This is a genomic window from Streptomyces sp. V3I7 (genome assembly GCF_030817495.1).
Lineage (GTDB): Bacteria > Actinomycetota > Actinomycetes > Streptomycetales > Streptomycetaceae > Streptomyces.
On record NZ_JAUSZK010000001.1, the window covers coordinates 1,129,225 to 1,183,378 of the forward strand.

Genomic DNA, 54,154 nt, shown 5'->3' on the forward strand with positions numbered 1-54,154 from the left:
ATCAGACACCCGATCACCGCAAGGAAGATCATCAGCGGTGGCTGGGAAAGGGCGAAGAGGCATCCGCGCGGCTCGTTCTGCGGCGGCGCGGCCTCGCTCTGTGTCGTGTCCAGCATCTCGCGGGCGATGATGGACCACGGGGCAGGCGGCGCGCGATCAACACGCACGAAAGATCCGGCAGTTCGCCGAATCCCGTGATCTTCGTGTCGGATCCGTCCCGACCGTGATCGTTTCGCGCGCGGCACCGACGCTTCGTGTCGTTTCGGACCCGCACGAAGTCAGCGCACGACGCGGACACGCGGGGCGCCGCCGGGCCTCATATGCCGTGCTTCTTGAGGATGGCCTCGATGTCGCTGAAGTCGTCCGAGGAGTCGCCGGCTCGGGAGGTGCTCGCCGGCCGGGGCGCCGAACCGGACGCCGTCCCCAGGGACGGTGCCGACGAGGCCGGGGCCACGGCGTCCTGCCGTTCGCTCCGGGCCGCGGCCTTGCGCTCCGCGCGCGTACCGCCGTGGCGGCGGCGCTCCACGGCGCGTGTGGTCAGGAACAGCAGCCAGGCGAGGGCCAGCACGGCGAAGCCCGCCCATGCCGTGGGGCTGAAGGCGGTCGTGCCCAGCCAGCTGATGATGCCCGTCAGCACCAGGCCGATGGGGACGAGCGAGTAGGCCGCGATGCGGACCGCGGTCAGGAAGCGCTTGCGGTAGGCCGTGACCACCGCGATGCCCAGGCCGGCCGCGGACACGGCGGCACAGACGGTTTCGGCAATCATCCGGTCCTCCTGGCGGGCTGGGTCGGGCGGACGGGCCGCGCGAGTGCGGTTCGTCCCTTCCATCCTGCACCGTCCGATCCCTCCGAAGCCATGGCCGGGCCCGACTTCAGGGAGATCTCCGGGTCGCCCCGCCCGGGGCCCCGCACGTCTCGGTCCCCGGTCGGGCCCCCGCGGCAGGCCTGGAAGACTGGTGCCCATGAGCGACACCTCCTCCCCCGCACGCACCGTTCCCGTTCTCGACGTCTGGTGCGAGCTCCAGTGCCCGGACTGCCGCAGCGCCCTGGACGATCTCCGCGCCCTGCGCGAGCGCTACGGCGACCGGCTGGAGCTGCGGCTGCGGCACTTCCCGCTGGAGAAGCACCAGCACTCCTTCGCCGCCGCGCAGGCCGCCGAGGAGGCGTTCGAGCAGGGCCGGGGCTGGGAGTACGTCGAGGCGGTCCTGGCCGGGGTCGAGGAGCTGACCCGTAAGGGAGAACCCTTCCTGGTCGAGGTCGCCCATGAACTTGGCCTGGACGCCGAGGAGTTCGACACGGCACTGATCGACGGGCGGCACATCCTGATCGTCGACGCCGACCAGGCCGAGGGCAAGGCCATCGGCGTGACCGGCACCCCGACGTACGTCATCGGCGGCGAACGCCTCGACGGCGGCAAGAGCCAGGCAGGCCTGCGCGAGCGCATCGAGGAGATCGCCGACCGGCTGCTCGCCGAGCAGAGCTGAGCAGAGCAGAGCGGCTGCTGAGCGGCTGCTGAGCGGCTGAGCGCGGGCCTCAGATCAGGTTCTTGTACATCCCGTACGACACAGGCTCGTAGCCCAGCGACTCGTACAGCCGCTCGGCCGGTGTGTTGCCCGCGAAGACATTGAGGCCGATGCGGTGCTTGCCCGCGGCCGCCGCCTGGGCCTCGGCCAGCAGCATCAGAGAGCGGCCGTGGCCCCGGCCGCGATAGGCCTCGTCGGTCTCGACCTTGTAGACGAACGCCCTGTCCTCTGCGAGGAACAGCCACAGGATGCCGACGCTGGTGTCCTCGTGTTCCAGCACGCTGAGCCGCATGTTCGCGGTCGCGAGGCCCCGCGGCAGCAGCCCGGTGTAGTCCCGCTCCGCCTTCGCCTGCGCCTCGTCCTCCGGCACCCCACGGTCGATCCAGGACTGCGCGTAGTCGGTCACCGCCTGCTCGCGCCAAGTCCCGTACTCGGCCTCGGTCATGGGCCTGTCCCGGCTTCCCGCGGGCAGTCCGGGCGGGACCTCGCCGAGGGCCTTCTCCATGCCCCGGTTGCGGCGGACGTATCCGAGTGCGGTGGCGAGCCGCAACGCGGGGCCGGACTCGGCGGGCACCGTGATCTCGACGCGCTCGCAGCCCCACCCCCGCGCCACCTCCTCGGCGGCGAGCGCGGCCACCGTGCCCCGGCCGCGGCCGCGGTCCGGCTCCTCGATGGACAGGTCCTCGATCCGGGCGACGGGGGGCCCGAAGAGAGGGTGCGTCGAGACGCGCACCTCGCCGACGGGACGGCTGTTCACGCACACCTGGAAGTGGCGGGACAGGGCTCCGTCGGCGGCATGTTGGAGCGGCTCGGTCGGCCGCAGGGTCGTGGTCATCAACGGCTGTTCTACCCGTCGCCGCGACCCGCGTCAGCCGGTTTTACCAGGCGCTGCCGGTGCTCAGGGGTCGAGGTCGTGCCCGGACCGCTCCTCGAAGACCCGCATCGCCTTGGCGGTCACCGGGCCCGGGGCGCCGGGCAGTTGACGGTCGTCGACGCGGTGCACGGCCTGGACGTCGCGCAGGGTGGAGGTGAGGAAGACCTCGTCGGCGCGCTCCAGGACGTCCAGCGGCAGGTCGGTCTCCTTGGCTCCGGTCCACTGGACCGTCAGGGCGCGGGTGATGCCGGCGAGGCAGCCAGAGGGGACCGGCGGGGTGTGGATCTCGCCGTCGAGGACGACGAAGACGTTCGAGCCGGTGCCCTCGCAGAGCTGTCCGACGGTGTTGGCGAACAGCGCCTCGGAGGCGCCCTGTTCGTGGGCGCGGGCGAGGGCGACGACGTTCTCGGCGTACGAGGTGGTCTTCAGGCCGGTCAGCGCGCCACGCTCGTTGCGGGTCCAGGGGACGGTGATCACGGCGGTGGAGTCGGGGCGGCGGGTGCTCTCGCCGAGGGCGACCGCCAGCGTCGGGCCGTGCTCCCCGCGGTCGGAGCCGAGGGGGCCGTGGCCGCCGGTGTAGGTGATGCGCAGCCGGCCGAGCGGCATCGGGTTGGCCGTCAGCACCGCCGAGCAGGCCGCGCGGACCTCGTCGGGATCGGGGTCGGGCAGGCCGAGGCCCCGGGCCGAGCGGGTCAGCCGGTCGAGGTGGCGGGTGAGCGCGAAGGGCTTGCCGTCCACCGCCTTCACCGTCTCGAAGACGCCGTCACCCACGGTCAGCCCGTGGTCGAAGACAGAGACGCGAGCGGTCTCGGCGTCCTGAAGCCCGCCGTCCAGCCAGATCTTCACGAAAGGCCTCCTTCATTGATCTCGGACGCTCCCGACGCTACCGCGAGCAGCCGGGACGCCTTCAGTTCCGTCTCCCGCCACTCCCCCTCCGGGTCGGAGCCCCAGGTGATGCCGGCGCCGGTCCCGAAGCGCAGGGCGCTCTCGGCCCGGTCGATCCAGAAGGTGCGGATGCCGACGGCCAGCTCGCCGGTGCCGCGGTCGGCGTCGACCCAGCCGATGCCGCCGCAGTAGGGGCCGCGGGGGGCCGTCTCCAGGGCGTCGATGATCCTCAGGGCGCTGGACTTGGGCGCGCCGGTGACCGAGCCGGGCGGGAAGGCGGCGGTGAGCAGCTCGGGCCAGCCGGCATCGGCGCGCAGCTCACCGCGGACCGTCGAGACGAGGTGGACCAGGCCGGGGTGCTTCTCTACGGCGCACAGGTCGGGGACGGTGACACTGCCGGTGGCGCAGACGCGGCCGATGTCGTTGCGGACCAGGTCCACGATCATGACGTTCTCCGCGTAGTCCTTCTCCAGGAGGTCCGCCTCGGTGCGTCCGGTGCCCTTGATCGGCCCGGACTCGACGGTCCGGCCGTCGCGGCGCAGGAAGAGCTCCGGGGAGGCGGTGGCTATCTCCACGCCGTGTGCGGGCAGCCGGATCGTTCCCGCGTACGGCGCGGGGTTGCCGCGCGCCAGCAGGGCGGTCAGGGCGTCCACGTCGGCGTCGGGGGCGACGGGCGCGGACAGCACCCGGCAGAGGTTGGCCTGGTAGACCTCGCCGGCCGCGATGTGCTCGCGGATACGGCGGACGGCTCGGGTGTAGGCGGCGTGGTCGAGGGACGAGGTCCAGTCGTCCACGGCCGGGCCGTGCCAGGCCCCCGGCACCGGGGCGGGCACCGGCTCCTCGCGTACGTCCGCGAAGCGGGCGCAGGTCACACGGCCCTCGAAGTCGGCACAGACGGCCCAGAAGCCGGTGGACTCCAGGGCCGCGGTGTCGCCGGTCACGTCCAGGAGACCGGTGGCGACACGGTCACCGAAGCGCGCAAGGGGAGGGAGCTGAGGAGCGAGGGGGTGCACGCGATCGAGTCTATGGCGGGCGCTGCTGGGGTGGCCCGAGCGTGTCCCGCGGGGCCCCGGCCAGGGCGTCCGCGGGGTGCGGCGCAGCACGCTGCGCAAACACGTTTTTGTACTGGCCGGGGAATCCGCTAAAGTTCAACACGTCGCCGGGACGCGGAAGCGGTCCGAAACGACAAGCGGACGTAGCTCAGTTGGTAGAGCGCAACCTTGCCAAGGTTGAGGTCGCGAGTTCGAGCCTCGTCGTCCGCTCGATGGAACTGGGGGTCTTCCCGATCCCCCACACTCCTGGTGGAGTGGCCGAGAGGCGAGGCAACGGCCTGCAAAGCCGTCTACACGGGTTCAAATCCCGTCTCCACCTCCAAGGACGATTAGCTCAGCGGGAGAGCGCTTCCCTGACACGGAAGAGGTCACTGGTTCAATCCCAGTATCGTCCACTGGATCTTCTCGTAGATCTTCAACCCCGAGGACGATTAGCTCAGCGGGAGAGCGCTTCCCTGACACGGAAGAGGTCACTGGTTCAATCCCAGTATCGTCCACTGGATCTTCCAGCACGTACGGCAAGGTCCGCACCCGCGCGATTAGCTCAGCGGGAGAGCGCTTCCCTGACACGGAAGAGGTCACTGGTTCAATCCCAGTATCGCGCACGCACTGTCTGTGATCCGTGGGTCACGGTCCCGAGGACGATTAGCTCAGCGGGAGAGCGCTTCCCTGACACGGAAGAGGTCACTGGTTCAATCCCAGTATCGTCCACACCGGTAGAAGCCCCCGGCCGTCTCGTACGGCCGGGGGCTTCTTCGTGTGCTCGGGGCTCAGCTGGAGAACAGCATGTGGCCGAAGCTCTTGTGGCGCTGGTGGTGGCCGTAGTGACCGTGGCCGCCATGGCCGCCGTGCTGCGGGGCGCCCCAGGCGGGCGCGGCCGGGGGCGGCGGGGCGGGCTGGGCCCACTGGGACTCCAGGCTGGTGAGCGCCTCCAGTTCGCCGTAGTCGAGGAAGATGCCGCGGCAGCCGCTGCACTGCTCGATCTGGACGCCGTTGCGGTTGTAGGTGTGCATCGGCGCATGGCACTTCGGACACTGCATGCTCGACTCAACTCCTCGCCGGTCGGTGGTGCTTCGGGTTTCCCCAGGACAGACTCTGTCCGGGTCCGCCTGGTTGCAATCTACTTGGAGAATCCGTCCGCCAACTCCGGGGCCGCACGGGCCATTCGGTCGCAGGCGTCGACCAGGCACTGCTCCACCTCGTCGAGCGGGCGGTCCGCCGCGAGCGCCTTGGTGAGGGTCCGGGCGGCGGCCTGGGCGGTGAGGGCGCGGGCGGGGACGTCGAGGGCGGGCCAGGGGTCGCCCGCGGCGGGTACGGCCGGGCCGCCGGCGGCGCGGTAGGCGTCGAGGAAGCGGGCCCACTCGTCGGGCGGGAGGAGCCCGCAGGCGTACCAGGCGGCGGGGCGCGCGAGGTCCCAGGCGGGGACGCCGGTACCGAGGTCGTCGACGTCGATGAGGTGCCAGGGGCCGTCCGGTGCCGGGTGCCGGACGAACTGGCCGAGGTGCAGATCGCCGTGGCAGAGGGTGGCGGCGTCCGGCATGGGGGCATCGGCGCGCGCCCAGGCCGGGAGGTCCTGCCAGGCGCGCAGGACGGGGGCCGCGGCGCGGGCGGCGCCGGGCGCGGCGGAGCGGAGGGCCGCTCGGAGGCGGGCGAGCGCGAGCGCGGCCTTCACGGGGCCGCGCATGGCGGGGAGGGCGGGGCATTCAGTCTGCGGCTCCTCGCCCAACAGCCTTGTGACGGGCGTTCGGTGGAGGCGGGCGAGGAGGTCTCCCGATGCCTCCCACGGGGCTGCGTCGGGGGTGTCCGGGTTCACCGGGGTGCCGTACGGCCAGAAGGTCGCCAGGCGGCCATGGAGGCGGGCGGGGGCCGTGTCGAGGGGCGGGAGGAGTACGTCGGGGAGGCGGGCCGCGACGGTCAGGCGCGCGGTGAGTTCGGCGGGGTCGGTGCCCGGGGCGTGGGCCTTCGCGACGGTGTCCGCGTGGCGTACGACGGTCGCGTCCGGGCGGTCGGCGAGGGTGACTGCCGTGCCGCAGGCGCAGGGGGTACCGCCGGGGTGGGCGGCGGCAGCGGCCCTGCCGGCCAGGTGCGCCCGTATGTGTGCGGTCGTCATGAGGCCCCCGGATGCGTACGCGCGGATGTGCTGGGCGAGCGTACGCGAGGACGGCCGGCGTACAGCAATGCCGGCGCAGCTCTCCAGCTGCGCCGGCATCTGTGCCGTCCGCCGGACCCCCGTCCCCACGGGGTTTCATGGGTGGATGTCCCCGCCCGGACCGCTCTTCCGGGCCTGGGGTCGCCGCTCAGCGCCCCAGCATCTCGCCCACGGACGACGCCTGTGTGGCCACCGTCTCCCAGCCGTCGAAGACGAGCAGGAGTAGGGCCGCCAGAGGAAGGGCCATGACCGTCGCCACCAGGGGGTGGCGAGGGGTCGTACGGCGTGACCGGAACGCGGTGCGCTCCGGCACGCGGAGCAGTGTCCGCGGTGCCGTCTGGGCCATGGTCCCTCTCCTGACCGTTCTCGGTTGTCGGCAGCGACGGGTGCCTGACCTCGGGGGACGAGTACCGCACCCGCCGCTGGAGCTCAAATCTAGGCGCGCGCCCCGCGGCGGACGTCATGCCTTCGTACCGAATCGCCGGCCTCCCGGAGGATGAGCCGCCTCGCGCGGAGTACTCCCCTGGGTGGAGGCGCGGGCCTAGGTCTCGGGGTCTTCCCGGAGAGCGTGTCCGGACCCTCCGCGTTTTTCCGAACTGTCCTGGCGTGGGACGGGATGCTCGACGAGAGCCAGCACCCGGTTCGCCATGAAGCGGGCTGTCCGGACAACCACGCCAGTGCGGGTGACTTCGCTCACTTCCACCACACCCCGGCGTACCGCCGTCTCCACCCGGCGGCCCGCTCTGCCCGCCACCACCTCGTACGTACGCGTCGTGTCACCGGCGTCCACGACTATCTCCACCCGGTCACCCTTCACCTACCCAATCCCCCTCGCCCGACTGTCCGTTGGAGTCGCAACACGGTCAAAACGGTCCTTGTGCACGGATTCCTGACCACTCTTCAATTCTCGCACCGGGCACTGACAATCGATCGGGACGAGAGGGCGCGGCCTCTGCGCGCGGGCGGCCGTGGAAACGTAAGCTGTGGCTCGTCAGACGGACCGGGCAGCGGGGATGAACATGGCGATGATGCGCCTGAGGCGCGAGGACCCGCGCGTCGTCGGCTCGTTCAGGCTTCACAGACGGCTCGGCGCGGGCGGAATGGGTGTGGTCTACCTCGGTTCCGACCGCAAGGGCCAGCGGGTCGCGCTCAAGGTGATCCGTCCCGATCTGGCGGAGGACCAGGAGTTCCGTTCGCGGTTCGCGCGTGAGGTCTCGGCGGCGCGGCGGATCAGGGGCGGGTGCACGGCGCGGCTCGTGGCGGCCGATCTTGACGCCGACCGGCCGTGGTTCGCGACGCAGTACGTCCCGGGTCCCTCGCTGCACGACAAGGTCGCCGACGAGGGTCCGCTCGTCGCGGCGGAGGCGGCCGCGATCGGCGCGGCGCTGTCCGAGGGGCTGGTGGCGGTGCACGAGGCCGGTGTCGTACACCGGGACCTGAAGCCGTCCAACATCCTGCTGTCCCCGAAGGGGCCGCGGATCATCGACTTCGGCATCGCCTGGGCGACCGGGGCGTCCACGCTCACCCACGTCGGCACGGCCGTCGGCTCCCCCGGCTTCCTCGCGCCCGAGCAGGTGCGCGGCGCCGCGGTGACGCCCGCCACCGACGTGTTCTCGCTCGGCGCGACCCTCGCGTACGCGTCGACCGGTGACTCGCCCTTCGGGCACGGCAGTTCCGAGGTGATGCTCTACCGCGTGGTCCACGAGGAGCCGCAGCTGCACGGCGTACCGGACGCGCTGGCCCCGCTCGTGCGGGCCTGTCTGGCGAAGGTCCCGGAGGAGCGGCCCAGCACGCTCCAACTGTCGCTCAGGCTCAAGGAGATCGCGGCGCGCGAGGCGCAGGGACTCACCGACGTACGTCCGCCCGCGCCGCGCACGGCCGACGCGGACCAGCCCACCGGGCGGCTCACCCGGACCTACCCGGAGCAGCAGCGCGCCCAGCGGGGCCCGCGGTCCTCCCCGGGGACGCCGGTGCCTCGGAGCAGCACGCCCGCGCGCGGGAACACGCCCGCGCCCCGCGGCAGCAGTGCCTCGCGCGGCGGCAGCGCGTCTCGTGGGGGCGGTGCGTCGCGGGGCGGCGTCTCCTCGCGCGCGGGCGGGGCGCGGTCGACGCCCGCGTCGCACAGCACCGCACGGTCCGGCAGCGGGAGCCGTCCCGCTCCGCGCAGCGGTGCCGGGCGGCCGCCGGCGCCGCGGACCACGGGGACCCGGCTGCGGCCGGCCAACCCGCGGCTGCTGCGCCAGCGGCTGTTCGTGTTCGTCGTGGTGACCCTGCTGGTCGCCCTGGGCATCGCCGTCGCCCAGGGCTGCGAGGGTCCGGCGCGCGGCCTGGACGGCTCCGGACGGGTCACCGTCGCGGAGCACGCGCGCGTGGGCGCGGTCCCGGAGACCGGGCCGTAGCATCGCGGGGCACGCGCGCGGGGGTGCGGTCGCGGAGGCCGGACCGTGGCGTCGCGCAGCACGCGCGCGAGTGCGGTCCCGGAGGCCGGACCGGAGCGTCGCGGCGCGATCCCCAACGCCAGGCCCACAGCGGCGCGAAGCACGCGCGCGTGGACACGGTCCCGGAGAACGGACCGCCGCATCGCGGCATCCCCGCACGCGGGTGCGAATCCCGAAGCCAGCCCCATCGCGGCGCGAAGCACACGCGCGGGGCGCGGTCCCGGAGACCGTAGCGTCGAGGCGTCTTCGCACGTGGGCGCGAACCCTAAGCCAGACCCACAGCGGCGCGAAGCACGCGCGCGTGGACACGGTCCCGGAGAACGGACCGTGGCGTCGCGGCATCCCCGCACGCGGGCGCGAATCCCGAAGCCAGACCGTAGCGTCGCGGGGCACGCGCGCGTGGACGCGGTTCGGAGACCGGACCGTCGCCTTGCGGCGCCCCCCGCACACGAGCACGATCCCCAACGCCGGACCCACAGCGGCGCGAAGCACGCGCGCAGGGCTGACCCGGCACCTACCCGAAGTAGTAGGTGGCCTTACGCGGCGGCGTCCCCGCCGGGGGGCTATTCCTGTGGGCGTCCCGAGGCGACCGCGTAGAAGGCGACCGCGGCGGCCGCGCCCACGTTGAGCGAGTCGACGCCGTGGGACATGGGGATGCGCACCCAGGTGTCGGCCGCGTCCAGGGCGCGGCGGGACAGCCCGCTGCCCTCGGCGCCGAGCATCAGCGCGACGCGGTCCATGCGGTGCGGGGCGACCTCGTCGAGGGTCTTGGACCGCTCGTCCGGTGTCAGGGCGAGCAGGGAGAAGCCCGCCTCGCGGACCGCCTCCAGGCCGTGCGGCCAGGTCTCCAGACGGGCGTACGGCACGGAGAAGACCGCGCCCATGGAGACCTTGACGCTGCGGCGGTAGAGCGGGTCGGCGCAGTCCGGGGAGAGCAGCACCGCGTCCATGCCGAGGGCCGCCGCCGAGCGGAAGATGGCACCGATGTTGGTGTGGTCGTTCACGGACTCCATGACGGCCACCCGCCGTGCGGAGCGCAGCAGTTCGGGCGCCGTGGGCAGCGGCTTGCGCTGCATGGAGGCGAGGGCGCCGCGGTGCACGTGGTAGCCGGTGACCTGTTCGGCGAGGTCCGGGCTGACCGCGTACACGGGAGCGGGGCTCGCGTCGATGACGTCGCGCATGGCGTCGATCCACTTGGCCGACAGCAGCATCGAGCGCATCGCGTAGCCGGCGTCCGTGGCCCGCCGGATGACCTTCTCGCCCTCGGCGATGAACAGGCCCTCGGCCGGTTCGCGCCTGCGGCGCAGTTCGACGTCGGTCAGGCCCGTGTAGTCGCCGAGGCGCGGGTCGTCGGGGTCCTCGATGGTGATGAGTTCGGCCACGGGGTGATTACTGCCTTGTCCAGGATGGGGTGCCAGGGGCGGGTTGCGTCATCCCAGGTTAAGGCCCACGCCGACGACGTCGCCGACGACGATCACCGCGGGGGGCCGTACGTCCTCGGCGCGGACGGTCTCGGCGACGGTGGCGAGGGTGGCGTCGACGCGCCGCTGGGCGGCCGTGGTGCCCTCCTGGACCAGGGCGACCGGGGTGTCCGGGGACTTGCCGTGGGCGATGAGCGTCTCGGCGATCCTGCCGATCTTGTCGACGCCCATCAGGATCACGAGTGAGCCGGTCAGCCGGGCCAGCGCGGCCCAGTCGACCAGGGAGCGCTCGTCGTCGGGGGCGACATGGCCGCTGACGACCGTGAACTCGTGGGCGACGCCGCGGTGGGTGACCGGGATGCCGGCCGCGCCGGGCACCGAGATCGAGCTGGAGATGCCGGGCACGACGGTGCACGGGATGCCGGCCTCGGCGAGCGCCTGGGCCTCCTCCATGCCGCGGCCGAAGACGAACGGGTCGCCGCCCTTGAGCCGGACGACCGACTTGCCCTGCTTGGCGTGCTCGATCAGGGCGTTGTTGATGGCCTCCTGGGCCATGAAGCGGCCGTAGGGGATCTTCGCGGCGTCGATCACCTCGACGTGCGGCGGGAGTTCGGCGAGCAGGTCGCGCGGGCCGAGCCGGTCGGCGATGACCACGTCGGCCTCGGCGAGCAGGCGGCGGCCGCGCACGGTGATGAGGTCCGGGTCCCCGGGTCCGCCGCCGACCAGGGCCACGCCGGGCGTACGGGTGCGGTGGTGCGGGGCGACGAGGGTGCCGTCGCGCAGGCCCTCGACGACGGCGTCGCGGATCGCGGCGGTGTGCCGGGGGTCGCGGCCGCGGGCCTCGGTGGTGAGGACGGCGACCGTGACGCCCTCGCTGTGGCCGGTGGCCGGGGTCCAGGCGGAGGCGGCGTCGGCGTCGTCGGAGCGCACGCACCAGACGCGGCGGCGTTCCGCCTCGGCGGAGGCGGCCGCGTTGGCATCGGGGTCACTGGTGGCGACGAGGGCGTACCAGGCGTCGGCGAGGTCACCGTCGGCGTACGGGCGCCGCTCCCAGGTGATCTCGCCCGCGTCGGCCATGGCCTCGACGGAGGCGGTCGCCTCGGGGGAGACGAGGAGCACGTCGGCGCCCGCCGCGATGAGCGCCGGCAGGCGGCGCTGGGCGACCTGACCGCCGCCCAGGACGACCACGCGGCGGCCGGAGAGGCGGAGGCCTACGGGGTAGGCGGGGTGTTCGGCCATGAGGTACGGCTCCTCGTGCAGCTCTGCTCTGCGATGGGCGCGCTGCAGCTCCGAAGCGGCCCTGACGTGCGGATCTTAAGCGTTCGACCGGGTGTGCGACAGGGTGGTCCGGTTGCTGAACACCGGACCACCCCTCCCGCGGCGTCTGCCGCTACTTCTCGGTCACTCCGGCCGAGTCGAACGTCGCCACCTCGTGCATCGCCCGGGCCGTGCTCTGCACCAGCGGCAGGGCGAGCAGGGCGCCGGTGCCCTCGCCGAGGCGCAGGTCGAGGTCGACCAGGGGGCGCAGGCCGAGCTTGTTGAGAGCGGCGACGTGGCCGGGCTCGGCGCTGCGGTGGCCCGCGATGCAGGCCGCGAGGACCTCGGGGGCGATGGCCCGGGCGACCAGGGCGGCGGCGCCGGCGCTGACGCCGTCCAGGATCACCGGCGTGCGCAGGGAGGCGCCGCCGAGGAGCAGCCCGACCAGGGCCGCGTGCTCGAAGCCGCCGACCGCCGCGAGGACGCCGACGGGGTCGGCCGGGTCGGGCTGGTGGACTTCCAGGGCCCGGCGGACGACCTCGGTCTTGCGGGCCAGGGTCTCGTCGTTGATGCCGGTGCCGCGACCGGTCACCTCGGCCGGGTCGGCGCCGGTGAAGACGGAGATCAGGGCCGCGGACGCGGTGGTGTTGGCGATGCCCATCTCACCGGTGAGCAGCGCCTTGTTGCCGGCGGCGACCAGGTCGCGGGCGGTCTCGATGCCGACCTCGATGGCCTGCTTGGCCTCCTCGCGGGTCATCGCGGGGCCGGTCGTCATGTCGGACGTGCCGCCGCGGACCTTGCGGGGCAGCAGGCCCGGGGTCGCGGGGAGTTCGGCGGCGACGCCGACGTCGACGATGCACACCTCGGCGCCCACCTGCGCCGCGAACGCGTTGCAGACCGCTCCCCCGCCGAGGAAGTTGGCCACCATCTGGGCGGTGACCTCCTGCGGCCAGGGGGTGACGCCCTGGGCGTGCACGCCGTGGTCGCCGGCGAAGATCGCTACCGCCGCGGGCTCCGGGATCGGCGGCGGGCACTGCCGGGACAGCCCGGACAGCTGCGCGGAGATGATCTCCAGCATGCCGAGCGCGCCCGCCGGCTTGGTCATGCGCTTCTGGCGCTCCCACGCCTCGCCGAGCGCCTTGGCGTCCAGCGGGCGGATCTGCGCGACGGTCTCGGCAAGCAGGTCGTGGGGCTCCTCTCCGGGCAGGGCGCGACGCCCGTACGTCTCCTCGTGCACGACCCACGACAGCGGGCGGCGCTTGGACCAGCCGGCCTGCATCAGCTCGGGCTCGTCCGGGAACTCGTCGACGTAGCCGACGCACAGGTAGGCGATGACCTCGAGGTGCTCGGGCAGGCCGAGGGCGCGGACCATCTCGCGCTCGTCGAAGAAGCTGACCCAGCCGACGCCGAGGCCCTCCGCGCGCGCGGCGAGCCAGAGGTTCTCCACGGCCAGGGCGGCGGAGTACGGCGCCATCTGCGGCTGCGTGTGCCGGCCGAGGGTGTGGCGGCCGCCGCGGGTCGGATCGGCGGTGACGACGATGTTCACCGGGGTGTCGAGGATGGCCTCGATCTTCAGTTCCTTGAACTGCTTCGCCCGGCCCTTGGGCAGCGACTTGGCGTACGCCTCGCGCTGGCGCATGGCCAGTTCGTGCATGCTGTGCCGGGTGTCGGCGGAGCGGATGACGACGAAGTCCCAGGGTTGGGAGTGCCCGACGGAGGGCGCGGTGTGCGCGGCCTCCAAGACGCGGAGCAGCACCTCGTGCGGGATCGGGTCGCTGCGGAAGCCGTTGCGGATGTCGCGGCGCTCGCGGATGACCTTGAGGACGGCCTCGCGCTCGGCGTCGCTGTAACCGGGCGCGGCCGGGCCGACGGGCTGCTCTGCCTCTGCCACGGGGGCCGCGCTCTCTTCCTGCTCGGCGGCCCGGGTGTCCAGGTCCTCCGCGTGCTGTACGACTTCGGGGTCCGCCTCGGTGACAGCGGCGGCCGGGGCCGCCGCGGGCGCGGGCTCGGCCTCGCGGGGTGCGGGAACCGTGCCGACGGCGACGGGCTCGTCAGGGGCGGCGACCTCAGGGGCCGTCTCCTCCGGAGCCACTTCCTCCAGGACCAGTTCCTCCGGAGCCGCCGCCTCAGGGGCGGTTGCCGCCGGAGCGGCCTCGTTCTGAGCGGGTTGCTCCGGCAGCGCGGCGGGCGGCTGCTGCACCTCCGCCTGCTGCACCTCCGTCTGCTGCTCCTCGGTCAGGAGGACGAGGGGATGCGGCGGGGTCGGTGCCAGATGCGGGGCCGTCGGCACCTGGCCGTCGACGGGCACGAACTCGCCCAGCGGCTGGCCGGGGTGCGGTTCGAGCGGGACGGCGCTCGGGAGGGGGGTGACCTCGTCGGGCGCGGGCGCGGGCGCGGCGGTCGCCGGGTCCGGCTCGGGCTGCTCCGTCTGCGGGGCGGCGATGTCGTCGGCCGGGTGGTTCACTGCGGTGTCCGGAGCTGTCTGGAGCTGCCCGGCCGCGAAGGGCTCGGGCTGCTCGGGGGTCTGGGCTGTGGGGGCGATGCCCGGGTGCCGCGGCAGGGCCTCTTCCGGTGCCGGCTGCGGGAGTTCGGCGGCGGGATGGCCGGCGGGGGCCGCGTCCGGCTGGGGCACGGCTGCCAACGGCGCTTCCTGCGGCTGCGGTTCGACGACGTCAGCCGGGGGCGGGGGCTGGACGGCCTCTGGTTCGGCTGCCACCGGTGCCGGCTGCGGGATTTCGGCGGGCTCGACCTCCGGGGCGGCCGCCTCCTGGAGCTGCGCGGCCTCGGCCGGCTGGGTCTCGATCACCGCTGCCTGCGGCACGAACGCCTCGGCGGGCGGCTCGACTTCGGCGGTCTGCTGCGGCTGCGGTACGTCCTCGGCGGCCCGCTGGTCCGGGACCAGGCCGACGGCCGGTCCCTGCTCCGGCAGCAGGCCGGGCGCGGACTGCGGTCCCTGGACCTGCGCGGCGCTGGGCGCCTCGGCCTCGGGCGCCGCAACGGCGGCCTGAGGCATCGCCGGTACGGCCTCCGGGGCCGGAGCGACGGCATCCGGCTCGGCGACCATCTGGGCGGGCTGCGGGAACTGCGGGCCTTCCTGAGGCTGGGGTTGAAGTACCGGCGCCACGTGGGCCTCCGGCGCCACGGCAGCCACCCCCGGCTCACTCACCAAGTCCTGTGCCCCGTCAGCCACTTCACTCACCACGGCAGCCTGCCCGACCTCGGGCGTCTCGACGCCCCCCGGCACCGGCACGCCCTGCACGCCGTCGAGCCCGTAGACCTGCTGGACCGACTGGACCTGCTGGACCGCTTCCTGCGGCTGCGGCGGGACCGGGACGAACCCGGTCCCCGTCACCGGGGCGGTCGGCATGGGCGCCATGTCCGCCGTACCCGTGCCGTCCACCACGGCCGCCTGCGGCACGGCCGGAGCGGGCGCCGCGGGAGGGGTGGTGGGGTCGGCCTGGGGGCCAACCGTTTCCGCGGCCGGGGCCTGAACGCCCACCTGCGGCACGGGTGTAGCGGCCCAGGCCGCCGCGCCCTGCACGCTCTGCGTGCTCTGCGCGTCGAGGTACTCGGGGCCGGCCGTCGGCGGGCCCGGCTGCCGTACCGGGGCGCCCGCGGGGCCGCGGTCGGCGAGCGAGCGAACCGGGCTGGCGGCGGCGTTGGGGATCGGCGGGCCGAGGTGCAGCGGGCGGCGCGGGGGCGCGGGCGCGCTCGGGCCGGGCGGGGCCGTGAGGATGGGCGACGGCATGGCGGACGGGGGCGTCGCGTCGGACGTACGGACGCCGCCGAGGTCGACGGAGCCGCTGTCCCGGCCCGCCGACTCGTGCGTCGTCGTCACCGGGACGAACTCTGGAGCGGGTTCGGGCGTGGGCGGCGGGACTTCGTTGCCCCAGGCGCCCTGGGCGCCCGGCAGCAGCAGGTCCTCGTCCTCCACGGCGGCCTCGGAGAGGTAGGCGTACGCACCGTGCGCGGCAGCGCCCGGCTGTTCCACCATGCCTGCGCTCTCCGGCAGCCCCTCGCCCGGGATCTGGCCGGTGTCGGTCATGCGTACCCCTCGCCCATCGGTTTAGTGCTTCTACGACCAGCTCACCCGGGACGGCGCACCGACCGTCCCGCAGTGATGAACGAGCGTGCGTGCTCTGCGGCACGAACGACCCGTCCGGAAAAGGCGACAAAGCCATTCAGTGGCATTGTCCCGGCTGCGCTGCCATCACGGCGGCATGATGGGTGACTGTCCGTTGTGGACTGCGCCACGTTGCGCATTCGCCGGTTCTGCCGTACCACACCTGCCCCAAAGCGGGCGCGCTTACCGGACATTGACGAACAAAGTTCCGGGCCGCCGATGACGTACGACGAACGGCCAGCCTACCGCGAGCGGTACGACAACCTGATCACGGGGCGCGGTCGGGGAGGACGCCGCTGAGCAGGAAGACGACGTTGCGCTCGGTCTCCGTCCAGGCCCGGGTGTCGAGTTCGACGGACTGGAGCAGGGCGCACTCGACCCGGTATCCGTGCTCGGTCAGGTCGCGGCCGACGAGTTCGGCCTCGTCGCGGGTCGCCGCGTGCGTGACGATGCGCTGGGGGCGGCGGTCGGCGACCGCGGAGACCACGGCCGCTCCCCCGCCGCCGACGCGGACGACGTCCGGTTCGGGCAGGTCCTCCAGGACGTGCGGGGCGATGCCGGGCACGATCTGGAGCTGGACGCCGAAGTGCCGGGCGGCCGCCTCGGTGCGGGCGCACGCCTCGGGCCTGCGGTCGACGGCGATGACGGCGGCTCCGGCGCGCGCGGCCTCGGTGGCGAACGCGCCGCTGCCGCAGCCGATGTCCCAGACGAGGTCGCCGACGCGGGGCCCCAGCCGGGCGAGTTGGGCCGCGCGCAGCAGTTCCGACTCGCCCTCGCCGAGCCCGCCGCCGTACACCTCGTCGGGCTGCACCCAGCCGCGCGGGCCGGCCGCCGGGTCGCGTCCGGCGATCCAGCCGCCGTTCTCGCCGGGGCCGGCCGGAGCGGACGGACCGCCGATGACGATGACGACGTTCGGATCGCGCCAGGTGTGGTCGGCGGCCTTGTCGGAGGTGACGACGGAGACCTGTTCGCGGTCGGTGCCCAGTTCCTCGCAGATGACGAAGGTGCGGTGGACGCCCTCCAGGAGCAGCCCGAGTTCGGCGGGGCCGGCGCCGGGCGAGGTGAGGACGGCGACCTTGGCGTGGGCGCGGCACACGTTCACCGCGCGTCGCAGGGTCCGCGGGTGGGCGACGACCACCTCTGCGTCGTCCCAGGGCATGCCGGCGCGCGCGAAGGCGGCGGCCACGGAGGAGACGGCGGGGACGACCTCCACCTCGAGTCCGAACTCGGGGGCGCGCAGGGTGCGGACGACGCCGAAGAAGCCGGGGTCGCCGTCGGCGAGCACGACCGCGGTGCCGCGGTGGGCGGCGATGCGGCGGGCGGCGAGGGCGACACTGCCGAGGCGAATACGCTCGGCGCCGGGCGGTACCTCGGGGAGCGCCAGGTGGTGGCCGGCGCCCGCGACGAGCGTGGCGGCGGAGAGGGCGGCGCGTGCCGCGGCGGTCAGCGGTGAGCCGTCCCAGCCGATCACCGTGACCCGGTCGGCCATCGTCGTCAGTCTCCAGGGTTCGCGCAGGTCGTCAGGGGTCGGGCCCGAGGGCGGCCCTGGTGAGGGTACCTGGTGGAGCGGTCGGGTGCGCAGCGGGGCGGCGGCGAATCAGGGCGGGTTTCCCTCAAGTTCGGTCGGAGGACGCCTCGAGTTAGGTCGGGAACGGCTCGTTTTCCGTCCGCTTCCGGCCGCTTTCCGTCCGTTTTCTCCTCGGTTCGGCCCGGGTTCGTCTCAGTTCCAGTCGGAGAAGGTCGCGAAGCCGCCGGTCTCGGCGAGCTGCTCGCCCGCGCCCTCCAGGTCCTCCGGGAGGAGGCTCCACACGATGTAGTCGGTGCGGACGTCGCTCCAGGTGCCGTCCTCCGCGCGGACGTGCACGAGGCAGGCGTTGCGGAGCACACCCTCGCTGATGCAGCCGATCTTCTGGGCGACCTGCTGGGAGGCGGTGTTGTCGGCGGCGGTGCGCAGCTCGATGCGCTCGAACCGCTGGTCGCGCAGCAGCCATTGGGCGGCGGCCAGCGCGGCCTCGGCGGCGTAGCCCTCGCCGCGGGCCCAGGGGGCGATGATGTACGACATCTCGGTGGAGCGGATGTGCCAGTTCGTCTTGGCGAGCTGGACGATGCCGACCAGGCGCTGGGTGAGGAACTCGGTGACCGCGAAGTCGATTCCCCGGCCGGCGGCACGCTCCGTGGGCGCGTACTCCGTGATCCAGGCGCGGGCGCGATCCTCGGGGTAGGGCTGGGGGACCCCGGTCCAGGTCCCGACCTGCTCGTCGTTCATCATCTCGGTCAGGGCGGCCGCGTCGTCCTCGTCGAGGGGCCGCAGCACCAACCGCTCCGTGCTGATGGAGATGTTGGGGAAGGTGCCAGTCATGCGCCGCTCCGTACACATCGGGAACTTCGGACACCGCGAGGCCCTGCTGAGCGGCCTGCGAACTGCCCAGCATGCAGCATGAAAGCACTGAATCGCACCACGGGGCCCACACCAGGTGAAGGTGTGGACCCCGTGCGTGGCGGACGCGGCGTACGCGCCGTCAGCCGGTGCCGACGGGCAGGACCGAGCCCTGGTACTTGTCCTCGAGGAACTTCCGCACCTCGGGGGAGGTGAGGAGCCCCGCGAGTTCACGCACCCGGGGGTCGTCCTCGTCGCCGCGCTTGACGGCGAGGAGGTTGGCGTAGGGGTTGCCCTTCGCCGACTCCAGGAGGATGGCGTCCTTGGTGGGGCTGAGGCCCGCGTCCTGGGCGTAGTTGTTGTTGATGACCGCGGCGTCCACGTCGTCGAGCGAGCGCGGCAGCTGGGCCGGTTCCAGTTCCCGGAAGGTCAGGTGCCTGGGGTTGGCGGTGATGTCCGCGGGTGAGGCGTGCGTGCCCGCGCCGGCCTTGAGCGTGATGACGCCCTTGGAGGCGAGGAGTTTGAGGGCGCGCGCCTCGTTGGTGATGTCGCTGGGCACGGCGACGGTGGCGCCGCGGCGGAGCTTCGTGACGTCCCTGACCTTCTTGGAGTAGACCCCCATGGGCGGCAGATAGGCGTCGACGACCGGGACCAGGTCCGTCCCCTTGGACTTGTTGAAGTCGTCGAGGTAGGGCTGGTTCTGGTAGAGGTTCGCGTCCAGCGAGCCTTCCTGGAGCGCGGTGTTCGGCAGGACATAGTCCGTGAACTCCTTGATCTCCAGCTTGAGTCCGGCCTTCGCGGCGAGGTGGTCCTTGACGTACGTCAGGACCTCGCCGGCGGGCACCGGCGTGGCCCCGACGACGAGCGCGTCGTCCTTCCCCCCGCCGCGGCCCGGGCCGGAGCCCGAGCCGCAGGCGGTGAGGCCGAGGGCGAGCGTGAGCGCGGCGGCGGCCGCGGTGATGACGGTCTTGCGCATCGGTTCGGTCCCCCCTGAGCCGGATCAGAAGGACGGGACGACCGAGCCCTGGTACTTGTCCTCGATGAACTTCTTGACCTCGGGCGAGGTGAGCAGCTTGGCGAGCTTCTTCACTCGCGGGTCCTTCTCGTTGCCCTTCTTCACCGCGAGGAAGTTGCCGTAGGGGTTGTTCTTCGCGGACTCCAGGACGAGGGCGTCCTTGGCGGGCTTGAGGCCGGCGGAGATGGCGTAGTTGCCGTTGACGACCGCGGCGTCCACGTCGTCCAGGGAGCGCGGGGTCTGGGCCGCCTCGACCTCCTTGAACGCCAGCTTCTTCGGGTTCTTGACGATGTCCTGCGGGGTCGCGTTGTTGCCGACGCCGTCCTTGAGGGTGATCAGGTGGTTGGCGGCGAGCAGCTTGAGCGCACGCGCCTCGTTCACGGCGTCGTTCGGGACGGCGATGGTCGCACCGCTCTTGAGGGCGTCGGCCTTCTTCACCTTGTGGGAGTAGAGGCCGAGGGGCTCCAGGTGCACCGTGACGACGGGCACGATGTGGGTGCCGCGCTTGGCGTTGAAGTCGTCCAGGTACGGCTGGTTCTGGAAGTAGTTGGCGCCCACCGAGCCGTCCTCGGTCGCCGTGTTCGGCGTGATGTAGTCGGTGAACTCCTTGACCTCCAGGTCGAGGCCCGCCTTCTTCGCCAGGTGGTCCTTGACGTAGTCGAGGATCTCGGCGTGCGGGGTGGGGCTCGCGGCGACGACGAGGGGGCCGCTGGTGTCGGAGGCGGTGGAGCTGCTGCCGGAGCCGCAGGCGGAGAGCCCGAAGGCGAGGGCTCCGGCGGCGAGGACGGCGGTGCTGATCTTGGCGGTGTTACGCACGAAAAGTGCCTTTCCTTGGGGTGGCGCGACCCCGTCTCAGAGGGACGGGGAGTTCTGGGGAGGGGCTGCTCAGGCGGCCTGGCTCACGTCCTCGGCCGCGGGCTCCTTGGCCTTGAGCAGGCGGAGCCTCGGCGTGGGGCCGGAGCGGCCGCCGCGGTGGTGCAGCGAGCGGGCGGCGTAGTCGCCGGCGAACTGGATGAGGGAGATGACGACGGCGAGGATGCCGACGGTGATCCACATCAGCTCGGTCTCGAAGCGCTGGTAGCCGTAGCGGATGGCGATGTCGCCGAGGCCGCCGGCGCCGACGGTGCCGGCCATGGCCGAGTAGCCGATGAGCGCGACGAGCGTGGTCGTGGTGCTGGAGATGAGGGAGGGCAGGGACTCGGGGACGAGGACCTTGCGGACGATGGTCCAGGTGTTGCCGCCCATCGACTGCACGGCCTCGACGAGCCCGCCGTCCACCTCGCGGACCGCCGTCTCGACGAGGCGGGCGAAGAAGGGGATGGCGCCGATGGCGAGCGGCACGATCGCGGCCTCGCGGCCGATGGTCGTCCCGGTGATCCAGCGGGTGAAGCCCATCAGTGCGACCATCAGGATGATGAACGGCATCGAGCGGGCGATGTTCACGATCTGCCCGATGACCTTGTTCGCGACGACGTTCTGCAGCAGTCCGCCCTTGTCCGTGAGGACGAGCAGGACGCCGAGCGGAAGCCCGCCGACGACGGCGATGAGCGTGGACCAGCCGACCATGTAGAGCGTGTCCCAACAGGCCTGGGACAGCAGCGGCTGCATCTCGGACCAGGTCACTTGGCACCTTCCTTCACCAGCGTGGGCTCCTGGCCCAGTACGTCGATCTGCAGGCCCTGTTCGCGCAGGAAGCCGACGGGCACCACGTTGTCCTCGTAGCGGCCGGGCAGCTCGATGCGCATCCGGCCGATCTGGAGGCCGCCGACGGTGTCGATGGCGGCGCCCAGGATCGAGATGTCGATGTTGTAGGTGCGCGAGAGCTGGGAGATGACCGGCTGGGTCGCGGCCTCGCCGTGGAAGGTGACGTCCAGGACCGTGCGGTCCTCGGCGGTGGGCTCGCCGTCCACCGGGAACAGCGCGGCGGCCATCTCGGAGCCCGGGGTGGCGAGCAGCTCGCTGACGGTGCCGGACTCGACGATGCGGCCCTTCTCCATGAGCGCGGCGGAGTCGCAGATCGACTTCACGACGTCCATCTCGTGGGTGATGAGCAGGACGGTCAGGCCGAGCTGCTGGTTCAGGTCGCGCAGCAGCTGGAGGATCGAGCGGGTCGTCTCCGGGTCGAGGGCGCTGGTGGCCTCGTCGGACAGCAGGACCTTGGGGTCGCCGGCCAGGGCGCGGGCGATGCCCACACGCTGCTTCTGGCCGCCGGACAGCTGGGCCGGGTAGGCCTTGGCCTTGTCGGCGAGGCCGACCAGGTCGAGCAGTTCGAGCGCCTTGCGGGAGCGCTCGGCGCCCGACTTGCCGAGGATCTCCAGCGGCAGCTCGATGTTGTCCTGGACGGTCCGGGAGGCCAGCAGGTTGAAGTGCTGGAAGACCATGCCGATCCGGCTGCGTGCCTGGCGGAGTTCCCTGCCGGCGCGGTGGCCGCGGCCGGCGAGGGCGGTGAGGTCCTGCCCGGCCACGGTCACGGTGCCGGAGGTCGGGCGCTCCAGCAGGTTGACGCAGCGGATCAGCGAGGACTTGCCGGCGCCGGACTGGCCGATGACGCCGTACACCTCTCCCTCGCGGACGTGCAGATCGACGCCGTCGAGGGCGGTGACCTCGCGGCCGCGTGTGCGGTAGACCTTGGTCAGGCCCGATGTGGTGATCACTGGGTTTCCGTCACTGTCGAGTGCGCGGGCGTGGCTGTGCCCGGACACGGGGGCATGCGGTCGGGGGGCGCGGCACGGTTCTGTCGTCTGCGATGGAACCGGCGAGAACAGATGTCTCATGTCTCGTACGTCGTGCGTCACAGGACGCGTACGGACTGCCACGACGTCTCGCTTCGGGGCGCGAGGCTCAGATGGTGCGGGGGCCCTCTAGAAGGCGCACATTCGACGCGTACGACACATACAGCAGACACCGGGCGTCATGGTCGCCTCGGTCGCAAGGATGCGGCTGCTCGTCGTGGTCATGCGATCAGTAAAACAGATGTATGGCTCAAGAAGGCCAGAGCGGTCCACATGCTGGACAGTCGTGGACCACGGTGCGGGACGGGGCGGCCGCCCGTCCGGCGCGACCGCCTGTGTGCCCGCGGGTTGGGTGCCACCTGTGGCCGACGCCACAACCGTGCGTTCCGCCCGGAGCCGGGTGGGGGCGGCGGCATCGGGACGTTTGGCCCGTAATAAGGTCACCGCATGCTCACTGCCCTGACGCTGGCGACCGGGGTCGCCGCGCTGCTGCTCGCCGCCTGGTGCGGCTGGGCGGCCTACCGTGATCAGCCCACCAAGGACTGGCACTTCATCGGCATGGCCGTGGTCTCGCTACTGGCCGTGGTCCAGCTGGTGACCGGCCTCGTACTGCTGGCCCGGGGCGGGAAGCCGGAACAGGGCACGACCATCTTCGTGGCGTATCTGCTGGGCTCCTTCGCCTGCGTCCCGGCGGCGGGCTTCATGTCGCTGGCCGAGCGCACGCGCTGGGGATCGGTGACCGTCGCCGCCGGCGGCGTGGTGCTGGCCGTGCTCGAGGTGCGGCTCTTCGACATCTGGGGAGGCTGAGATGACCGCCACGGAGGGAACTCCCGCCCGCACACGGCTCGTCAGCGGGCCGGGGATGGTGCTCGTCTGGTTCTACGGCGTGATGGTCGTCGGCGCCGTGTCGCGCTCGGTCTACCAGATGGCGACCGAGTTCGGCCGGGCGCCGCTCGCCTACACGCTGTCCGCCGTCGCGGGCGTCGTGTACGGGTTCATCACGTACTCCCTGGTGCGCGGCGGCGCGACCGCCCGCCGCGCCGCGCGGATCTGCTGCGCGGCGGAGCTGGCGGGCGTGCTGGCCGTCGGCACGTGGACGCTGGTGGAGCCCTCCGCGTTCCCGGACGCGACCGTGTGGTCCGACTACGGCGCCGGGTACGTGTTCATCCCGGTGCTGCTGCCGCTGTCGGCCCTGTACTGGCTGCGCACCTCGCGCGGCACGACCGGGACCGCCGAGCAGTAGGGCCCGTCAGGCGGTCGTCGCGTACGTCCCCGCGGGCTTCTCCAGCACGATCATCGGGACGCCGTCGGCCCCCTCCGACGTGCCCACCGTCTCGTAGCCCACCCGCCGGTACAGCCGCAGATTGCCCTTGCTGCGGTGGCCGGTGTGCAGGCGGAACATCGTGGCGCCGCGCTCCTCGGCGAGGGCCGCCTCGACGGCGCGCAGCAGCCGTGCCCCGATGCCGTGCCCCTGGAGTCGCGGGTGGACGCAGAGCCGGGCGATGGAGGCCGCGCCGTCCTCGGTGACCGTGCCGCGCACCGAGCCGACCACCTCCTCGCCGAGCCGGGCCACGAACACGCAGTCGGCCGCGACCTCCTGGCGGACCGAGTCGAGGGTCTGCACGAGCGGGTCGATGCGGTAGTTGCCGTACAGCGCCGCCTCGCTCTGGAAGCACAGGTACTGGAGCCGGAAGATCTGCTCCGCGTCCTGTCCGGTCGCCGCCGAGATGGTCACGCTCATACCCATGTGCGCACGCCTCCCGCTCATCTGATGGCCTGTCGTCCCCCACTCCTATCCCCGCACTTCACCGGTCGCAACCTCCGGGGTGAGCAGTCTGCGAAGACAGCTCAGACACCGGGAGCGCTCGGGGCCGAGACTGCCCTGCGCCATGCCCAACTCCCCCGCGATCTCCCGGTAGGTGAGGTCCTGCGGGGACAGCAGGGCCTCCACCAGGCGCGGGCAGCGTCCGGGCAGCCGGCGCACCGCCTCGCGCAGCGCCCGGTGCCGGGCGGCGGTGAGGACCACCTGTTCGGGCCCCGCCCCGCCGTCGGCGGCGGGCTCATGGTCGTACGGCCGCTCGCGCCGGGACGTACGGCGGCTGCGGCGCGCCTCGATGCGCACGGCCCGGCGCAGCCAGGCGACCGGGTCCTCGAGCGGTGGCCCGTCCGTGTGCAGGCGCTCGAAGAGGCGCAGCCAGACCGCCTGTTCCAGGTCGCCGGGTTCGCTTCCGGCGGCGTACGCCTCGGCGGCGGCCTCCGCGGTGAGCAGCGGGCGCAGGGCGGCAACCAGGTCGTGCGTCATGTGCGGAACGACGCGGCCGCCCCGGCGGCGGGTTGCCGGAGCGGCCTTACGTCACCCCGAACGGCGACCGGGGGCTCAGCCGTTGACGAAGTCGGCGCGGGCGAGCAGACCGGTGTCCGGGTTGTCGGTGAAGACGCCGTCGATGCCGGTCTCGAAGTACTTCTGGAAGGCCCCGAAGGAGTTGCCGTAGCCGTCCGCGTCCGTGCCCTTGCGGAACTCCTTCGGCAGGAAGGGGTTCTCGTTGCGCATCGTGTACGGGTGCAGGACCAGGCCCACCTTGTGGGCGTCGGCGACGAGCGTGGTCGGCGTGCCGAGGGTGCCGTCGGCGTTCTTCGGCACGACCAGGTCGAGGGTCGGGCCGATGCCCTGCGCGTACCCGGCGATCTCGCGCAGGCCCCCCGGGGTGATGAGGTCGGCGACCGTGCGCGGGTCGCCCGCCTCGACGAAGTCCCAGGGGCGGCTGCCGGCCGCGGAGAGCAGCACGACCAGGGGGTTGTCGACCAGCGTGTTCAGCCGCTGGATGCTGGTCGGCTCGAAGGACTGCAGGATGACCGGCGAGTTCCGCTGGTCCTTGCGGTACTTGTGCAGCAGCTTCGCCACCCGCTCCTCGACGCCGAGGCCGAGCCCCCGGAAGTAGGTGGGGTGCTTGGTCTCGGGGTAGATCCACACCTGCTTGCCGCGCCGGCGGGTCTGCTCGTCCTGCCAGCGCAGGACCTCCTCGAAGGTGGGGATCTCCCAGCGCCCGTTGTAGAGGGTGTTGTGCGGGCGGTTGGCCGGGATGCGCTCGATCGCGCGCAGCGTCTTCAGCTCGGCGAGCGTGAAGTCCTCGGTGAACCAGCCGGTGACGGAGACGCCGTCGAGGACCTTGGTGGTCCGGCGGTCGGCGAACTCCGGGTGGTCGGCGACGTCCGTGGTGCCGCCGATCTCCGGCTCGTGGCGGCAGACCAGGTGACCGTCCTTGGTGGGCACCAGGTCGCCGGCCTCGACGATGTCGGCGCCGAGGTCGAGGGCCAGCTGGTACGAGCCGAAGGTGTGCTCGGGCCGGTAGCCGCTGGCACCCCGGTGCCCGATGATCGTGGGCACGGGCAGGCTCTTCAGCCCGCCGTCCGCCTGTGCGGCCGCCCGCGCACCGGCGGCCCGGGCGGCTCCGGGCAGTCCGAGGACCGCTCCGCCCGCTCCCAGCACCGCGGCGCCGAGCAGCCTGCGCCGCCCGGTCCCGTGCGTCTGGTCCTCGTTCGACTCGTGCGCTTCCATCGACGTCCTCCTGTGTCCCACCCGTTACTGCGGGCCGATCGTAGGCGGGCGGATGTGGCCGGCGGGAGACCCCGGCCCGAACATGAGGGTGATGTGACGTGACGTACCGAAGGCGGGGTAGGCGTACGGAAGTCCGGTTGGTCCATGACGCTGTCTCAGTCCCGCGGACGGCCGATCGGCGGCCTTCCGCGCGCGATGTCCGTCACATCGCCACCACTGGGTGACGAACGCGCTTCGTCACGGCACCGCAGGTAAACCCGCGTCAACAGTACGTAAGACCTGGGTGAACCGGACGTGCCCGATGTGCGCTTCACCCGGACCCGCGAGTATCGTCCTCACCTGCACATACTCATACCGACCCTCGACATCGGAGGACCCGTTGTCCCGCTTCGCGCTCATCAAGGCAGTGCTCGGTCCGATCATGCGCCTGATGTTCCGCCCACAGGTGGAGGGCGTGGAGCACATCCCCGGGGACGGCCCGGTCATCCTCGCCGGCAACCACCTCACGTTCATCGACTCGATGATCATGCCGCTGTTCTGCGACCGGCAGGTCTTCTTCATCGGCAAGGACGAGTACGTCACCGGCAAGGGTGTCAAGGGGCGCGTGATGGCCTGGTTCTTCACCGGCGTCGGCATGATCCCGGTCGACCGGGACGGCGGCCGTGGCGGTGTCGCGGCGCTGATGACCGGCCGCCGGGTGCTGGAGGAGGGCAGGGTCTTCAGCATCTACCCGGAGGGCACCCGCTCCCCCGACGGCCGCCTCTACCGCGGCCGTACGGGCATCGCGCGCCTGACGCTGATGACCGGCGCGCCGGTCGTCCCGTTCGCCATCATCGGCACGGACAAGCTCCAGCCGGGCGGCGCCGGCTTCCCGCGCCCCGGCCGGGTCGCGGTCCGCTTCGGCGAGCCCATGGAGTTCTCGCGGTACGACGGCATGGACCGCGACCGCTACGTCCTGCGCGCCGTGACGGACTCGGTGATGGCCGAGGTCATGCGGCTGTCGGGGCAGGAGTACGTGGATGTGTACGCGACGAAGGCCAAGGCGGCGTAGTACCTCCGGCGGTCGGGCCGGGATTTGGTGCGGGTGAGTTTCGGTTCCGTGCCAGGTCCGGTCGGGTTTTCCGCGCGGGTGCGTTGTGGCCGGGCGCGCGGTTCCCCGCGCCCCTTGCCGGTACTGCCCTGACCGGTTTTGGTCAGTCGGCGCCCTTGAGGGCCTCGTTCTTCAGGTGGAGCCAGGTCGTTGCCGTTGGGGCCAGGAGGATCAGGGCGCCTGCGGCCGAGGCCGTTTGGAGGCCGTGGAGGAAGGCTTCGCGAGCGGCGTCCAGGAGGGCCTGGGCGGTCGGCGGGGGCAGGTGGGCCGCGCTTCCACGGCACCGCCGAGTGACTCGTGGCCGCTAGCCGGGGTTCCGGGCGGGGCGTCGAAGCCTCGGTAGGCGCCCGTCACGATCGAGCCCAGCAGGGCGACGCCGAGGGCGGCGCCCAGGTCGTACGCCGTCTCCGAGACCGCCGACGCCGCCCACGACCAGGTGCACGGTGCCGAGGAACGGACAGCCCGTCGACCGGCCGAGCACCGTCAGCGTGGCGAGCGCGAGGCCCACCGTGGCGAGGCCACCGTGGACCACGGCCCGCACCGGGAAACGGCGGGCCGCACGCCCCGCGACCAGACCGGCGGCCACCGCACCGACGGCGGCGGGCCGTCCGGACATGCCGAGCACGGTGAGCAGATCGGCGAGGACCGCCCGCTGAAGCCGCGCACGCGGAACAGCCGCATGTCCAGCAGCGGCCTCGGCAGGGTGAGCTAGGGTCTGTCGTTTGGATCAGGCCGGCTGTGAGGTGCGGTACTTCTCGACGCGACGCCGGGATGATCCAAACGACAGGCCCTAACGGCGTACGAACAGATACTGAGCCGCCGCTCCCAGCCCGCCCGTAGCGCACGGGCGACTCACCACGGGCGTCGATCCGATCAGGTCGTCAGTGCCAGGGCAGCTGTCCGCGCCGCTCCCAGTACGCGCGCGGCTCCTCCACCACCAAGGCGAGGCGGGCGAGCTGGTCGTCGTCCAGGTCGACGACGGCCGCGTGGAGGTTGGAGGCGAGCTGGGTGGCGGTCGCCGCGCCGGAGAGGACGACGCCGGCCCACGGCTGGCGCAGGACCAGGGCGAGCGCGACGGCGTCGCAGCCGAGGGAGGTCTCCTCCGCGACGGCCTTCAGCATCGCGGGAGCGTGCGGGTCGGCGAGCCGCCCGTTGGCCATGCCCTCCTTGACGATGACGGTCAGCCCGGCGTCGTGCGCCTCGGCGAGCGCGGGCCCGGCCGAGGTCTCCAGAGCGTTGTACGTCGACTGCACCGTACGGAAGAGGGGCTCGCCGTCGACGGTCACGGCGAGCGCGGCCCGGATCGCGTCGGCCTGGGCGGGCCCGCTGGTGGAGAACCCGATGCTCAGCCCCTCGGCGGCGGCCTCGGCGAGCCGCGCGTGCAGCTTCGCGTCGGTGAGCGCGGGGCTGTCCGGGGTCACGGAGTGGATCTGGTAGAGGTCGAGCCGGTCACCGAGGAGGGCGTCGGTCTCGACCCGCTGCCGCTCGTACGTCGCCGGCGTGTGGTCCTTGACCTCGTGCCGCTCGGCGTCGGTGGACCAGTCGGCGGTGTAGGTGTACCCCCACTTGCTCCCGACGACGACGTCGTCGACCTCGGGGTGCGCGCCCAGCCACTCGGCGAGGAACTCCTCCGAACGCCCGTAGGACCGGGCCACGTCGAAGTACCGCACGCCCTGCGCGTAGGCGGCGTCGAGCAGTTCGTGCGTACGCTCCCGCAGCGCCGCGACACTGCGCTCCGGCGGGAGGTCGCGCTCCCGCCCGAGATTGATGTACCCGGGACGCCCGACAGCGGCGAGCCCCAGGCCGATATGGCATGTAGGAGTCGTCGCTGAGGCAAGACGTGCAAAGGGCATCACGGGCTCCGTTCGGTCGACGACTCCTTACGACTCGAGACCAACGTAACCGCGATGAGCGGTTCCATTCCTGCGGGTCCATTCCTGCGGAGTGGACCCGGGTCGGGTCACCTGGCCGTCGTCCACGTCCGCTGGGTCGCCAGCTCCGCCTTCACTTCCGCCAGTTGTACGGCGACTGCGCTCGGCGCCGTGCCTCCGCGTCCGTCGCGGGATGCCAGCGCGCCGGGGACGTTGAGGACCGAGCGGACCTCGGGGGTGAGGTGGGCGGAGATCTTGGCGAACTGCCCGTCCGTGAGGTCGTCCAGTTCCTTGCCCTCGGCCTCGGCGACCTTGACGCACTCGCCGGCGACCTCGTGGGCCACCCGGAAGGGCACTCCCTGCTTGACCAGCCACTCGGCGATGTCGGTGGCGAGGGAGAAGCCGGCCGGGGCCAGTTCCTCCATGCGCTCGCGGTTGACCGTGAGGGTCGCGATCATGCCGGTGAAGGCGGGGAGCAGCACCTCGAGCTGGTCGCAGGAGTCGAAGACCGGCTCCTTGTCCTCCTGGAGGTCGCGGTTGTAGGCGAGGGGAAGCGCCTTCAGCGTCGCCAGCAGGCCCGTCAGGTTGCCGATCAGGCGGCCCGACTTGCCGCGCGCCAGCTCCGCGATGTCCGGGTTCTTCTTCTGCGGCATGATCGACGAGCCCGTGGAGAACGCGTCGTGCAGCGTCACGAAGGAGAACTCCTTCGTGTTCCAGATGATGATCTCCTCGGCGATCCGGGAGAGGTTCACGCCGATCATCGCGGTGATGAAGGCGAACTCCGCGGCGAAGTCACGCGACGCCGTCCCGTCGATGGAGTTGCCGGCGCTGCCGCGCTCGAAGCCGAGGTCGCGGGCGACCGCCTCCGGGTCCAGGCCGAGCGAGGAGCCGGCGAGGGCGCCGGAGCCGTAGGGGGAGACCGCTGTGCGCTCGTCCCACTGGCGCAGCCGCTCCGCGTCCCTGGACAGGGACTGCACGTGGGCCAGCACATGGTGGGCGAAGAGGACGGGCTGGGCGTGCTGGAGGTGGGTGCGGCCGGGCATGGCCACGTCCGGGTGGGCCTCGGCGAGGCCGATCAGCGCTTCCTGGAGGTCGGCGACGAGCGCGCCGATGATCCGGGCGTGGTCCCGCAGGTACATCCGGAACAGGGTCGCCACCTGGTCGTTCCGTGACCGGCCCGCCCGCAGCTTGCCGCCCAGGTCGGGGCCGAGGCGTTCCAGGAGACCGCGCTCCAGGGCCGTATGCACGTCCTCGTCGGCGATCGTGCCCGCGAACGAGCCGTCGGCGACATCCGCCTCCAGCTGGTCGAGCCCCGCGATCATGCGCGTCAGCTCGTCCTCGGTGAGCAGCCCCGCCGTGCGCAGCACGCGCGCGTGGGCACGCGAACCGGCGATGTCGTAGGGCGCGAGCCGCCAGTCGAAGTGGACGGACGCGGACAGCTTCGCCAGGGCCTCGGCGGGGCCGTCGGCGAAACGGCCGCCCCAGAGCCGTACGTCACCGCTGTTGCTGCTCACTGCGTTGCTCCTCGAAGACTAGTGATGTGCCACCGCCTCCCCACCCTTCCAGGTGAGGAGGCGGCTGCCCTGCCAATGACGCGGCCTAGGCCAGGTCCCGCTTGGCCGCGATCTTCGACGACAGGCTGTAGATGTCGATGAAGCCCTTGGCCGCGGCCTGGTCGAAGGTGTCGCCGGTGTCGTAGGTGGCGAGGTTGAAGTCGTACAGCGACGACTGCGAGCGCCGTCCTGTGACGACCGCGCGGCCACCGTGCAGGGTCATCCGGATGTCGCCGGAGACGTGCTGGTTGGCCTCGTCGATGAAGCCCTCCAGGGCGCGCTTGAGCGGCGAGAACCACTGGCCGTCGTAGACCAGTTCGCCCCAGCGCTGCTCGACCTGCCGCTTGTAGCGGGCGAGTTCGCGCTCGACGGTGACGTTCTCCAGCTCCTGGTGGGCGGTGATCAGGGCGATCGCGCCCGGAGCCTCGTACACCTCACGGGACTTGATGCCCACGAGCCGGTCCTCGACCATGTCGATCCGGCCGATGCCCTGGGCGCCGGCGCGCTCGTTGAGCTGCTGGATGGCCTGCAGGACGGTGACGGGCTTGCCGTCGATGGCGACCGGGACGCCCGCCTCGAAGGTGATGATCACCTCGTCGGGCTCACGGGCCTGCGCCGGGTTGGCGGTGTACTCGTAGATGTCCTCGATCGGCGCGTTCCAGATGTCCTCCAGGAAGCCCGTCTCGACGGCGCGTCCGAAGACGTTCTGGTCGATGGAGTACGGGGACTTCTTGGTGGTGGCGATCGGGAGCTGCTTCTGCTCGCAGAAGGCGATCGCCTTGTCCCGGGTCATCGCGTAGTCGCGGACCGGCGCGATGCACTTCAGGTCGGGGGCGAGGGCGACGATGCCGGCCTCGAAGCGGACCTGGTCGTTGCCCTTGCCGGTGCAGCCATGGGCGACCGTGGTGGCGCCGTGCTTCTGGGCGGCGGCGACGAGGTGCTTGACGATCGTCGGCCGGGAGAGGGCGGAGACCAGCGGGTAGCGGTCCATGTACAGGGCGTTGGCCTTGATCGCCGGCAGGCAGTACTCGTCGGCGAACTCGTCCTTGGCATCGGCGACCTCGGCCTCGACCGCACCGCACGCGAGGGCGCGCTTGCGGATGACGTCCAGGTCCTCGCCGCCCTGGCCGACGTCGACCGCAACGGCGATGACCTCGGCGCCCGTCTCCTCGGCGATCCAGCCGATGGCGACGGAGGTGTCCAGACCGCCGGAGTAGGCGAGTACGACGCGCTCGGTCACGGGTTTCTCCTCACAGTGCATTCGCTGTTATGCATGAGTATGCAGCACCCTGCATGATTCGTCAATCTTTCCCGTCCGGCGCGGCGCGCCGATACTCGTCGCCATGGGACAGACCTACGAACGCATAGACGGCAGGCTCCGCACCTTCATCGAGAACCAGCCCGTGTTCTTCACCGCCACCGCGCCGCTCTCCGGCGACGGCACCGTCAACCTCTCCCCCAAGGGCCTCAAGGGTTCCTTCGTGGTCCTCGACGAGCTGACCGTCGCGTACCTCGACTTCGCCGGGTCCAACGCCGAGACGGTCGCCCACCTCCGGGAGAACGGCCGGATCACCCTGATGTGGTGCGCCTTCCAGGGGCCGCCGAACATCGTGCGGGTGCACGGGCGTGGCGAGCCGGTCTTCCGTGACGACCCGCGCTTCCCGGACCTGCTCGCGCGCTTCCCGGACATCGACCCGACGCCGCACGGGCTGCGCGCGATCATCGTCGTGCGCGCCGAGCTCGTCCGGGACACCTGTGGCTACGCGGTGCCCTTCATGGCGTACGAGACGGACCGCGATCTGCACGGCAAGCGCTTCGCGCGCGAGGACGACGCCTCGCTGAGCGCGTACTTCCAGAAGAAGGAACACATCGCCGCCAGCCTGGACGGCCTACCCGGGCTGCCGTTGCCGCTGCCGCCGTCTACCGTCTGAGCCATGCGCCCAGGTGTCGTCGCCGCCGTCGTGTCCGCGTCCCTCCTCGTGCTCGGTGCCGCGCCCGGCGCCGGCCCGGCCCCGCTGCCCGCCCGCCTGGCGGACACCGGGGGCGGCACCCAGCTGATCACCGCTCAGGCGCCGCACGCCGACGCGACGTCGGGCACCGTCACCTGGTGGGACCTGCGCGACGGGCAGTGGGTGAAGGCCGGTTCGGCCACCGCCCGCTTCGGCGCGAAGGGCCTGGTCGAGGGCACCGCCCGCAAGCAGGGCACCAACACGACCCCGGCCGGCCTGTACGACCTCCCGTTCGCCTTCGGCATCAAGGCGGCACCGGCCGGCACGAGCGTGGCGTACCGGCCGGTGCACGAGGAGTCCTGGTGGTGCCAGGACAACGACTCCCGCTCCTACAACCGCTGGAGCGAGCCCCGCCCGGCCGACTGCCGCGCCGCCGAGTCCGAGCACCTGATCACGTACGCGGAGCAGTACGCCCACGCCCTCGTCATCGGCTTCAACTACGACCGGCCGGTGCGCGGCCGCGGCGCCGGCATCTTCCTCCACGTCAACGGCGAGGCGGCGACGGCCGGTTGCGTGTCGGTCCCGGCGGACGCGATGCGCGCCGTCCTCGCGTGGGCGAACCCGTCGTCGAAGCCGCACATCGCGATCGGCACGGAGAGCGGGACGACGGCGATCACGCAGTACTGAGACCGCCGTCCCCGGGCAGCCGCACCGTGAAGGTTGTCGCGCCCGTCCGGCTCGTCAGGCCCACGCTCCCGCCGTGCGCCTCGACCACCGCGGCCACGATCGACAGCCCCAGTCCGGCCCCGCCGCCGGTGGTGGCGTCCGCACGGCGGCGGTGTTCGGCTCGGGTGAAGCGCTCGAAGACCCCGGGCCGGACGTCCGCGGGGACGCCGGGGCCGTCGTCGTGGACGTCGAGCCGGACCGTGGTGCGGTCGGTCATGCCGTCGGTCGTGTCGTCGGTCTCCAGGGACACGGTCACCGTCGTGCCCACGGGTGTGTGCGAACGCGCGTTGGCCAACAGGTTGGCCAACACCTGTTGGAGGCGATGGGCGTCGCCGGTCACCGTCACCGGTTCCTCGGCGAGCTCCAGCGTCCAGTGGTGGCCGGGGCCGGCGGCGCGGGCGTCGGTGACGGCGTCCAGGACGAGGCGGGTGAGGTCGACGGGGTGACGCTCCAGGGGGCGGCCGGCGTCCAGCCGGGCCAGGAGCAGCATCTCGTCGACCATCTTGCCCATCCGGGACGACTCCGCGGCGATGCGCTCCAGCGCCCGGGTGACCTCGGGCGGCACCGGTCCCGGATGCAGCAGGGCGAGCTCCGCGTGGCCGCGGACCGAGGCGACCGGGGTGCGCAGCTCGTGGCTGGCGTCGGCGGCGAAGCCGCGCAGCCGCTCCTCGCTGGCGTGGCGTTTGGTCAGCGCGTCCTCGACGTGGCCCAGCATGCGGTTGAAGGCGGTCGCGACCCGGCCGACCTCGCCGCGCGGGTCGGACTCCGGTGCCCGTGCCGGCAGGGCAACCTCCCCGCTGGCGAGCGGGAGTTCGCTGACCCGGACGGCGGTGTCGGCGACCCGGCTCAGCGGCCGCAGCGACCAGCGCACCCACACGGCTCCGGCGACTCCGGCCGCGGCGAGGGCCAGGCCGAAGACGCACGCCGCGACCAGTTCCAGGCGGTGCACCGCGGCCTCCACCGGCTCCAGCGGCAGGCCGACGATCAGCACGTCCCCGTCGAGTCCCCGCGCGGCGAGGACCCGGTAGTGGTCCAGGGCGGAGAGGTCGACGGTGTGTGCCCGGCCGTCGACCGGGACCCGGGCGAGCCGTGTCCCGTCCTGGCCGGTCAGGCGCACGCCCAGGTTCGCGGTGAGGTCGTCGGGGCGCACGAGCGCCTTGTTGGTGACCCTTCCGTTCACCAGACGGGCCGCGAAGGTGCCGGGGGCCTGTCTGCGGGTGTCGCCGTACTCGTCGCCGTCGTGGTCGTCCGGGAGCCGCCCGTGGTGTTCCAGGCTCGCCGGGAACCGGGTGCCGACCTGGGCGAGCTGCTGGTCGAGGCGCTCGGTGAGGAAGCCGCCCAGCTCGACCACGGCGGCCACCCCGACCGCCGCGCAGCTCACCGCCAGCAGCACCACCAGCCCGGCGGTGAGCCGGGCCCGCAGGGTCCGGGGGCGGGGCAGGCGCAGACGGAGACGCAGAGGCAGACGCGGCCGACGGTCACGTTCCGTGCCGGCGGCGGTCACACGACCACCGGCTTGAGCACGTACCCGGCCCCGCGCACCGTGTGGATCATGGGCTCGCGGCCCGCGTCCACCTTCTTGCGCAGGTACGAGATGTACAGCTCGACCACATGGGCGCGGCCGCCGAAGTCGTAGGACCACACGTGGTCGAGGATCTGCGCCTTGCTCAGCACGCGCCGCGGGTTGCCCATCAGGAACCGCAGCAGCTCGAACTCGGTCGGCGACAGTTCGATCAGCGCGCCGGCCCGGGTCACCTCGCGGGTGTCCTCGTCCATGGCCAGGTCGCCGACGACCAGCCGCGCCCCCTCCTCCAGCTGCCGGGCCATGCCCGCTCGCCGCAGCAGTCCGCGCAGCCGGGCGACGACCTCCTCCAGGCTGAACGGCTTGGTGACGTAGTCGTCGCCGCCCGCGGTGATGCCCGCGATGCGGTCCTCGACGGCGTCCCGCGCGGTGAGGAAGAGCACACACACGTCCGGCTTCACGGTGTGCAGTTCGCGCAGCACGGCGAAGCCGTCGGTGTCCGGCAGCATCACGTCGAGGACGACGGCGTCGGGCAGCAGCTCACGGGCGGCACGCACCGCGCCGGCTCCGTCGCCGGCCGCGCGCACCTCCCAGCCCTCGTAGCGCAGGGCGCCGGTGAGCACCTCGGCGAGGTCGGGGTCGTCATCGACGACGAGCACGCGCAGCGGGGTGCCGTCGGGGCGGGTGAGGGCGGGGCGGCCGGAGCGGGTGGTGTTCATCGCGTCTTCCAGCATCGCCCCTGTTCCGGGCGTCCGGCGGCGCCGGGAGCTGTGAGTTTCCTCTGAGTGGCACCGGGCGGGACCGGTACGGCGCCCGCTCAGAGGTCCCTCAGAAGTTCGCCCCGCACAGTTGCGTACCTGGCGGACGGACGAAGGGACGCACTCATGACCACCGTGCACGAGCGGCACGCGGCGAGCACGGCGCCTGCCTCACGGCCGACCTCGCGGCGGCGCTCACCGGCCGGCCCCGTGCTCGCCGTGCTGTGGGCCGGGGCGGCCGCCGTGATCGCACTGTGGTGGGCGGACACCGGCCCGGTGGTGAGTGCGGCGGACTGGTTCACCGGGGCCGGGCGGATCACCGGTCTGCTGTGCGGGTACGCCTGCGCGGTGCTCGTGGGTCTGATGGCCCGGGTGCCGCTGCTGGAGTCGCGCGTCGGCTCGGACCGGGTGGCGCGCTGGCACGCAATGGCGGGCCGGTACACGGTGTGCCTGCTGCTCGCGCACGTCGCGCTGATCGTCGCCGGCTACTCGGTGCAGGACCGCACCTCGCTCCTCGGCGAGGCGCTCGCGGTCGTCCACCTGCCCGACATGCTCAAGGCCACCGCCGCGACGGCCACCCTCCTCACGGTGGGGTTCGTCTCGGCGCGGGCCGTGCGCCGCCGGGTCAGCCACGAGTTCTGGTTCTACGTCCATCTCCTCACGTACGCCGCGGTCTTCCTGGCCTTCGGCCACCAGGTTGGGCTGGGCGGCGACTTCACCGGCAACCGTGTGGCGACCGCTTTCTGGTACGCCCTGTATCTGGGCGACGCGGGCCTGGTCTGCTGGTTCCGGATCCTCGCCCCGGTGCGGCTGAACCGGCGCCACCGGCTTCATGTCGAGTCCGTGCACCAGGAGGCGCCGGGCGTGTACTCGGTCGCCGTCCGCGGGCGGCGGCTGGACGAACTGGGCGCGCGGCCGGGGCAGTTTCTGCGCTGGCGGTTCCTCGCACCGGGGACCAGCTGGACGTCGACGCCGTACTCGCTGTCCGCGCCGCCGCGCCCCGACCGGCTGCGCATCACGGTCAAGGCGCTCGGCGACCACAGCGCGGCCGTGGCACGACTGCGGCCGGGCACCCGTGTGTGGGCGGAGGGCCCGTACGGGTCGCTGACCGCCGACCGTGCCGGTGCGCACCGGTCCCTGCTGATCGCGGGCGGCGTCGGCATCACGCCGCTGCGCGCCCTGTTCGAGACGCTGCCCGGCGAGGTCGCCCTGATCTACCGCGCCCGCACGGCAGAGGACCTCGCCCTCGCCGGCGAACTGGAGGCCATAGCCCGGTGGCGCGGGGCGCAGCTGCTGTACGCGCTGAACGGACCGGCGGGACAGCGCCCGGGCATCACCGCCGAGTGGCTGTGCGCGGCCTTCCCTCAGGTCGCCGGGTACGACGTGTACCTCTGTGGTCCGCACGGCTTCGCGCGGTCGGTGTACGAGGCGCTGCGCGCGGCCGGGGTGCCGGACCGGCGCATCCACCACGAGTCGTTCGAGCTGTGAGAGCCGAAACACCGCCGGAGGTACGAGAGTTGTGAGGCCGTCGTGCACGCCCTGAAGAAGAACAGTCCCCTGCGCCGCATCGTGCTGGCGAGCGCCGCCACCGTCACCGGGACGGTGCTCCTGCTCGCCCTGAAGCCGCACGCCGGTCCGGCGGCGACGATGGGCGCCCCCTCGTCCGTGCCGGCCGGCACCGCGCACGCCACCGCCGGGACTGACGGCGGCACCAGGACCGTCACCGGTGATCCGGTGCAGACCCGCTGGGGGCCCGTCCAGGTCCGCGTGACCACCGAGGACGGCAGGCTCACCGATGTCACCGCGGTGCGCTCCCCGGACGAGAGCCCGCGGGACCGGGCGATCAGCCGCTACGCCCTCCCCCTGCTGCGGCAGGAGGCGTTGGCCGCGCAGAGTGCGGACATCGACGCCGTGTCGGGAGCCTCGTACACCAGCGGTGGCTACCGCCGGTCGCTCCAGTCCGCGCTCGACTCGGCGGACCGCTGAACACGCGGCAGGTCCGGCGCGTATCTGTGGGTCAAGGGTCCCGTCCCCACGGAGGAACCGTGACCACCACGCTCGCGGGCGGACGTGCCGCCCGCCGTCAGACGTTGCGCCGCATCCGCCCGCGCCGCTCCCCCGCCGTCCCGCTGCTGCTCGGTGTGGGGGCGGGGGCGGCCGGGGTGCTCTGGCTCTGGTGGCACAACACGCCGTCCATCGCGGACGACACCGGCAGGATCCTGGGCGCGGGCCGGATCACCGGGCTGCTGGCCGGGTACCTCATGGCGCTGGTCGTGCTCCAGATGGCGCGGGTGCCCGCGCTGGAGCGGCGCGTGGGTTCGGACCGGGTGGCGCGCTGGCACGCGATGAGCGGCCGCTACACGCTCTGCCTCGTCCTCGCGCACGTCTTCCTGACCATGTGGGGCTACGCGCTCCAGGCGGGCAGGTCGCTCGGCGACATCGTGCGGCAGACCGTCGACTCCGTCGAACAACTGCCGGACATGGGGAAGGCCGCGGCCGGCACCGGGCTGCTGGTGCTCATCGGGCTGGTGTCGATCGGCGGACTCCGGCGCCGGATGCCGTACGACACCTGGTACCACCTCCACCTGATGACGTACGCCGCGGTGTTCCTGACGTTCTGGCACCAGATCAGCACCGGCAACGACTTCGCGCTCGAACCGGCCGCGAAGACCTTCTGGTACGGGCTGTACGGCACGGTGACCGCGCTGCTGCTCTGGTACCGCATCCTCACCCCGATCCGGCTCAACCTGCGCCACCGGATGCGGGTCGAGGCGGTGATCGAGGAGACGCCGGGCATCGTGTCGGTGCTGATCAGCGGGCGGAAGCTGCACCGGATGGGGGCCGAGGCGGGCCAGTTCTTCCGGTGGCGGTTCCTGGCCCCGGGCATGCGGTTCAGCTCGCACCCGTACTCGCTGTCGGCGGCGCCGCGCCCCGGCATGCTGCGCATCACCGTCAAGTCGCTCGGCGACCACAGCAGCCGGCTGCGCGAGCTGCGCCCCGGCACGCGGGTATGGGCCGAGGGCCCGTACGGCGCCCTGACGGCGGCCCGGCGCAGCTGCGGCAAGGTGCTGCTGGTGGCGGGCGGCGTCGGCATCACGCCGATGCGCGCGCTGTTCGAGACGCTGCCCGGCGCGGCCGGCGACCTGACGCTGCTCTACCGGGCCAACACCACCCAGGACCTGGCCCTGTGGGACGAGCTGGCCACGATCGCCGACGAGCGCGGGGCCCGGCTGATGTACGCGGTGAACAGTCCTCAGGGCGAGCGGCCGGACATCTCGGCGGAGAACCTCCGGCTCAAGATCCCGGACATCGACGACCACGACGTCTTCATGTGCGGGCCGCCCGGCTTCGCGCAGTCGGTGTACGAGGCGCTGCGCGGCGCGGGGGTCCCCGCCCGCCGCATCCATCACGAGTCGTTCGAGATGTGAGCGACGGCAATCCACGCGACGTCAGGAGAACGGTCCAGATGAGGAAGAACCACCCGGTACGACGCATCGTGCTGGTCACCGCCGCCACCGTGTCCGGTGTCGTCCTGCTGCTGTCGCTCAAGCCGGCGTCGGGCCCGGAGTCCGAGGCGGCGGGCGCGGCGGGCGCGGCGTCAGCGCGGAGCGGCGCGGCCCAGGAGCCGGCGCGGGGCGACGCGCAGGGCGACGCGCAGGCCGCCGGCCCGGGCACGGTCACCGGCGACGTGGCCCGGACACAGTACGGCGCCGTGCAGGTGCGCCTGACCGTGCGCGACGGCAAGGTCACCGGGGCGGAGGCGGTGCTGGCGCCCAAGGGCGGCACCAGCAGCCAGAAGTCGGCGCTCGCCATTCCCCGGCTCAACCGGGCGGCGGTGGCCACGCAGAGCGCGCGGTTCGACTCCGTCTCGGGGGCGACGTACACGAGCACCGGGTACAAGCAGTCGCTCCAGTCGGCGCTGGACCGGATGAAGACGGAGACCGGCGGCTCCTCCCCCTCGGCGTCGCCGTCGGCATCGTCCTCCAAGGCCGCCGGGGCCGCGTCCCGGACCCTCACCGGCAAGGTCTCGCAGACGCCGTACGGGCCGGTCCAGGTCCGGATCACGGTCAGCGGCGGCAAGGTCACCGCGGCGGACGCGGTGCGGGCGCCCGAGGGCGGCACCAGCAGCCAGAAGACCGAACTCGCCGTGCCCCGCCTCAACAAGGAGGCCGTGGCGGCCGGGAGCGCGGACATCGACGCCGTCTCGGGTGCCACGTACACCAGCACGGGCTACCGGAAGTCGCTCCAGTCCGCGCTGGACCAGGCCGGTGACTGACACGGTGGCCGGGTCCGCGGGGTCCGCCTCCGAGGTGCGGCACGCGGAGGAGGTGATGGGGACCGTCTTCTCCTTCGACGTACGCGGCGGGGAGCCGGCCGAGGTGCGGGCGGCGCTCGACGAGGCCGTGGCCGCACTGCACCGCGCCGACGCGGTGTTCAGCACCTACCGCGAGGACAGCCAGGTGTCCCGGCTGGCCCGCAAGGAGCTGACGGTGGCCGACTGCGATCCCGAGGTCGCCGAGGTGCTCGCGCTGGCGGCCGAGGCGGAGCGGGTGAGCGAGGGCTGGTTCAGCACGACGTACGAGGGACGGCTCGACCCGACCGGCATCGTCAAGGGCTGGGCCGCCGAGCGCGCCGCGCGGCGGATCGCGGCGGCCGGGGTGAACGGCGTGAGCGTGAACGGCGGCGGGGACGTCCAGATGACCGGGACCCCCGAGCCGCACCGGTCTTGGCGCGTCGGGATCGCCGATCCGCTGCGGCCGGGCGGCCTGGCGGCGGTGATCTCGGCGGCCGGTGCGGCCGAGCTGGCGGTGGCCACGTCCGGCACGGCGGAGCGCGGCGCCCACATCGTGGACCCGCGGACGGGGAAGTCGGCGGTGACCGACCTCGTCTCGGTCACCGTGGTCGCCCCCCGGCTGACCTGGGCGGACTGCTGGGCCACCGCCGCGTTCGCGATGGGGTCACGGGCGGGCCTGGCGTGGCTGGAGAGCCTGCCGGACGTGGAGGCCCTGCTCATCACGGCGGGCGACGAGGTGCGGTGCACCGGAGGGTTGGCGTCCCGGCTCGGATGAGCAGGGGCGCCAACTCCTCTGCCTGCTAGCCCTTCTGAGCCAGCCTCAGCAAGTGATCCGCCAGCCCCTGTCCCCCCTGCGGATCCCTGCTGATGAGCAACAGCGTGTCGTCACCGGCGATCGTCCCGAGGATGTCGTGCAACTCCGCCTGGTCGATGGCCGAGGCGAGGAACTGCGCGGCCCCCGGGGGGGTTCGCAGGACCACGAGGTTGGCGGAGACCTCCGCCGAGATCAGCAACTCCTGCGACAGCCGCCGCATCCGCTCTTCCTTCGCCGACTCCCCCAGCGGAGCGCGCGGCGTGCGGAAGCCGCCCTCGCTCGGCACCGCGTAGATGAGGTCGCCGTCGTTGTTGCGGATCTTCACCGCGTTCAGCTCGTCCAGGTCCCGCGACAGCGTCGCCTGGGTGACGGTCAGTCCGTCGTCGGCGAGGAGCTTCGCCAGCTGGCTCTGCGAGCGCACCGGCTGCCGGTTGAGGATGTCCACGATCCGGCGGTGGCGTGCGGTACGGGTCTGCGGAACGGCAGGCCCCGCGGTCTGCTCGTGCTCGTGGTCCTGCGGCTGGCTCATCGTCGTCTCATTCTCCGGATCGTCCTTCCCCATGGGCTGCGTCGAGGACGCCGGGCAGCGCCCGGAGAAACGCCTCCGTCTCGTCGTCGCCGAGGGTCAGCGGCGGCATCAGCCGTACGACGTCGGGAGCGGGCGCGTTCACCAGGAGGCCGGCCTCCTGAGCCGCCTGCTGCACCTGCGGTGCGAGCGGCTCCGTGAGCACGATACCCAGCAGGAGGCCCGCTCCCCGGACATGGCCGGTCAACGGGTGGCCCAGGGACTCGATGCCGTCGCGCAGCCGCTCGCTCTGCCGCTTGACGTTCGCCAGCAGTCCGTCGTGCGCGATGGTGTCGAGGACGGCGAGCCCGGCGGCGCAGGCGACCGGGTTGCCGCCGAAGGTCGTCCCGTGCTGGCCGGGCTGGAGCAGGGTGGAGGCGCGGCCGAAGGCGACGGTGGCGCCCAGCGGCAGTCCGCCGCCGAGGCCCTTGGCGAGGGTCACGACGTCGGGGAGCACGCCCTCGTGGCGCTGGTACTCGAACCAGTTCCCGGTACGGCCGATCCCGGTCTGCACCTCGTCCAGGACGAGCAGGGAGCCGGTGGCGGCGGTGATGGCGCGGGCCGCCTTGAGGTAGCCGGGGGGCGGGACGACGACGCCGTTCTCGCCCTGGATCGGCTCGATGACGACCAGCGCGGTCTCCTCGGTGACCGCCGCGGCGAGCGCCTGGGCGTCGCCGTAGGGTACGTGGGTGACGTCGCCGGGCAGCGGCCGGAACGGCTCCTGCTTGCCGGGCTGGCCGGTGAGCGCGAGGGCGCCCATGGTGCGGCCGTGGAAGCCGCCCTCGGTGGCGACCATGTGGGTACGTCCCGTGAGCCGGCCGATCTTGAAGGCGCCCTCGTTGGCCTCGGCGCCCGAGTTGCAGAAGAACACCTTGCCGTCCCGGCCGAAGAGCTCCAGGAGCCGTTCGGCGAGGGCGACGGGCGGTTCGGCGATGAACAGGTTGGAGACGTGGCCGAGGGAGGCGATCTGCCGGGAGACGGCGTCGACGACGGCCGGGTGGGCGTGGCCGAGTGCGTTGACGGCGATGCCGCCGACGAAGTCGAGGTACTCCTTGCCGTCGGCGTCCCACAGCCGGGTGCCCGCGCCGCAGGCCAGGGGCAGGCGCGGGGTGCCGTAGTTGTTCATGAGCGCGCCCTGCCAGCGCTCGGTCAGTTCCTGGTTGCTCACGACTCCCCCTGTTCGCCAGGCAGTTGGTCCTGCTTCTCGCCGGGCTTCTCGTCAGACTTCTCGCCGGGCTTCTCGTCAGACTTCTCGCCGGGCTTCTCGTCGGGCACGACCATCGTGCCGATGCCCTCGTCGGTGAAGATCTCCAGCAGGATCGAGTGCTGGACCCGGCCGTCGATGACGCGGGCGGTCGTGACCCCGCCGCGTACGGCGTGCAGGCAGCCCTCCATCTTGGGCACCATGCCGGCGGACAACTCCGGCAGCAGCTTCTCCAGTTCGGAGGCGGTGAGGCGGCTGATCACCTCGTCGCTGTGCGGCCAGTCCTCGTAGAGGCCCTCGACATCCGTGAGGACCATGAGGGTCTCGGCCCCCAGCGCAGCAGCGAGTGCCGCAGCCGCCGTATCAGCATTGACGTTGTAGACATGTCCGTCGTCCTCGCTCCGGGCGATCGACGAGACGACCGGGATACGGCCGTCGGCGAGCAGGGCCTCGATCGCCCCCGTGTCGATCGCGGTGATCTCGCCGACCCGGCCGATGTCGATCAACTCCCCGTCGATACGCGGTCGATGGCGGGTGGCCGTGATGGTGTGGGCGTCCTCACCGGTGAGGCCGACGGCGAACGGGCCGTGCTGGTTGAGCAGTCCGACCAGCTCGCGCTGCACCTGCCCGGCCAGCACCATGCGGACGACGTCCATGGCGTCCTCGGTGGTGACCCTCAGGCCCGCCCGGAACTCGCTGACGATGCCGTGCCGGTCGAGGGCGGCGCTGATCTGCGGGCCGCCGCCGTGCACGACGACCGGCCTCAGGCCGGCGTGCCGCAGGAAGACGACGTCCTGGGCGAAGGCGGCCTTCAACTCCTCGTCCACCATGGCGTTTCCGCCGAACTTGATGACGACCGTCTTGCCGTGGTGCCGGGTCAGCCAGGGCAGCGCCTCGATGAGGGTCTGCGCCTTGGGCAGCGCGGTGTGCTTGCGGGTGCTCATGAGGAGTAGGCGCTGTTCTCGTGGACGTAGTCGGCGGTGAGGTCGTTGGTCCAGATCGTCGCCGTCTGATGGCCGGCGGCGAGGTCGGCGACGATGTGGACCTCGCGGTAGCGCATGTCGACGAGGTCGCGGTCGTCGCCGACGCCGCCGTTCCTGCACACCCAGACGCCGTTGATCGCGACGTTGAGCCGGTCCGGCTCGAAGGTGGCCTTCGTCGTCCCGATCGCGGACAGGACACGGCCCCAGTTGGGATCCTCGCCGTGGATGGCGCACTTGAGGAGGTTGTTGCGGGCGATGGAGCGGCCCACCTCGACGGCGTCCTCCTCGGTCGCGGCGCCCACCACCTCGACCCTGATGTCCTTGCTGGCGCCCTCGGCGTCCCGGATGAGCTGCTGGCCGAGGTCCTCGCAGACGGCACGGACGGCGGCGGCGAACTCCTCGTAGTCCGGGGTGATTCCGGACGCGCCCGAGGCGAGCAGCAGCACGGTGTCGTTGGTGGACATGCAGCCGTCGGAGTCGACGCGGTCGAAGGTGACGCGGGTGGCGTCGCGCAGCGCCTTGTCCAGGACGGCGCTGTCGGCGTCGGCGTCGGTGGTGACGACGACGAGCATGGTGGCGAGGCCGGGGGCGAGCATGCCCGCGCCCTTGGCCATGCCGCCGACGACCCAGCCGTCCTTGGTGACGACGGACGTCTTGTGGACGGTGTCGGTGGTCTTGATGGCGATGGCGGCCTTCTCGCCGCCGTGCTCGGAGAGTTGGGCGGCAGCCGTGTCGATCCCGGGGAGCAGCTTGCCCATGGGCAGCGTGACGCCGATGAGGCCGGTCGAGCAGACGGCGACCTCGGCGGCGCCCACACCGAGCACGTCGGCGGCCTTCTCGGCGGTGGCGTGGGTGTCCTGGAAACCCTGGGGCCCCGTACAGGCATTGGCACCACCGGAGTTGAGCACCACCGCCGACAACTGGCCGCTCTTCAGCACCTGCTCGGACCACAGGACGGGCGCGGCCTTCACACGGTTGGAGGTGAAGACGCCCGCGGCGGCGCGGCGGGGCCCGGTGTTGACCACGAGGGCCAGGTCCGGGTTGCCGTTCTCCTTGATCCCGGCGGCGATGCCCGCGGCCGTGAATCCCTTGGCTGCCGTGACGCTCACGGTGCGACTCCGATCGTGGAAAGTCCGGTGGTCTCGTCGAGCCCGAGGGCGATGTTCATGCTCTGGAGGGCGCCGCCCGCGGTGCCCTTGGTCAGGTTGTCGATGGCGCTGATCGCGATGACACGGCCCGCGTCGGCGTCGTACGCGACCTGTACCTGGACGGCGTTGGAGCCGTGCACGGACGCGGTCGCGGGCCACTGCCCCTCCGGGAGGAGGTGGACGAAGGGCTCGTCGGCGAGGGCCTTGTCGTAGGCGGCGCGCACGGTCTCGGCGGTGACGCCGGGCCTCGCCTTCGCGCTGCACGTGGCGAGGATGCCGCGGGGCATCGGCGCGAGGGTCGGTGTGAAGGAGACGGTGACCCGTTCCCCGGCGACCGCGCTGAGGTTCTGGATCATCTCGGGCGTGTGCCGGTGCGCTCCCCCGACGCCGTACGGCGACATCGAGCCCATGACCTCGCTGCCCAGCAGGTGCGGCTTGGGCGCCTTGCCCGCGCCGGAGGTGCCGGACGCGGCGACGACCACGGCCTCGGTCTCGGCGAGCCCCGCGGCGTACGCCGGGAACAGTGCGAGGGAGACGGCGGTCGGGTAGCAACCGGGCACCGCGATGCGCTTGGACCCCTCCAGCGCGGCGCGGCGACCCGGAAGTTCCGGCAGGCCGTAGGGCCAGGTCCCGGCGTGGGCGGAGCCGTAGAACCGTTCCCACGCACTCGCGTCCTCAAGCCGGAAGTCGGCCCCCATGTCGACGACGAGCACGTCCGGCCCGAGCCGCTCGGCAACGGCGGCGGACTGCCCGTGCGGCAGCGCGAGGAAGACGACGTCGTGCCCGGCGAGGGTCTCGGCGGTGGTCTCCTCCAGCACCCGCTCGGCGAGCGGCAGCAGGTGCGGCTGGAGCGCACCGAGCCGCTGACCGGCGTTGGAGTTGCCGGTCAGGGCTCCGATCTCGACCTCGGGGTGCGCGAGGAGCAGCCGCAGGAGCTCTCCGCCCGCGTACCCGCTCGCTCCGGCCACCGCCGCACGTAGTGTCATGCCACCCTCCTCTGGATGGCATGACTATACGCATCCTTGCACGTTTATGCAATCGCTCGGATGTCTATGCACTCGGCACCTGCGGCTGCGGCCGGTCCTCCGCCCCCTCGGCGCCGGGCAGCATGATCAGGCGCGAGACGACGAAGGTCACCGGGACCGCCACCGCCGAGGCGAGCAGCGGGGCGAAGCGGCTGCCGGCGTGCAGCACGTCGACGACCACGTAGACGCCCGCCGTGGTGACCAGGAAGTTGGCGGCGTTGGTCAGCGGGAACAGCAGGAACTTCCGCAGGGTCGGCCGGACCCGGTAGGTGAACCGCGCGTTCAGGAAGAAGGACCCGGTCATGCTGATCCCGAAGGCCAGGACGTGCGCGACGAGGTAGGGACACCACGTCAGGAGCAGCAGGTAGAGGGCGTAGTACGTGGCCGTGTTGACCACACCGACCACCGCGAAGGTGAGGGCCTGCCGGGATATCCGACGGGCGCGGGCACTGCGCATCAGAAGCCGAGATCCTTCGTCCGTTCCACGCGGCCGCCGTACGGCGATGTCAGGCCGCGTCAGGGCGAGTTGGCCTTGCGCGCAGCGTACGCCCCCGGACGAGGTCGACGCCCTCGTGGCCGGTGTCCGCGCAGCTCAGAAGTACTTCGCAGGGTGATCGCGAAGGGTGCTTGACCTGGAGCGTGCTCCAGGTTCTACGGTTTTCTCATGACCAGCGGACAGCCCCTCCCGCAGGACCGGGAGACCACTTTGACCATCGCCCGGGTCGCCCAGCTGACCGGGCTCTCGCACGACACGCTGCGCTACTACGAGAAGGCCGGCCTGATCGAGCGGGTGGGGCGGAGCGCCGGGAACCAGCGGCGCTATCAGGCGGCGGACGTGGCGTGGCTGGAGTTCCTGCTGCGGCTGCGCGAGACGGGGATGTCGATCGCCGACATGCAGCGCTTCGCCCGGCTGCGGGCGGCGGGGGACGTCACGGTCGCCGACCGGCTGGAGCTGCTGCGCGAGCACCGCGCCGAGCTGGCGGACCGGATCCGGGCGCTGCGGCGCAACGCCTCCGCGCTGGACGACAAGATCACCCATTACGAACGGCTGCTGGACGGACGGCGGCCGGGAACGGACGAGTCGAGATGAGCGAGAGCACCACGCGCGAAGAGCGGTTCACCCACGGCCTGGACGTCCTGAAGCGGGTCGACGGCGAGGCGGGGCAGCGGGTCGTCGACTCGCTCGACGACGTCAGCCCCGAACTCGGCCACCAGATCGTCGCCTGGGCCTTCGGCGAGATGTACGACCGCCCCGGCCTCGCCCCGCGCGACCGCCAGCTGGTGACCCTGGGCATACTCACCGCCCTGGGCGGCTGCGAGCTGGAGCTCGACGTGCACGTCAACGCGGCGCTGAACGTCGGTCTCACCCCGGAGCAGATCGTGGAGGCGCTGCTGCACTCCGCCGTCTACGCCGGTGTCCCGAGGGCGCTGAACGCGACCCTGGCGGCGAAGAAGGTCTTCGCCGAGCGCGGGCTGCTGCCGCTGGGCGAGACGTCGGCGGCCGCACCCGCGGGGCAGGAGGCATGAGCGCGTCAGGGGAGCCCGGTGTGCGGGCGTAGGGTCGGCGGCATGGATGCGCTGCCCCCGACGGCCGAGGAGTTCTGGCCCGTTCCCGACGTCCTGGCCCACCTCGCCGGACGCTGGCGTGTGACGCGCACCGTGCTGGACCTGGCGAGCGGCGAGGAGGGCCGGTTCGAGGGCGCCGCCGACTTCGGCCCGCTGCGGGAGGCGGGCCTGCTGTACGCGGAGACGGGGACGTTCACCTGGCACGGCGTCTCCCGGCCCGCCGAGCGCACCCTGCGCTTCCTGCCGGGCGACCGGCCCGGCACCGCGGACGTCCGCTTCGCCGACGGACGTCTCTTCCACGACCTGGACCTGGCCTCGGGACGGCACGTCGCCGACCATCCCTGTGCCGCGGATCTCTACCGGGGCGAGTTCACCGTGCGGGACGCGGACCACTGGCGGAGCGTGTGGCGGGTCGGCGGCCCGGCGAAGGACCTGCTGCTCACGACCGACTACACCCGCGAGGGCGACCGCGAGGGCGGCGGCTACGCCCGCAGCGACTGAGCCGGCGCGCCGCCGTCGAGGCGCAGGTTCCAGCGCCCCGCCCAGCCCGTGACATTGATCGTGGACAGCGGGCGTACGTCGATGTTCCAGTACGTCGCGGGCGGCGCCTTCAGGACGTACACCAGGGCGGCGCGGATCACGGCGGGCTCGGCGACGGCGACGATGTGGCCGCCGTCGGCGACGGGGCGGGTGTCGAGCCAGCCCCCGACCCGGTAGATGAAGGACAGCAGCGACTCACCGCCGTGCGGGGTGGAGCTCGGGTCGGCGAGCCAGGCGTCCACCGCCTGCGGCTCACGGGCCATCGCCTCGCCGAGCGTCAGCCCACGCCAGCGGCCCATGTCGCAGTCGCGCAGCGCCAGTTGGACCAGCGGGGCGTACCCCAGGGCGTCGCCGGTCGTTCGGCTGCGCGGCGTCGGCGAGCAGTAGCGCAGCTCGGCCGCGGCCAGCGGCAGCAGATCCGCCGCGACGCGCTCCACCTCGGCCCAGCCCGCCTGGTCCAGCGGCCGGTCGTCCTCGAAGCGCTCCGCGAGCGGCGTGGAGCTGCGCGCCGCGGCGACGAACGTGACCCGAAGGTGCATGCGGTGATGGTGAGCCGCTCACGTACCGGGGTCAAGAGGCTTGCCCAAGGCATCACTGGCCGTTCGCGGGCCGGTGGCCGAAACGGGCCTCACCCGGAAAGGCGCAGCATCCACTTCTCCGGCTGGTCCAGCGGGCGGAAGCCCAGCTTCTCGTAGACCCCGTGGGCGTCCTCCGTGCTGAGCAGGATGCGGGTCAGGCCGTACGGCCGCAGGTGATCGACCACGGCCCCGATCATCGCCGTACCGACGCCCTTGCCGCGGACCGAGGGGTCGACGTACACGTCGGCGAGCCAGGCGAACAGCGCCCGGTCGGTGACCACGCGCGCGTACGCCACCTGCTCGCCGGAGGCCGATGCGTACACCCCGAAGTTGAGCGAGGACGCGGCGGCGCGCTCGTGCTTGTCGCGGGGGCGCCCGGTCGCCCAGTACGCGTCGGTCGACAGCCAGCGGTGGACGCGGTCGGTGTCCACGCGGTCGGGGTCGGCGGAGAACTCGTAGCCGTCGGGCAGGTCCGGTGCTTCACTCATGCGGGGCATGCTGCCAGGACGGGCGCTCCGGCGTCGATCACTGATCCGATCATCGATCCGCTCATCAAACCGTCCGTCAATCGGGCCGGTGGGCGGGCCAGCCGGTTGCAGTCGGCCCGGAGCCCTGCACACACTGGTGTCGTCGGTGCTGCTGCGGGCGAGCACCCTGTGGCGGCCGCCGCCGAGCGGACCGTCGCCGTCCCTGGGTGCATCGACGTCACCCAACGATCTCGATCGTGAGGAGGCCCTGGAGATGCGCGCATCCGTGGGCGACCATCTGATTCAGCACGGGAGGGTCGTCGGCCAGCACGACCACATCTCGGAAGTCGTCGAAGTCCTGGGCCCCGAGGGTGGCCCTCCCTACCGCGTCCGCTTCCCGGACGGGCACGAGGCCGTGATGTCCCCCGGCCCCGACTGCGAGGTCCGGCACGTGGAGCACCAGACCCGCGACCAGTAGATCAGCGCGGGGGGCTCACCGGCTGCCGGTAGTGGTCGGCGAGCACCCGCGCCATCGCCTTGACGGGATCCTTCGCCGCGTCCCGCGCGGCGAAGTAGACGTGCCCGCGCACCTGCGGGTGCCCCGCGGCGAGCGTGAGGTGCCGTGACAGCTCGGCCGGGTCCTGCCAGGGCGCGGGCTGTCCCGACGCGCCCGCCTTGTACAGCGCCTCCCCCACGTACAGCCTGGTCTTGGAGCCCTTGGCCGTCTCCGACCACCAGCGCACCAGCTTGGCGTAGTCGGCGAGGTCGTAGCCGATGTGCCAGTACACCTGCGGCACGATGTAGTCGATCCAGTGCTCACGGACCCACTTGCGGGTGTCCGCGTGCAGGTCGTCGTACGTCTCCACGCCCGCCCGGGTGTCCGAGCCGCGCGCGTCGGTGCCGGCGTTGCGCCAGACCCCGAACGGGCTGATCCCGAACTGGGTGCCGGGGCGGATCTTCTTGACGCGCGCGGCCGTCTCCCGCACCAACTGGTCGATGTTGTCGCGCCGCCAGGCCGCCCGGTTCTCGAAGGAGCCGCCGTACGCGTCGAACGCGGCGTCGTCGTCGAAGCTCTGGCCGGCGACCGGGTACGGGTAGAAGTAGTCGTCGAAGTGGACGGCGTCGACGGGGTAGCGCTCCACGGCGTCGAGCATCGCGTCCCGCACGAACGCGCGGACCTTCGGCAGGCCCGGGTTGTAGTAGAGCCGGCCGCCGAACCGGACCACCCAGTCCGGGTGCTTGCGGGCCGGATGGGAGGCGACGAGTTTCTTGAGGTCGGTGTGGTTGGCGATGCGGTAGGGGTTGAACCAGGCGTGCAGCTGGAGCCCGCGCGCGTGCGCCTCCGCGACCGCGGTGCCGAGCGGATCCCAGCCGGGGGCCTTGCCCTGGGTGCCGGCGAGGTACTGAGACCACGGCTCGTGCGACGAGGGCCACAGGGCGTCGGCGGTGGGCCGCACCTGGAGGATCACCGTGTTGAGCCGGAGGCGGACCGCCCGGTCGAGGTGGGCGATCAGCTCCTTGCGCTGGGCGTCCGCGCTCAGCCCGGCCCGCGAGGGCCAGTCCCGGTTGCCGACGGTCGCGATCCACAGGCCCCGCATCTCCGCCGCGGCTGCCCGATCGTCCTCCCACCGCCCCGCCGCTCCCGGCGCCGCCGCGGCTCCCGGCACGGTCGCCAGGATCGACAGCGCGGCCGTCGCGAAGGCCCGACGCGACACTCTTCCCATCCGCCACACACCCAATACGCTGCGGATCCGCACCGTCACGGATCGTCTCGCGCACCCAAGAATGCTCCTCCCCACGCGATCGATCATCGATACTTGGGGGTAACGTGCACGATCGGAGCAGGCCCCCGGACCGGGCGGGCCTGCCGGGAGCCGTAGAGCAGCGAAGGGGACGATGTGACCGACATCGAGCGCGTCGGAGTCGTGGGCTGCGGCCAGATGGGAGCGGGCATCGCCGAGGTGTGCGCCCGCGCCGGTCTGGACGTGATGGTAGCCGAGACCACCGGCGAGGCCCTGGAGATCGGCCGTACGCGGCTGTACAACTCCCTGGCCAAGGCTGCCGAGCGCGGCAAGATCACGGAGGAGGAGCGGGACGACGCGCAGGCGCGGCTCACCTTCACCACCGACCTCGGCGAGTTCGCGGACCGTGACCTGGTGATCGAGGCCGTGGTCGAGAGCGAGGGCGTGAAGACGGAGATCTTCCAGGTCCTCGACCAGGTGGTGACCCGGCCGGACGCGATCCTGGCCTCCAACACCTCCTCCATCCCGCTGGTGAAGCTCGCGGTCGCCACCTCGCGCCCGGACCACGTCGTCGGCATCCACTTCTTCAACCCGGCCCCCGTGCAGCAGCTGGTCGAGCTGATCCCGGCGCTCACCACGTCCGAGGGCACGCTCAGCCGCGCCCAGATCTTCGCCGAGAAGCTCCTCGGCAAGCACGCCATCCGCGCCCAGGACCGCTCCGGCTTCGTGGTCAACGCGCTGCTGGTGCCCTACCTGCTGTCGGCGATCCGCATGTTCGAGTCGGGCATCGCGGGCCGCGAGGACATCGACAACGGCATGGAGATGGGCTGCGCCCACCCCATGGGCCCCCTGAAGCTCGCCGACCTCATCGGCCTGGACACCATCGCCTCCATCGCCAACTCGATGTACGAGGAGTACAAGGAGCCCCTGTACGCCGCCCCGCCGCTGCTCCAGCGCATGGTCGACGCGGGCCGGCTCGGCCGCAAGACGGGGTCGGGGTTCTACACGTACGCCTGAGCAGGGCGCCCACGAGCACCCCGAGCGACAGCCCACGGGCCCGGCACCGAGAACGGTGCCGGGCCCGTGGCATTCACACACCGGGTGCGCGCCGGGCACGCATATGCCCATCGCACACGCTCCCCATGCGCCCACCAGCAGGGTTGACTCCTGATGCGCATGTAAGGGACATGGAGTAATCAGGCTCGACTACAGAGAGGAGTGGACCCGTGACCGCCGAACCCGAGCGTCCCGAGGTCCATGGGGAACTCGCAGAGTTACGTCGCCGCCTCGACGTGGCGTACGCCCGTGTCGAGGGAGGACTGGCTCTGCTCAGTCATCGCACCGAGGAGACCGCCAAGGAACTGGACGAGCTGCACACCCGCATGCTCTCGGTGGAGCACACACGCTGGCCGCTGCCCTCCATCGCCGCTCTCACGGCCCTGGGCGCCCTGGTCGTCACGATCTGGCAGGCACTGGCTCACTAGCCAGTTGGCCGCCGGCCACGGCCGCTAGCCCTCGGCGAGCCTGAGGTGATGCAGCATGAGGAGTGCGGCCGCCATGTTGGCGGCCGGGACCTCCCCCCTGGCGATCATGTCGGGGACCAGCTTGAGCGGGACCCACTCCCGGCGGTCCGACTCGAAGTCGTCCACGGGGTGACCCAGGTACTCGCCCTCCTCGGCCCAGTAGATGTGGTGCCGGGCGTCGGTGAGGCCGTTGGACGGCTCCACGCTCATGAGGTGGTGCAGGGGGCCCGGTCGCCACCCGGTCTCCTCCTCCAGTTCCCTGGCGGCCGCGGTGGCGATGTCCTCGCCGTCCTCGACGACGCCCGCGGCCAGTTCCCAGCCCCAGCTGTCCGTGATGAAGCGGTGGCGCCACAGGAGGAGGACCTCGTTGGCGTCGTTGACCACCGTGGCGACGGCGACGGGCCGCAGCCGGATGAGGAAGTGGTCGAGGTGCCGGCCGTCCGGCAGCTCGACGTCTGCCAGGTTGACGCTGAACCAGCGGTTTTCATACACAGTTTGTTCGCTCTGTTTCGTCCACTGCACGGTTCTGCCACCTTCCGACGAGTAAGTGGCAATATCGCAGCAGCGGCACTTTCCGGCCAACAGCGTCTGCACGGCCGGTCGCGTCTGCAGGGCCGGGCACGTCGTTCACGATCCCGGTCGTACCGGCGGCCCTACAGCGGTACGCGCAGTGCCCCGTCGATGAGTTCGGCGGCCTCGGCGGTGCCCGCGCAGCCGCTGCGCACCAGGTGTTCGCGCACCGCGCGGAGTCTGTCACGCAGCCGCTGGGACTCCATTCCGCGGGCCTGTTCGGCCATCTGCACGGCCGTGGCCGCCGCGTTGTCGGCGTTGCCCTGGCGCAGTTCGATCGTGCTGAGCATGGCCAGCCGGTGCACCCGGCCCCGGTCGTGGGCGGGGTTGTCCACGGCCTCCGCGGCATGCTCCCGCGCCGCCGTGAGGTCACCGAGACTGAGCAACGCCTCGGCCACCTGTACGTTGACGAGACCCGGCTGGACGTAACCGGTCTCGTCGGGTTCGTACCCGCGCCGGATGCGGTCGGCGGCCGTCTCGGCACGCCGGATGCAGGACAGGGCGCTCGTACCGTCGCCCAGGTGCGCGTACGCCTTGGCCTGCATCGCGTACAGGTCCGAGGCGAGGGCCGGGGTGATGTGCTTGCCCGCGGTGCGCAGCGCGGCCTCCGCGAAGGCGACGGCCTGGCGGAACTCCCGTAGGAACAAAGCTTGGTTGACGAGCAGCGCGATGACGTACGCCCCAAGTCCCCGGTCCGCGCTGGCCTTCGCGAGTCTGAGCGCCTGGTGGAAGTAGCGCTGGGCGAGCCCGTGGGCATCGGAGTCGTACGCGCAGATGCCGACGATCGCCACCAACCCGCCGGTAGCCCGGTGCAGTTGGCGTCCTGTCGCGTCGGTGTAGCTGCCGCGCAGCAGCGGGGCCGCCTCCGAGTTGAGGAAGCCGACGATGCGGGTGCGCGTCGCGACGCCGCCCGTCTTGCGGTACATCTGCTCGTAGTGGGTACGGGCGGCGCGCAGCGTGTCGAGGTCGGCCGGGGTGACGTAGTGGTGGCCGCCGCGCGAGACGTCGACGTCCTCGGGCGGGTTCTCCCACTCCCATACGGGCATGACGGCCGGTGTGCCGGTCACGGCGGGGGCGCCGAGCACGTGCGGACGCTGCTGTTCGTCGGAGCGCCACAGCGCGGTGGCGCGCTCGACGAAGCCGGACAGCGAGGTGCCGTTAGGGGCCGACGGCTCACCCGGCACACCGAGGCCGATGTCGTCGAGCGTGACGGGGCGTTGCAGCCGGCCGGCGAGCACCTCGCAGATCAGGTCGGGTACCTGGCCGCGCGGCCGCTGGCCCTTCAACCAGCGTGCCACGGCGGTGTGTTCGTACCGCAGCGCGAGACCCCGCGCCCGCCCCGCCTGGTTGACGTGGGCGGCGAGACCGGCGTGCGAGACCCCGGCCTCGTCGAGGATCGCGTCGAGCAGAGTGTTGGGCTCCATGGATGCCCCCGGATGGCCTGATGCTCGTAGGTCCTGTCAGGGTAAAGGGTCCGGGTTCACACGGGGTGTGAACGCAGTACGCGAAGCCGTGCCGTGCGCGCGCTGTCGCGGAGCGTGCGGCGGCCGGTTGACTGAACTGCCTCGAAAGAGGGCGGCCGGGCCACCGGCTCCCCCTCGCAACACTCCGTGGCCCGGCCGTCGGCGCCCTGCCCGCGCGCGCCCCAAGTCGACTGGTACCGCCGCTCGTTGCGCAGGACGAGGAGGGCGGTGTCGTCCGTCGGCCGGCCGCGCGTATGGCGGCGCAGGGTGGCCAGCACCGAGCGCAGGACCGACTGCGGCGACACCGGCAGATCACGGGCCGCCTCCGCGAGGGCGACCGGCAGCCGGAAGAAGTCGCCGTGGGCGTCCCGCGCGTCCTCCGCGCCGTCCGTGTACAGGACCAGGAGGTCGTCGGGCAGCAACGGGCCGCAGCGTACGGCGTCCAGGCCGGCCGGCAGCGGGAACGGGCCCAGCGGGGGCAGGTGTTCCTCCGCCGCGAGCGGCTCGACCCCGTCGGCCCGGACCCGATACGGCCATGGATGGCCGCAGTTGAGGGCGTGGACCTCGCCGTCTCTGCCCACCTCCAGCAGCAGGACGGTGACGAACTCCTCGGCGACCGGGCTGTCCGGCGCGAGGCCGGTCGACGGGTGCTCGGCGCGGGCCCGTTCGCGCAGATGGCGGTCGAGGGCGCGCTCCAGGCGGCGCAGGACGCCGCCGAGGTCGGGCTCGTCGTGGACGGCCTCGCGGAAGCTGCCGAGCACGGCGGCGGCCGTGGCCAGCGCGGCCAGCCCGTGGCCGCGT

The 54,154-nt window shown here is 72.3% G+C and carries 56 protein-coding genes, 6 tRNA genes and 1 pseudogene (2 of these 63 running past the window's edge); 24 read left to right on the plus strand and 39 right to left on the minus strand.

Features of this window, described 5'->3' with window-relative positions; translation table 11 throughout:
* Together QFZ74_RS05365 and QFZ74_RS05370 are read right to left on the minus strand one after the other, a co-directional pair.
* Nucleotides 1–167 carry the 5' portion of a hypothetical protein gene (locus tag QFZ74_RS05365; protein ID WP_307624325.1) on the minus strand. Its footprint begins 37 nt before the window's first position, so 167 of the gene's 204 nt are visible here — the first part of the coding sequence; the start codon lies at nt 165–167; its stop codon lies beyond the left edge, outside the window.
* Between the two features lie 149 nt (nt 168–316).
* Nucleotides 317–766 (minus strand): hypothetical protein, encoded by a 450-nt coding sequence (locus tag QFZ74_RS05370; RefSeq protein WP_307619623.1) that lies wholly within the window; start codon nt 764–766, stop codon nt 317–319.
* Between the two features lie 196 nt (nt 767–962).
* Between QFZ74_RS05370 and QFZ74_RS05375 the strand changes: the two genes are divergently transcribed.
* The gene (locus QFZ74_RS05375; RefSeq protein WP_307619624.1) at nt 963–1,484 is read left to right on the plus strand and encodes a DsbA family protein; all 522 of its coding nucleotides are present in this window, start codon (nt 963–965) and stop codon (nt 1,482–1,484) included.
* A 49-nt stretch (nt 1,485–1,533) separates the two neighbouring features.
* On the opposite strand, the gene QFZ74_RS05380 is transcribed toward QFZ74_RS05375, so the two are convergent.
* The 3 genes from QFZ74_RS05380 to QFZ74_RS05390 all read right to left on the minus strand — a co-directional run bounded on the left by QFZ74_RS05380 (nt 1,534) and on the right by QFZ74_RS05390 (nt 4,295).
* Complete coding sequence (locus QFZ74_RS05380; protein WP_307619625.1) at nt 1,534–2,358, minus strand: GNAT family N-acetyltransferase; 825 nt, start codon at nt 2,356–2,358, stop codon at nt 1,534–1,536.
* A 63-nt stretch (nt 2,359–2,421) separates the two neighbouring features.
* Nucleotides 2,422–3,243 (minus strand): aminotransferase class IV, encoded by an 822-nt coding sequence (locus tag QFZ74_RS05385; RefSeq protein ID WP_307619626.1) that lies wholly within the window; start codon nt 3,241–3,243, stop codon nt 2,422–2,424.
* Nucleotides 3,240–4,295 (minus strand): chorismate-binding protein, encoded by a 1,056-nt coding sequence (locus QFZ74_RS05390; protein ID WP_307619627.1) that lies wholly within the window; start codon nt 4,293–4,295, stop codon nt 3,240–3,242. Before QFZ74_RS05390 ends, QFZ74_RS05385 begins: the two co-directional genes overlap by 4 nt.
* A gap of 176 nt (nt 4,296–4,471) precedes the next feature.
* On the opposite strand from QFZ74_RS05390, the gene QFZ74_RS05395 reads away from it, so the two are divergent.
* The 6 genes from QFZ74_RS05395 to QFZ74_RS05420 all read left to right on the plus strand — a co-directional run bounded on the left by QFZ74_RS05395 (nt 4,472) and on the right by QFZ74_RS05420 (nt 5,045).
* A tRNA-Gly gene (locus QFZ74_RS05395) sits at nt 4,472–4,544 on the plus strand.
* Between the two features lie 38 nt (nt 4,545–4,582).
* A tRNA-Cys gene (locus QFZ74_RS05400) sits at nt 4,583–4,656 on the plus strand.
* A gap of 1 nt (nt 4,657) precedes the next feature.
* Nucleotides 4,658–4,729 (plus strand) — tRNA-Val (locus QFZ74_RS05405).
* A 30-nt stretch (nt 4,730–4,759) separates the two neighbouring features.
* Nucleotides 4,760–4,831, plus strand: a tRNA-Val gene (locus tag QFZ74_RS05410).
* Nucleotides 4,832–4,867: 36 nt separating this feature from the next.
* A tRNA-Val gene (locus QFZ74_RS05415) sits at nt 4,868–4,939 on the plus strand.
* A gap of 34 nt (nt 4,940–4,973) precedes the next feature.
* Nucleotides 4,974–5,045: transfer RNA gene (locus QFZ74_RS05420), tRNA-Val, on the plus strand.
* 59 nt (nt 5,046–5,104) lie between these two features.
* Here the strand turns inward: QFZ74_RS05420 and QFZ74_RS05425 are convergent.
* The 4 genes from QFZ74_RS05425 to QFZ74_RS05440 all read right to left on the minus strand — a co-directional run bounded on the left by QFZ74_RS05425 (nt 5,105) and on the right by QFZ74_RS05440 (nt 7,300).
* Nucleotides 5,105–5,374, minus strand: coding sequence for a zf-TFIIB domain-containing protein (locus tag QFZ74_RS05425; RefSeq protein WP_307619628.1), 270 nt, complete (start codon nt 5,372–5,374; stop codon nt 5,105–5,107).
* An 80-nt stretch (nt 5,375–5,454) separates the two neighbouring features.
* On the minus strand, nt 5,455–6,444 hold the full coding sequence (locus QFZ74_RS05430) for a phosphotransferase (RefSeq protein WP_307619629.1): 990 nt from the start codon (nt 6,442–6,444) through the stop codon (nt 5,455–5,457).
* Between the two features lie 187 nt (nt 6,445–6,631).
* Nucleotides 6,632–6,829, minus strand: coding sequence for a hypothetical protein (locus tag QFZ74_RS05435; protein WP_307619630.1), 198 nt, complete (start codon nt 6,827–6,829; stop codon nt 6,632–6,634).
* A gap of 195 nt (nt 6,830–7,024) precedes the next feature.
* Nucleotides 7,025–7,300, minus strand: a complete 276-nt coding sequence (locus QFZ74_RS05440; RefSeq protein WP_307619631.1) for a hypothetical protein — start codon at nt 7,298–7,300, stop codon at nt 7,025–7,027.
* A 196-nt stretch (nt 7,301–7,496) separates the two neighbouring features.
* Here QFZ74_RS05440 and QFZ74_RS05445 point away from each other — a divergent pair, with 196 nt between their 5' ends.
* Nucleotides 7,497–8,882, plus strand: a complete 1,386-nt coding sequence (locus tag QFZ74_RS05445) for a serine/threonine-protein kinase (protein WP_307624049.1) — start codon at nt 7,497–7,499, stop codon at nt 8,880–8,882.
* A gap of 602 nt (nt 8,883–9,484) precedes the next feature.
* Here the strand turns inward: QFZ74_RS05445 and QFZ74_RS05450 are convergent.
* The 9 genes from QFZ74_RS05450 to QFZ74_RS05490 form a co-directional block, all read right to left on the minus strand.
* Nucleotides 9,485–10,303 (minus strand): RNA methyltransferase, encoded by an 819-nt coding sequence (locus QFZ74_RS05450; RefSeq protein ID WP_307619632.1) that lies wholly within the window; start codon nt 10,301–10,303, stop codon nt 9,485–9,487.
* Nucleotides 10,304–10,351: 48 nt separating this feature from the next.
* Nucleotides 10,352–11,581, minus strand: coding sequence for a uroporphyrinogen-III C-methyltransferase (gene cobA, locus QFZ74_RS05455; protein ID WP_307619633.1), 1,230 nt, complete (start codon nt 11,579–11,581; stop codon nt 10,352–10,354).
* Between the two features lie 151 nt (nt 11,582–11,732).
* Entirely contained in the window at nt 11,733–15,644 is a 3,912-nt protein-coding gene (gene cobT, locus QFZ74_RS05460) for a nicotinate-nucleotide--dimethylbenzimidazole phosphoribosyltransferase (protein ID WP_307619634.1), read from the minus strand.
* Nucleotides 15,645–15,990: 346 nt separating this feature from the next.
* A complete protein-coding gene (gene cbiE / locus QFZ74_RS05465) occupies nt 15,991–17,211 on the minus strand; it encodes a precorrin-6y C5,15-methyltransferase (decarboxylating) subunit CbiE (protein ID WP_307619635.1) in 1,221 nt (406 codons plus the stop codon).
* A 231-nt stretch (nt 17,212–17,442) separates the two neighbouring features.
* Nucleotides 17,443–18,081, minus strand: a complete 639-nt coding sequence (locus QFZ74_RS05470) for a GNAT family N-acetyltransferase (RefSeq protein ID WP_307619636.1) — start codon at nt 18,079–18,081, stop codon at nt 17,443–17,445.
* Nucleotides 18,082–18,241: 160 nt separating this feature from the next.
* Nucleotides 18,242–19,075, minus strand: coding sequence for a MetQ/NlpA family ABC transporter substrate-binding protein (locus QFZ74_RS05475; protein ID WP_307619637.1), 834 nt, complete (start codon nt 19,073–19,075; stop codon nt 18,242–18,244).
* Between the two features lie 24 nt (nt 19,076–19,099).
* Complete coding sequence (locus QFZ74_RS05480; protein ID WP_307619638.1) at nt 19,100–19,930, minus strand: MetQ/NlpA family ABC transporter substrate-binding protein; 831 nt, start codon at nt 19,928–19,930, stop codon at nt 19,100–19,102.
* 69 nt (nt 19,931–19,999) lie between these two features.
* Nucleotides 20,000–20,737: a methionine ABC transporter permease gene (locus QFZ74_RS05485; RefSeq protein WP_307619639.1), complete on the minus strand. Its 738-nt coding sequence runs from the start codon at nt 20,735–20,737 to the stop codon at nt 20,000–20,002.
* Nucleotides 20,734–21,768 carry a methionine ABC transporter ATP-binding protein gene (locus QFZ74_RS05490; RefSeq protein WP_307619640.1) on the minus strand — a complete coding sequence of 345 codons (1,035 nt, stop codon included), beginning with the start codon at nt 21,766–21,768 and terminating at the stop codon, nt 20,734–20,736. Before QFZ74_RS05490 ends, QFZ74_RS05485 begins: the two co-directional genes overlap by 4 nt.
* Before the next feature lie 525 nt (nt 21,769–22,293).
* Between QFZ74_RS05490 and QFZ74_RS05495 the strand changes: the two genes are divergently transcribed.
* Both QFZ74_RS05495 and QFZ74_RS05500 read left to right on the plus strand, forming a co-directional pair.
* Nucleotides 22,294–22,653 (plus strand): hypothetical protein, encoded by a 360-nt coding sequence (locus QFZ74_RS05495; RefSeq protein WP_307619641.1) that lies wholly within the window; start codon nt 22,294–22,296, stop codon nt 22,651–22,653.
* Nucleotide 22,654: 1 nt separating this feature from the next.
* Nucleotides 22,655–23,089 carry a hypothetical protein gene (locus QFZ74_RS05500; protein ID WP_307619642.1) on the plus strand — a complete coding sequence of 145 codons (435 nt, stop codon included), beginning with the start codon at nt 22,655–22,657 and terminating at the stop codon, nt 23,087–23,089.
* Between the two features lie 6 nt (nt 23,090–23,095).
* Here QFZ74_RS05500 and QFZ74_RS05505 read toward each other — a convergent pair whose 3' ends face one another.
* The 3 genes from QFZ74_RS05505 to QFZ74_RS05515 form a co-directional block, all read right to left on the minus strand.
* Nucleotides 23,096–23,593: a GNAT family N-acetyltransferase gene (locus QFZ74_RS05505; protein WP_307619643.1), complete on the minus strand. Its 498-nt coding sequence runs from the start codon at nt 23,591–23,593 to the stop codon at nt 23,096–23,098.
* A gap of 45 nt (nt 23,594–23,638) precedes the next feature.
* Entirely contained in the window at nt 23,639–24,148 is a 510-nt protein-coding gene (locus QFZ74_RS05510; RefSeq protein WP_307619644.1) for an RNA polymerase sigma factor, read from the minus strand.
* 75 nt (nt 24,149–24,223) lie between these two features.
* A complete protein-coding gene (locus tag QFZ74_RS05515) occupies nt 24,224–25,402 on the minus strand; it encodes a glycerophosphodiester phosphodiesterase (protein ID WP_307619645.1) in 1,179 nt (392 codons plus the stop codon).
* A 301-nt stretch (nt 25,403–25,703) separates the two neighbouring features.
* On the opposite strand from QFZ74_RS05515, the gene QFZ74_RS05520 reads away from it, so the two are divergent.
* Complete coding sequence (locus tag QFZ74_RS05520) at nt 25,704–26,453, plus strand: 1-acyl-sn-glycerol-3-phosphate acyltransferase (protein ID WP_307619646.1); 750 nt, start codon at nt 25,704–25,706, stop codon at nt 26,451–26,453.
* Nucleotides 26,454–26,595: 142 nt separating this feature from the next.
* Here the strand turns inward: QFZ74_RS05520 and QFZ74_RS05525 are convergent.
* The 4 genes and pseudogenes from QFZ74_RS05525 to QFZ74_RS05540 form a co-directional block, all read right to left on the minus strand.
* A pseudogene (locus QFZ74_RS05525) lies at nt 26,596–27,200 on the minus strand (MFS transporter); the annotation flags it as partial.
* Nucleotides 27,201–27,373: 173 nt separating this feature from the next.
* Entirely contained in the window at nt 27,374–28,345 is a 972-nt protein-coding gene (locus QFZ74_RS05530; RefSeq protein ID WP_307619647.1) for an aldo/keto reductase, read from the minus strand.
* A gap of 107 nt (nt 28,346–28,452) precedes the next feature.
* On the minus strand, nt 28,453–29,877 hold the full coding sequence (gene argH / locus QFZ74_RS05535) for an argininosuccinate lyase (RefSeq protein WP_307619648.1): 1,425 nt from the start codon (nt 29,875–29,877) through the stop codon (nt 28,453–28,455).
* Nucleotides 29,878–29,962: 85 nt separating this feature from the next.
* Nucleotides 29,963–31,156, minus strand: coding sequence for an argininosuccinate synthase (locus tag QFZ74_RS05540; RefSeq protein WP_307619649.1), 1,194 nt, complete (start codon nt 31,154–31,156; stop codon nt 29,963–29,965).
* Between the two features lie 103 nt (nt 31,157–31,259).
* On the opposite strand from QFZ74_RS05540, the gene QFZ74_RS05545 reads away from it, so the two are divergent.
* Nucleotides 31,260–31,847 carry a pyridoxamine 5'-phosphate oxidase family protein gene (locus tag QFZ74_RS05545; RefSeq protein WP_307619650.1) on the plus strand — a complete coding sequence of 196 codons (588 nt, stop codon included), beginning with the start codon at nt 31,260–31,262 and terminating at the stop codon, nt 31,845–31,847.
* A 3-nt stretch (nt 31,848–31,850) separates the two neighbouring features.
* Entirely contained in the window at nt 31,851–32,552 is a 702-nt protein-coding gene (locus tag QFZ74_RS05550; RefSeq protein WP_307619651.1) for a L,D-transpeptidase, read from the plus strand.
* On the opposite strand, the gene QFZ74_RS05555 is transcribed toward QFZ74_RS05550, so the two are convergent.
* Both QFZ74_RS05555 and QFZ74_RS05560 read right to left on the minus strand, forming a co-directional pair.
* Nucleotides 32,539–34,095 (minus strand): sensor histidine kinase, encoded by a 1,557-nt coding sequence (locus QFZ74_RS05555; RefSeq protein ID WP_373462349.1) that lies wholly within the window; start codon nt 34,093–34,095, stop codon nt 32,539–32,541. The genes QFZ74_RS05550 and QFZ74_RS05555 overlap by 14 nt on opposite strands.
* Nucleotides 34,092–34,832 (minus strand): response regulator transcription factor, encoded by a 741-nt coding sequence (locus QFZ74_RS05560; protein ID WP_307619652.1) that lies wholly within the window; start codon nt 34,830–34,832, stop codon nt 34,092–34,094. Before QFZ74_RS05560 ends, QFZ74_RS05555 begins: the two co-directional genes overlap by 4 nt.
* A gap of 165 nt (nt 34,833–34,997) precedes the next feature.
* On the opposite strand from QFZ74_RS05560, the gene QFZ74_RS05565 reads away from it, so the two are divergent.
* The 5 genes from QFZ74_RS05565 to QFZ74_RS05585 are packed head-to-tail and all read left to right on the plus strand — an operon-like array spanning nt 34,998 to nt 39,940.
* Nucleotides 34,998–36,359 carry a ferric reductase-like transmembrane domain-containing protein gene (locus QFZ74_RS05565; protein WP_307619653.1) on the plus strand — a complete coding sequence of 454 codons (1,362 nt, stop codon included), beginning with the start codon at nt 34,998–35,000 and terminating at the stop codon, nt 36,357–36,359.
* A gap of 42 nt (nt 36,360–36,401) precedes the next feature.
* Nucleotides 36,402–36,857, plus strand: a complete 456-nt coding sequence (locus QFZ74_RS05570) for an FMN-binding protein (protein ID WP_307619654.1) — start codon at nt 36,402–36,404, stop codon at nt 36,855–36,857.
* 59 nt (nt 36,858–36,916) lie between these two features.
* On the plus strand, nt 36,917–38,299 hold the full coding sequence (locus QFZ74_RS05575; protein WP_307619655.1) for a ferredoxin reductase family protein: 1,383 nt from the start codon (nt 36,917–36,919) through the stop codon (nt 38,297–38,299).
* Between the two features lie 38 nt (nt 38,300–38,337).
* Nucleotides 38,338–39,147, plus strand: coding sequence for an FMN-binding protein (locus QFZ74_RS05580; protein WP_307619656.1), 810 nt, complete (start codon nt 38,338–38,340; stop codon nt 39,145–39,147).
* The gene (locus tag QFZ74_RS05585) at nt 39,140–39,940 is read left to right on the plus strand and encodes an FAD:protein FMN transferase (protein ID WP_307619657.1); all 801 of its coding nucleotides are present in this window, start codon (nt 39,140–39,142) and stop codon (nt 39,938–39,940) included. The genes QFZ74_RS05580 and QFZ74_RS05585 overlap by 8 nt, the downstream gene beginning before the upstream one ends.
* Before the next feature lie 25 nt (nt 39,941–39,965).
* Here the strand turns inward: QFZ74_RS05585 and QFZ74_RS05590 are convergent, their stop codons facing one another.
* From QFZ74_RS05590 to QFZ74_RS05615, 6 genes are all read right to left on the minus strand, one after another.
* Complete coding sequence (locus tag QFZ74_RS05590; RefSeq protein ID WP_307619658.1) at nt 39,966–40,508, minus strand: arginine repressor; 543 nt, start codon at nt 40,506–40,508, stop codon at nt 39,966–39,968.
* A gap of 7 nt (nt 40,509–40,515) precedes the next feature.
* Complete coding sequence (locus tag QFZ74_RS05595; RefSeq protein ID WP_307619659.1) at nt 40,516–41,712, minus strand: acetylornithine transaminase; 1,197 nt, start codon at nt 41,710–41,712, stop codon at nt 40,516–40,518.
* Nucleotides 41,709–42,692 carry an acetylglutamate kinase gene (gene argB, locus QFZ74_RS05600; protein ID WP_307619660.1) on the minus strand — a complete coding sequence of 328 codons (984 nt, stop codon included), beginning with the start codon at nt 42,690–42,692 and terminating at the stop codon, nt 41,709–41,711. The genes QFZ74_RS05595 and argB overlap by 4 nt, the downstream gene beginning before the upstream one ends.
* Complete coding sequence (gene argJ, locus QFZ74_RS05605) at nt 42,689–43,840, minus strand: bifunctional glutamate N-acetyltransferase/amino-acid acetyltransferase ArgJ (RefSeq protein ID WP_307619661.1); 1,152 nt, start codon at nt 43,838–43,840, stop codon at nt 42,689–42,691. Before argJ ends, argB begins: the two co-directional genes overlap by 4 nt.
* Entirely contained in the window at nt 43,837–44,865 is a 1,029-nt protein-coding gene (gene argC, locus QFZ74_RS05610) for an N-acetyl-gamma-glutamyl-phosphate reductase (RefSeq protein WP_307619662.1), read from the minus strand. The genes argJ and argC overlap by 4 nt, the downstream gene beginning before the upstream one ends.
* A 64-nt stretch (nt 44,866–44,929) precedes the next feature.
* Nucleotides 44,930–45,361: a GtrA family protein gene (locus QFZ74_RS05615; RefSeq protein ID WP_307619663.1), complete on the minus strand. Its 432-nt coding sequence runs from the start codon at nt 45,359–45,361 to the stop codon at nt 44,930–44,932.
* Nucleotides 45,362–45,568: 207 nt separating this feature from the next.
* On the opposite strand from QFZ74_RS05615, the gene QFZ74_RS05620 reads away from it, so the two are divergent.
* From QFZ74_RS05620 to QFZ74_RS05630, 3 genes are read left to right on the plus strand one after another with little or no spacing between them, the layout of a single operon-like run.
* Nucleotides 45,569–45,994 (plus strand): MerR family transcriptional regulator, encoded by a 426-nt coding sequence (locus tag QFZ74_RS05620; RefSeq protein ID WP_307619664.1) that lies wholly within the window; start codon nt 45,569–45,571, stop codon nt 45,992–45,994.
* Entirely contained in the window at nt 45,991–46,431 is a 441-nt protein-coding gene (locus tag QFZ74_RS05625) for a carboxymuconolactone decarboxylase family protein (protein ID WP_307619665.1), read from the plus strand. The genes QFZ74_RS05620 and QFZ74_RS05625 overlap by 4 nt, the downstream gene beginning before the upstream one ends.
* Nucleotides 46,432–46,473: 42 nt before the next feature.
* Entirely contained in the window at nt 46,474–46,971 is a 498-nt protein-coding gene (locus tag QFZ74_RS05630; protein WP_307619666.1) for a DUF6314 family protein, read from the plus strand.
* Here QFZ74_RS05630 and QFZ74_RS05635 read toward each other — a convergent pair.
* Both QFZ74_RS05635 and QFZ74_RS05640 read right to left on the minus strand, forming a co-directional pair.
* The gene (locus QFZ74_RS05635; protein ID WP_307619667.1) at nt 46,953–47,549 is read right to left on the minus strand and encodes a histidine phosphatase family protein; all 597 of its coding nucleotides are present in this window, start codon (nt 47,547–47,549) and stop codon (nt 46,953–46,955) included. The genes QFZ74_RS05630 and QFZ74_RS05635 overlap by 19 nt on opposite strands.
* An 89-nt stretch (nt 47,550–47,638) precedes the next feature.
* The gene (locus tag QFZ74_RS05640) at nt 47,639–48,076 is read right to left on the minus strand and encodes a GNAT family N-acetyltransferase (protein ID WP_307619668.1); all 438 of its coding nucleotides are present in this window, start codon (nt 48,074–48,076) and stop codon (nt 47,639–47,641) included.
* A gap of 253 nt (nt 48,077–48,329) precedes the next feature.
* Here QFZ74_RS05640 and QFZ74_RS05645 point away from each other — a divergent pair, with 253 nt between their 5' ends.
* The gene (locus QFZ74_RS05645) at nt 48,330–48,533 is read left to right on the plus strand and encodes a DUF1918 domain-containing protein (protein WP_307619669.1); all 204 of its coding nucleotides are present in this window, start codon (nt 48,330–48,332) and stop codon (nt 48,531–48,533) included.
* Between the two features lies 1 nt (nt 48,534).
* Here the strand turns inward: QFZ74_RS05645 and QFZ74_RS05650 are convergent, their stop codons facing one another.
* Nucleotides 48,535–49,779: a glycoside hydrolase family 10 protein gene (locus tag QFZ74_RS05650; protein ID WP_307619670.1), complete on the minus strand. Its 1,245-nt coding sequence runs from the start codon at nt 49,777–49,779 to the stop codon at nt 48,535–48,537.
* A gap of 174 nt (nt 49,780–49,953) precedes the next feature.
* Here QFZ74_RS05650 and QFZ74_RS05655 point away from each other — a divergent pair, with 174 nt between their 5' ends.
* On the plus strand, nt 49,954–50,814 hold the full coding sequence (locus QFZ74_RS05655) for a 3-hydroxybutyryl-CoA dehydrogenase (RefSeq protein WP_307619671.1): 861 nt from the start codon (nt 49,954–49,956) through the stop codon (nt 50,812–50,814).
* Nucleotides 50,815–51,023: 209 nt separating this feature from the next.
* Nucleotides 51,024–51,281 carry a hypothetical protein gene (locus tag QFZ74_RS05660; protein ID WP_307619672.1) on the plus strand — a complete coding sequence of 86 codons (258 nt, stop codon included), beginning with the start codon at nt 51,024–51,026 and terminating at the stop codon, nt 51,279–51,281.
* A gap of 24 nt (nt 51,282–51,305) precedes the next feature.
* Here the strand turns inward: QFZ74_RS05660 and QFZ74_RS05665 are convergent, their stop codons facing one another.
* The 3 genes from QFZ74_RS05665 to QFZ74_RS05675 form a co-directional block, all read right to left on the minus strand.
* The gene (locus tag QFZ74_RS05665) at nt 51,306–51,842 is read right to left on the minus strand and encodes an NUDIX hydrolase (RefSeq protein WP_307619673.1); all 537 of its coding nucleotides are present in this window, start codon (nt 51,840–51,842) and stop codon (nt 51,306–51,308) included.
* Nucleotides 51,843–51,973: 131 nt separating this feature from the next.
* Nucleotides 51,974–53,314, minus strand: a complete 1,341-nt coding sequence (locus QFZ74_RS05670) for a transcriptional regulator (protein WP_307619674.1) — start codon at nt 53,312–53,314, stop codon at nt 51,974–51,976.
* 56 nt (nt 53,315–53,370) lie between these two features.
* On the minus strand, nt 53,371–54,154 hold the 3' portion of the coding sequence (locus QFZ74_RS05675; RefSeq protein WP_307619675.1) for a PP2C family protein-serine/threonine phosphatase. It continues 386 nt past the right edge of the window; the window shows 784 of its 1,170 coding nt (coding positions 387–1,170); its start codon lies beyond the right edge, outside the window — the gene reads right to left on this strand; its stop codon occupies nt 53,371–53,373.

Bases quoted from the DNA above. Each gene is read 5' to 3' on its own strand.
- argB (WP_307619660.1), bottom strand. From the start codon at position 42,692: ATGAGCACCCGCAAGCACACCGCGCTGCCCAAGGCGCAGACCCTCATC.
- QFZ74_RS05430 (WP_307619629.1), bottom strand. From the start codon at position 6,444: ATGACGACCGCACACATACGGGCGCACCTGGCCGGCAGGGCCGCTGCC.
- QFZ74_RS05640 (WP_307619668.1), bottom strand. From the start codon at position 48,076: ATGAGTGAAGCACCGGACCTGCCCGACGGCTACGAGTTCTCCGCCGAC.
- QFZ74_RS05620 (WP_307619664.1), top strand. From the start codon at position 45,569: ATGACCAGCGGACAGCCCCTCCCGCAGGACCGGGAGACCACTTTGACC.
- QFZ74_RS05625 (WP_307619665.1), top strand. From the start codon at position 45,991: ATGAGCGAGAGCACCACGCGCGAAGAGCGGTTCACCCACGGCCTGGAC.
- QFZ74_RS05505 (WP_307619643.1), bottom strand. From the start codon at position 23,593: ATGGGTATGAGCGTGACCATCTCGGCGGCGACCGGACAGGACGCGGAG.
- cobA (WP_307619633.1), bottom strand. From the start codon at position 11,581: ATGGCCGAACACCCCGCCTACCCCGTAGGCCTCCGCCTCTCCGGCCGC.
- QFZ74_RS05645 (WP_307619669.1), top strand. From the start codon at position 48,330: ATGCGCGCATCCGTGGGCGACCATCTGATTCAGCACGGGAGGGTCGTC.
- QFZ74_RS05550 (WP_307619651.1), top strand. From the start codon at position 31,851: ATGCGCCCAGGTGTCGTCGCCGCCGTCGTGTCCGCGTCCCTCCTCGTG.
- QFZ74_RS05565 (WP_307619653.1), top strand. From the start codon at position 34,998: ATGACCACCGTGCACGAGCGGCACGCGGCGAGCACGGCGCCTGCCTCA.
- QFZ74_RS05515 (WP_307619645.1), bottom strand. From the start codon at position 25,402: ATGGAAGCGCACGAGTCGAACGAGGACCAGACGCACGGGACCGGGCGG.
- QFZ74_RS05630 (WP_307619666.1), top strand. From the start codon at position 46,474: ATGGATGCGCTGCCCCCGACGGCCGAGGAGTTCTGGCCCGTTCCCGAC.
- QFZ74_RS05425 (WP_307619628.1), bottom strand. From the start codon at position 5,374: ATGCAGTGTCCGAAGTGCCATGCGCCGATGCACACCTACAACCGCAAC.
- QFZ74_RS05380 (WP_307619625.1), bottom strand. From the start codon at position 2,358: ATGACCACGACCCTGCGGCCGACCGAGCCGCTCCAACATGCCGCCGAC.
- QFZ74_RS05495 (WP_307619641.1), top strand. From the start codon at position 22,294: ATGCTCACTGCCCTGACGCTGGCGACCGGGGTCGCCGCGCTGCTGCTC.
- QFZ74_RS05375 (WP_307619624.1), top strand. From the start codon at position 963: ATGAGCGACACCTCCTCCCCCGCACGCACCGTTCCCGTTCTCGACGTC.
- QFZ74_RS05635 (WP_307619667.1), bottom strand. From the start codon at position 47,549: ATGCACCTTCGGGTCACGTTCGTCGCCGCGGCGCGCAGCTCCACGCCG.
- QFZ74_RS05670 (WP_307619674.1), bottom strand. From the start codon at position 53,314: ATGGAGCCCAACACTCTGCTCGACGCGATCCTCGACGAGGCCGGGGTC.
- QFZ74_RS05520 (WP_307619646.1), top strand. From the start codon at position 25,704: ATGTGCGCTTCACCCGGACCCGCGAGTATCGTCCTCACCTGCACATAC.
- QFZ74_RS05500 (WP_307619642.1), top strand. From the start codon at position 22,655: ATGACCGCCACGGAGGGAACTCCCGCCCGCACACGGCTCGTCAGCGGG.
- QFZ74_RS05560 (WP_307619652.1), bottom strand. From the start codon at position 34,832: ATGAACACCACCCGCTCCGGCCGCCCCGCCCTCACCCGCCCCGACGGC.
- QFZ74_RS05650 (WP_307619670.1), bottom strand. From the start codon at position 49,779: ATGGGAAGAGTGTCGCGTCGGGCCTTCGCGACGGCCGCGCTGTCGATC.
- QFZ74_RS05580 (WP_307619656.1), top strand. From the start codon at position 38,338: ATGAGGAAGAACCACCCGGTACGACGCATCGTGCTGGTCACCGCCGCC.
- QFZ74_RS05590 (WP_307619658.1), bottom strand. From the start codon at position 40,508: ATGAGCCAGCCGCAGGACCACGAGCACGAGCAGACCGCGGGGCCTGCC.
- cobT (WP_307619634.1), bottom strand. From the start codon at position 15,644: ATGACCGACACCGGCCAGATCCCGGGCGAGGGGCTGCCGGAGAGCGCA.
- argC (WP_307619662.1), bottom strand. From the start codon at position 44,865: ATGACACTACGTGCGGCGGTGGCCGGAGCGAGCGGGTACGCGGGCGGA.
- QFZ74_RS05615 (WP_307619663.1), bottom strand. From the start codon at position 45,361: ATGCGCAGTGCCCGCGCCCGTCGGATATCCCGGCAGGCCCTCACCTTC.
- cbiE (WP_307619635.1), bottom strand. From the start codon at position 17,211: ATGGCCGACCGGGTCACGGTGATCGGCTGGGACGGCTCACCGCTGACC.
- QFZ74_RS05470 (WP_307619636.1), bottom strand. From the start codon at position 18,081: ATGACTGGCACCTTCCCCAACATCTCCATCAGCACGGAGCGGTTGGTG.
- QFZ74_RS05530 (WP_307619647.1), bottom strand. From the start codon at position 28,345: ATGCCCTTTGCACGTCTTGCCTCAGCGACGACTCCTACATGCCATATC.
- QFZ74_RS05435 (WP_307619630.1), bottom strand. From the start codon at position 6,829: ATGGCCCAGACGGCACCGCGGACACTGCTCCGCGTGCCGGAGCGCACC.
- QFZ74_RS05475 (WP_307619637.1), bottom strand. From the start codon at position 19,075: ATGCGCAAGACCGTCATCACCGCGGCCGCCGCCGCGCTCACGCTCGCC.
- QFZ74_RS05545 (WP_307619650.1), top strand. From the start codon at position 31,260: ATGGGACAGACCTACGAACGCATAGACGGCAGGCTCCGCACCTTCATC.
- QFZ74_RS05370 (WP_307619623.1), bottom strand. From the start codon at position 766: ATGATTGCCGAAACCGTCTGTGCCGCCGTGTCCGCGGCCGGCCTGGGC.
- QFZ74_RS05510 (WP_307619644.1), bottom strand. From the start codon at position 24,148: ATGACGCACGACCTGGTTGCCGCCCTGCGCCCGCTGCTCACCGCGGAG.
- QFZ74_RS05445 (WP_307624049.1), top strand. From the start codon at position 7,497: ATGAACATGGCGATGATGCGCCTGAGGCGCGAGGACCCGCGCGTCGTC.